This is a genomic window from Diplocloster hominis (assembly GCF_032380655.1).
GTDB classification, from domain to species: domain Bacteria; phylum Bacillota; class Clostridia; order Lachnospirales; family Lachnospiraceae; genus Diplocloster; species Diplocloster hominis.
The window spans coordinates 1-52,203 of the sequence record NZ_JAWDIY010000033.1; the positions used below are offsets into that span (position 1 = coordinate 1).

Consider the following 52,203-nt stretch of genomic DNA (forward strand, 5'->3'; position numbering starts at 1 on the left):
GTATTTGTTTCGCAAAACTATTTTACAACAAAATGAGGAGGCAGGGTGAATTTATTTTTTATTTTATTTTTCCTAGACTTTTTGCTTAAGTTCGCGCCTATGGGGCCTGTCCCCGGATGCAGGCCTGGCCGAAGGAATAAAACGCCTTCTTCCCCGTAAGTGGGACCATTCCAGTCAACATCCAGGGACAGGCCCCTTTCTCCACGCAGTTACTGGAAGAATCCAGCCTTACTGCCGAAAGGTGCCAGTCCCTTCCGTACTGATCTCTAATCGTCTGTATGTTCCGAAAGAGGCAGGCGCCATTCATCCAGCAGTTTGTCCACGATCGCTCTCTGGGCCGCTTCGTTATAATACAGCACCTCATATTCATTGCCGTCCCGGCTGACTTTCTTTTCCATGAATATTCCCAGGCCGGTGCCTTTTTCCGTAATTACTTTGCGCTGGATATCACCGACTACGGTTTCCAGCACATATCCTCCGCTGATCAGGCGGTCCATAATCGTCTTGTTTTTGATCTGTTTCATCACACTGGCATCGCGCTGGTCATTCATCTGCTGTACAAGCTCAGACAGTGTGCACTTTTCGGAATAATAGATCTGAGACGCGATTCTCTCGCTCATCATAAACTCGGCTTTTAAACGGCGTCCTGACTTTTTGCCGGAATCCTGTCCGTCCCGTGCACAGGAGCCGTCATCCTTCTCCGTCTCAACCCTCACCGCTTTTGCCGTCCCGCCCTTTTGGTAACTCTCCACCGAGGGCGCCCTGCCGTTTTCTTCCTCAAAATAATAGACCTGATGCACGCCTCCGCTGAACTCCCGGATAAACTCGATAAATTTCTCACCGTAGCGTTCATATTTATTTTGTCCCACACCGGTTACGTTCAGCATTTCCTCCCTGTTTAACGGTACCTTGACACACATATCCGTCAGGGTCTTGTCGGAGAAAATAATATAGGGAGGCATGCCTTCCTGGCGGGCGATCTCCAGACGCTTTTCCCGCAGCCTGTCGAACAGCTCCAGGCCTTTGGAGTTCAGTATATCGGATATCCGCTGTTTTCTTCTCTTCTGCCGGGTACTATCTGCTGCCGAAGCCGCCGGTTCTTCCTGGCTGGGCTTGCATTTCATGGTTACGTTCCGATTCCCGTCCAGTATCTCCTTCGCTTTGCCGGTTAATTTCAGCAGCATGTATTTATCCCGCGTCACCAGCAGATACCCGTCCATCACCATCTGATTGATCAGGCCCTTCAGTTTCGTTTCTTCCATGCCGCGTCGCAGGCCGAAACTGGCCAGGCCGGTAAGACCGTAGGAGCGCAGCTTCGCCCGGTTCTCGCCCCTAAGTACACCGACGATCACATTGATTCCATAACGCTGTCTGCATTCCCGGATACAGGTAATCACATCCACCGCGATATCCGTCAGATCGACCTCCTCATAATCCGTCAGACAGTTAGAGCAGTTACCGCAGTAACCGCTGCCCTCCTCCCCGAAATAGCGCAGTATGTAGTCTCTTAGACAGTCATTGGTAAAACAGTAATACGTCATTTTCCGGAGCCGTATCCTGTCCTGCTCCTGCACCAGTTCCCGCTCATCCCAGGAAAGAGCCTCATTCTCCGGCTCCTGATCCATCATAAATTCATGAATCCGCACATCCTGCCCGCTGTAGTATAAAATACACTCCGAAGGCTCGCCATCCCTGCCGGCACGGCCCGCTTCCTGGTAATAGCTTTCGATATTTTTCGGCATATTATAATGAATCACATAGCGCACGTTGGATTTATCGATCCCCATCCCGAACGCATTCGTCGCCACCATAACCGGACTGCGGTCATAGATAAAATCATCCTGGTTCTCCTGTCTTTCCCGGTCCCCAAGCCCCGCGTGATATCTGGTCGCCGCCACACCGGCAGACCTCAGCTTCTCACATACCTCTTCCACGTCTTTTCTGGTCAGGCAGTATATAATACCGCTTTGATCCTGGTGCCCCATGACATACTCCTGCAGCGCGCCGAATTTATTCCTGGGAGTCTGAACACCGAAGTACAGATTCTTCCGGTCAAACCCGCTGACTAAAACCGTAGGATTCCATAGCTTTAGCATACATATGATATCATCCCGCACTTCCTTCGTGGCGGTGGCCGTAAAAGCGCCGATCACCGGCCTCACCTGCAGCGTATCCACGAATCTGGATATTTTCAGATAACTGGGCCTGAAGTCCTGCCCCCACTGGGAAACGCAGTGGGCCTCATCCACACAGACCATGGAGATTTGTGCCCGGGAGGCAAACATCCGGAACTCTTCCGTCTCCAGGCGCTCCGGGGCCACGTAGATAATCTTATATCTTCCCTGCGCCGCATACTGCATGGCCATACGGTATTGATTCACGGTCAGGGAACTGTTCAGATATGCCGCATGAATCCCCGCCTGGTTCAAACTGCTGACCTGATCCTTCATAAGAGAAATCAGCGGTGATATGACCAGTGTAAGCCCGGGAAGCATCAGAGCAGGAATCTGATAACAGATGGATTTTCCGGCGCCGGTGGGCATGATTCCCAAAGTATCCTGCCCTTTTAGCAGGCTGTCAATTAACATTTCCTGCCCTTCCCGAAACTCCGTGTATCCAAAATACTGTTTTAACAGCTCGTATTTTTTTCCATACTTCGTACTTAACTGCTCCAATTGACAGCCTCCTTTGGCATCTATTTTATTCCAATTAATTGTGGGACTTTGAAAGAAAAGTGACCAGAACTATCTTGATTTGTACTGAAATACTACCATATTTCTCATAAAATTACAAGCCACGCACTTTCTATGAAATAAAACAAAGCTGTTGCTTCCACGGCTTCATCAGCTACCGGAGCAACAGCTTTTTTCCATCCACTCATCTAATCTTCTTTTCTCCTGTAAATGCGGCAGGAAATCAGATAAGAAACTGCAACTACCGCGATTATCAGCACCACCGCCGCAGCCACGAACCATTTCTGATTGTTCCATCCGCTGCACAGCACAAACAACTTTTTCAGCCAATCACCAGCCCCTGCCATCAGAATGGAGGGAACCACGAATATGGCCATTAACGCCAGCCGCCCCTTCTCCACACCCAGCCGGAATATAACCGGCAGCGCGATACTGTAAAGAATGAGTGACACTCCCGCAACGATTGCCATACTCTTCCACATTACCAGAATTTCCGTTAACGGCTCATGCCGGATCATCAGAAAAACCAGAGCTGTTACACATCCTAAAAAAGCGGCAATACACTCAAAAAGTATGAGCATCACATATTTTTCCATCACCGCGGTATTGCGTTTCAAGGGCATGGCCCTGGTGTATTGATGCCAGTGATAGAAATCGTCATAAGACATGGATGTGATCACGGTCATGGGAAGCAGTATAGCCAGCATACTTCCCATGACACCAGGGGAAGCGAAGCTCAACGGGATGAATACCACCAGGGCAATCATCAATTGTTTGAAATATGTCCTGATCACCATCAGATCCTTAGCCAGTAACCCGATCATATCAATCTACCCCCTGCTTTTCAAAGATCTTACAGGATATCTGATAGGATGCCCATACAATAAGCAAAATGATCAGCGGGCTCATGTACAAAAGCATCTTCAGCTGTGCCTCTGACGGAAGGAACCGGGTCACCTTCTCCCTAAGGCTCAAAAGCAGATAGACGGATGCGGTAAGAGCACCGATCATGCCGATCATAATAAATCTGCCCTTTTCCACGCCAAATTTGTAAAGCAGCGGCAGCACAAAGCTATACAGTAAGATGGCGACTCCCACCGACCCCAGTGCGCCTCCCCAGATCACAGGCAATTTGTCCGCGGCGATATTCTGAACCATACTCATCACGGAACCGACGACCGCAGCCACTGCGGACATGGCAAAGGATAGCAGCACCAACAGGATATATTTGGATTTTACAATGGTACGGGCCCCCATGGGTAAGGCTTTTGCGTACCGGTTCCAGTGATAGTAATCGTCATAGGACATGGTATTGATCACAGCCATGGGACTCATGACTGCCATAACGCTGCTTAATACTTCCGGTGTTTTCAGAAAGCAGACGATAAATATCACATACATAATACCAAAGGATTTGAAATAGGGTCGCAGACTGTAAAAATCTTTTAATAACAGGGCACTCATAATCTCACACCTTTCACATAGAATAAAATAATATTTTCAATATCGGCCTGATCGATTACCAGATCCCGGTAAATTCTCCCGATCTCCTTTCGCTGGCTGGTCAGCACCTCATAGCCGAACTGGTTCTTCCGATAGGAAATACAGAGCTTAGGGTCCAGTTTGCGAAACTGCTCCTCACTGCAGCGTATAATGCCGTATTCATAGAGCAGCTCATCTTTGTTTTTCTGAAACAGGATTTTGCCGCCGTGAATGAAGATAATATAGTCCGCGATCTTCTCCAGATCGCTGATAATATGGGACGAAACCAGGATGGTATGTTCCTCGTCCTGTATAAAGTCCAGGAACAGCTCCAGGATTTCATCCCGCACGATCGGGTCCAGTCCGCTGGTAGCTTCATCCAGGATCAGCAGTTTTGCCTGATGGGACATAGCCACCGCGATGGATAACTTCATTTTCATCCCCCTGGAGTATTCCTTGATCTTCTTTTGCGCCGGCAGCTGAAAGCGTCTCAGATACTCCTCATACTTTCCTGGCTGCCAGCCCTTATATATCTTTGACATTACTTTTCCGATCTCCGGAGCCGTCAGCTGTTCGTGGAAACAGCTCTCATCAAACACGACCCCGATCTGTTCTTTTATCTCCCGTTCCTTCTCCACATGATCCTGGCCGAATACCTGAATTTTACCGCTGTCCACACAGATCAGATTCAGAATCGCTTTGATGGTGGTTGTCTTACCGGCGCCGTTTTCCCCCACAAACCCTACCACACTGCCCTTCGGCACATTCATTGACACATGATCCAGTTTAAAATTATCATAATCCTTGCACACATTTTGTAATTCAATTGCATAGTCCATATTGGTTTCCTCCATTTATACATTTTCGTATGATCCCATTCACTGCTTTTCTATTTCCTTTCCCTGGTGTCCTTTCCTTTTCATCCTTCGTCTTCGTATAACATTTTCAAAATGTCCTGCAGCTCCTGCAGTTCGATATGACTGATTCTTGCCGCTTCCACCGCATTCTGCAGATTTTCTTCAATCCTGCGCAAATGCTCTTCCTTCATCAGTTCCATATTGGCGTCCGCTACAAAACTGCCTTTACCCACCACGGAATATATATATCCGTCCCGCTCCAGATCCTCATAGGCCCTCTTAGTGGTGATAACGCTGATTCTGAGCTCTTTCGCCAGGAGTCTCATAGACGGGAGCGCTTCCCCCGGCTTCAATTCCCCAGCGACGATCATATTCTTGATCTGTGATGTGATCTGTTCATATATGGGCTTTCCGCTGGAATTGCTGATTATTATATTCACTCGCTCACCTCTTATCGAAATGTGTATATCGTTTATATACATTATTATACACAATATATACACTCTGTCAACAGTTTTTTGCAAATGAAAAGCAAAAAACGGACAGCAAAATTTTCCAGTATGCATGGGTTCCGATTTACCACGATTTGGATATCACGATTCGGATATCACAAGGCACGGTCTCCGAAACACAAAGAATGCCTGTCCCCGGAAGCCATCCTCAAAATTGAGTATCTCAATTCGGGGGCGGCGTCGGAGACAGGCATCTTCCTGCTCTGCTTACCTATTTTCTATTTTCCATTACAACGATTCGCTATTGCAAAGCTTCCATTTTCGCAAACGCAATGGAACCGCCCCAGGCCACAAGCCCGGTCAATACCACAGAACTTAATATCAATGCAAAAAATCCGAACTCCACGTTCACCAAAAGCGTCCCGGCCACACAAGCCAGTATCGCTATCATAATAACAAGTCCCTCACCCAGCAGACGCATCATCTGCTTTCCAAAATTTCCAAGGATATTGCCCAGCAGGGCTTCACTGAGCACATTAAAATACAGCTTCGTCGCCTGTAAGCATACATAGATCAACACAGTGAGCACAGCCTGGACCACTGTCAGGCGCAGTACAACCGCCGCAGGTATCGTCATCAGGCAGCCGTCAATAAATGAACGAATGTGTTCGATCAGGGTAGCGTACCACACTTTCCGTATGGAACTGTCCGGAATCAGATAGGTGTAGGGATTCTCCAGCTCCTTCGACCATTTTGTCGCATAGCTGGTAAAAATAAACACCAAATAAGCCATAACACCGGGAACCACAAAAAACCGATAGGGGCTGGCCGCCAGATCATTCAGATAGGCAAATACTGCGATCCCGATCCCCAGGATCAGGGATATGAGCGTAAACATTCCGAATATAAATGTTTTATTTTTCTTATATTCCAGCAGCTGTCTGTAAAAAATCGCTTTCGCTCCGCTTCCTTTATATTCCACCTGGGCTTTTCCGTATTTTTTCTTTTTCCCGATGGACATGCCCGATGTTTCGCCCTTTTTCTTTTTCTGCATAATCTCCTGGTAATCATCGGCAAACTTCATCGCGTCCTCGTAGTACTCTCCCACACATCTCATCCGAACCGCGATAATCAGCAGCACCAGAGTAAACACCAAATACAAGAGGGTGCAGATCACATTCAGCGTCGTAGGCCCCAGTATCAACAGCCTGACAAACGCAATGTTCCATCCGATAATCGGAATACACTGAAGAAACGGATGATCCAGAACCAGCGGAAGAACGCTCCATGACGCATCCTGCGTAAAGAACATGTATGCGGCAAACAGAACCAGCGCAGCCACGACCAGCCATACCGCGCGGCAAAGCAGGCGCACTGTGCCTTCTTTCAGCCGCTCATTTCCATATAATACAACTACCAGGCTGGCTTCCAGTACATTTTCCACAATATAGGCCAGCACAAAATACAGCAGCATTTTCCAGACCGGTATCCCGAACAGCGTACATCCCAGAACGGTCACGACCAGGGTTAACACCAGATTCATCATATTGGACTTCATCTGTTCATACAGGAGAATCAATTTCGGTGAGATCGGCGCGGAAAACAGGAAATGCACCTCACTTGGCCGGAACAGCAGTCCTTTTCTCTTGGCATATTGCAGCAGACTGGCGGGAATATTTAAAAATACCAGTGCCGACAGGGCATAGACCAGATACCTGGGGGTATTCCAGTTATTCGCGACTACCAGACTTCCGATGCCGGTCAGAATCATAGCAACATAAGCGATCCCCAGGACCAGATAAATATAGGTCACCGGTTTGGTCAAAGCCTTTCGTATCCGGTTAACCATCGTCCTTTTCCACAGATAAATTAATGATTTCATAGTTACCTCCACGCGTGCGTGTTCCGCACATATTGGTATAACACGGCATTACAGCGGAAGCTGTAAAAGAAGGAATGGGGAAGCATCTTATTTGTCACCCCTCATCACCGCCCGTAATATCGAAGAACAGATCTTCGATGTCCTGGTCCTTTGCTTCCTCTTTGGTATACTGCCCGATTATCTTACCTTTTTCCATGACAAACATGACATCCCAGAGTTCTTTTACCATCTCAAGCATATGGGTACTGATCAGAATCGTCACGCCCTGTTCCCTCTGCTCCAGGACCACCTGCTTTAACTCCTTGATCGCTCTGGGGTCCAGTCCCACCATGGGTTCATCTAACATCAGCACCTGCGGCCTGATCAGCAGGGCACAGCAGATACTGACCTTTTGCATCATTCCTTTGGACAGCTCATTGCCCAGCTTATCCTGTTTGTCCTCCAGCTCAAAGCGGGTCAGCAAATCGATGATCTCCTGCTCGCTTACCGATACTCCATAAGCTCTGTGTATATATTCCAGATGTTCCCGGACGGTGAGGGCATCGAACATGGCCGGTATCTCAGGCACATAACCGAATTGTTTTTTGGCTTCCAGTTTCCTGTTGGAAATTCCCTGGATGCCCACCCCGCCTTCAAAGCGGAGCAGCCCGGCAATGCTCTTTATGATTGTAGATTTTCCTGCCCCATTGGGGCCCAGCAAGATTCCCACTTTCCCATCCGGTACTGTGAAACTGACATGATCCACCGCCAGATGCTTCCCATACTTCTTTGTCAAATCTTGTATTTCCAGCATAGCAACTGCTCCTCTCATAATTGCCCATGTATTATTGTACTAATTCTTTAATACAATAATACATATCCATAAGTTATTTGTCAAGAATTTATTTCAGGTCAATTTCCAGTTATGGGAGGGGACTGGCACCTTTCGGCAGTAAAGCCAACCCTTCCGGAAACTGCGCGGAGAAAGGGGCCTGTCCCCAGATGCCGGCCTGAGCAGGCCAAAAACCCGCCTCCTCCCGCCAAATGCGGAGCATTCCAGTCTATCCGCATACAAACACTAACGGATATAACCGCAGTTTAATTTCTATTATTGAGGTCACAAAGGAAAAATTGAGATCATTACACTTTTACTGACATAAATAGAATATTAATTAGAAAGAAAAATACCGAAAACGCAAGAGATAAAATCTTTACCCTTTACTTTATCTGGAATCGAATGCCTTATAAAGCTTAGAAAGAATCAAAAAGGGGCGGAACTTAAGTCCCGCTCCTTCCCGCCCTCCGGGACCATACAAAATATCCTACTGTTTTTCAGCAATCTCACCCTGCTTTTTGTAGATGGAACTTGGCGGAATAAAGCCTCTTACCATCGAGAGCGGATAAACATTGCTGTTTCTACCGATTACTGTTCCGGGATTTAATACGGAATTACATCCCACTTCCACATAGTCCCCTACCATGGCGCCGAACTTTTTGAGTCCTGTCTCAATGTCACCGTCCTTTGTATGAAGGACTACCAGGGTCTTATCAGATTTCACATTGGATGTAATCGAACCCGCACCCATATGGGACTTGTAACCCAGGATGGAATCGCCAACATAATTGTAGTGGGGTACCTGTACATTATTAAATAATATGACATTCTTTAACTCTGTGGAATTCCCCACCACACAGCCTTCCCCTACCAGCGCGTTGCCTCGGATGAACGCACAGTGACGCACTTCCGTGTTTTTACCGATGATAACAGGACCGTTTAAAAATGCCGTGGGGGCTACTTTTGCAGAGCGGGCTACCCAAATGTTTTCTCCTCTTTTTTCATATTCCTCTTCTGGCAATGCTGCTCCCAGCTCTTTTATAAATGCTCCGATTTCAGGAAGGACCTCCCACGGGTATTCAGCTTTTTCCAAAAGCGCCGCCGCCTGTGTCTGGGTTAAGTCGTATAGATTTCTGATTTTCATTGCTTCCATTTTCCTGTTTCCTTTCTGATGTTTGTTTGCTGGTTCATTCGGGATTTGATCTTTCAAAGTGTTGTCTTAGCAGGGATTCTCTTTCGCTGCATTGCTGTTTGGGGCATCACTGTTTGGAGCATTACTGTTTGGGGCATTACCTGTTGGGGTTTTGCTGTTTGAAGCATTATTTTGCTGATCCTTTGGATCTTTGGCCTTTGCCTTGCTTGTTTGGCGGGAAGCGCTCTGCTTATAGCAGGCGGCGATTCTGTCATAATTTCCCCGCAGCGCGTACTGATTATGCAGCCCCAGCACACCCTGGGTTCTGGAACGGATAAATTTATCCAGCTTTTCCATATACTCATCCGGTGTTATGGTTCCCTCTGCCACATAGGTCAATCCCTTTTCCCAGCTGGCTGTCAGCTCCGGGTTGAGAAGCGAGCGTATGGATGTGTTCACCACATCGTAAATCATTTCCCCCAACTGGGTGGGCGTTATGATCTGTGTTTTTTTATTCAGCCCCAGATATTCGATATTGACCAGTTTTTTTAATATCTCGGCTCTTGTCGCGCTGGTTCCGATGCCGCTGCCTTTGATCTGGGCCCGCAGTTCCTCGTCCTCGATCAGCTGGCCGGCATTTTCCATCGCCAGTATCATGGAGCCGGAATTATAGCGCTTCGGCGGGGAAGTTTCTCCCTCCTTGATATCCAGGCTGCTCACCGTCAGGGAAGCACCTTTCTTCAGCGCGTGCAAGACCGCCAGCAGTTCCTCATCGCTCAGATTTTCTTCCTCTGCCCCGTCCTCCTCGGACTTTTTCTTCTGCTGAGGACGGCCGGACACCTTCAGATATCCTTCTGATAACAGAACGCGGAAATTAGAGAAAAACTTTTCTCCCCGGATATCCGCGATCAGCTGAACTTTCTGATACACTGCCGCCGGATAGAATATACTTAAGAACCTGCGCACAATCAACTCATAGACCTTCGCCGCATTGGCGTGCAGAGAACCCAGCGCGCCAAATCCCTGGCCGGTCGGAATGATCGCATAGTGATCCGTGATCTGTTTGTCATTGACATAACGGGTCCTGGCCAGATTCTTATAGGAGCCGTTTTCCAGGATCTCTGCCGCGAACGCACCTGTTCTGGTATAATTCTTTAGCCCGAATAAATTCTTCTGGATTACTTTGGCCACTGCGGTGGAGAGAACACGGGCATCGGTTCTTGGATAGGTTACCAGTTTTTTCTCGTATAATTCCTGGGTTATCCGCAAGGTTTCATCCGGGCTTAATTTGAACAGCCGGGAGCAGTCATTTTGCAGCTCCGCCAGGTTAAAAAGCAGGGGAGGATTCTTATTTTCTTTCTTTTTCTCGATCTTATCCACAACCGCTAGGATGGGTTGCTCTTCACTTAAGAAACGGATCAGTTCTTCGGCCTTTTCCCGTTCCTTGAATCCGTTTTCCTTATAGAGGTCTCTGGAGGCAAAATAACGCGTGCCTTCTACCGCCTTCCATTCTCCCTCAAACGGTTTTCCTTCATGGTCATAGGTCCCGATCACCCGGTAAAACGGCGTTTTTACAAACTCACGGATCTCTCGTTCCCGCCTGACCACCATGCCCAGCACACAGGTCATTACCCTTCCTACCGAAACCACGGTACGGTTTACCCGCAGATAATTGGCGATGGAATTCCCGTATTTTAAGGTCAGCAGTCTGGAAAAGTTAATCCCCATCAGATAATCTTCTTTGGCACGAAGATAGGCGGATGCCGACAGATTATCATATTCCGACAGGTCCTTCGCCGTCTCGATTCCCTTGCGGATCTCTTCCTCCGTCTGGGAATCGATCCAGACTCTCCGGCGCTTCTTGCCGTGAACCTGCGCCATCTGTTCCACCAGCCGGTAGATATATTCCCCTTCCCGTCCGGAGTCAGTACAGACATAGATCGTATCCACATCTTCCCGGTTCAGCAGCCCGCTCACGATCTGGAACTGCTTTGCCACTGACGGAATCACCTCATATTTGAATTCCTTCGGCAAAAACGGCAGCGTTTCCAGACTCCATCTTTTGTATTTACTATCGTAAACCTCCGGATAGCTCATGGTCACCAGGTGTCCCACACACCAGGTAACGATCGCTTCCTCTGATTCCACATACCCATCGTGCCTCACGGTTCTCAGATTCAAAGCCTTGGCAAATTCCTGGGCCACACTGGGTTTTTCTGCTATGTATAACGCTTTCGACATGTATTTCCAACTTTCTAACGTATCACGTGAGGCATGTACAAGCTTCATACAAGCACTCACATCCTGCAAAACCGGACCGGTTTTGTAATAAAGATATTATTTTTCCTTTCATTATATTACATCCAACACTTTTTTGGCAACTGATTTTAGAACAGGTACCTGCCCTGCTATGGGAGGGGACTGGCACCTTTCGGCAGTAAAGCTAAATTTTATAGAAACTACGTGGAGAAAGGGGCCTGTCCCCGGATGTTGACTAGTCCAGCTCCTCCCCCCCGGAGCAGTCGTTTTTTTCCTCATAAGACCGTCATCTGGTGACAGGCACTTTTCTTCGCGTAGTTTTATAAACTCCGGCTTTGCTGCCGAAAGGTGGCCCATCCCCTCCCATCGAAATGTAACTTATGTTATACTGTAACAAAAGACCACTAAATGTTACAGGAACTTTGGAGGGGAAATGTTATGAAAGAGTTATTCACCGTTGGGGAACTTTCCAAATTATTCTCTATGAACATCCGGACACTTCGATATTATGACCAGGTGGGTATCCTGAAACCGGAAATGACGGATAGCAAAACAGGCTACCGCTATTACTCCACCCGCCAGTTTGAGCGTCTGAATACGATTAAGTATCTCCGGGCACTGGATATGCCGATTGAAAAGATTGCGCATTTCTTTGACAACAAAGACCCTGAAACCATGGTGGAACTCCTGCGCGGACAGCAGGCAGATATAAGCCGTAAAATTGCCGAGTTCCAGACAATCAGCAGAAAAATAGACAACCGCCTCACCCAGATCCAGGATGCCGTATACTCCAGCATGAACATCAGCCGGATACGCCATATAGAAAAGCGGGCGGTCTTAAGCCTGCGCAGAGAAATTCCCCGGGATACGGACCTGGAATATCCGATCCGGGAGCTGGAGCGTCTCAATGACTTAAGCCCCGCCATGTTTCTTGGAAAAGTCGGGGTGTCTATCTCTGCCGCCGATCTGCGGAACCGAAAGTTTGACCGTTTTTCCGAAATTTTTGTCTTTGTGGAGGACGAAGACCGCTACGAAGGAAATCTGGAATATCTAAAGGAGCAGGACTATCTTACCATCCGCTTTTCCGGCACCCATGCGAAATCCGATGACTCCTACAATCTCCTGTTGGATTATATGGAAAAAGAAAACCTTCGGATTACCGGAAGTTCCGTCGAAGTCACCTTGATCGACTCCGGGCTGACGAATAATCAATCTGAATTCGTCACGGAACTTCAGATTCCCTTTGACGAAGGCATGCCGTTATAAAGGACGAAATGACAGCCCAATCCAGCTGTCATTTTTATCTCAGTTTTATTCTCAATTCTCAGTTTTATTCCCAATTCTCAGTTTTATTCCCAATTCTCGGTTTAATTCTCATTTTCATTCTCAGTTTTATTTCTCATATTAACTTTCTTTGTTAATTTTCGGTAATTTTAAAAAAAGTTATTGATTTTTTTGAATTATGGGTATAGTATTAGTGTATGTTATATGTAGTTTTGATAACTACATATCGTAATATTCATTCGTCGTCAGGAGGTTTTCACATGAGTACAATGACTGCTACTACCGCGTTACCCGCAAAAACAAAAGAGACAAGAAAATTAAAAGAACCCGGCAGTGCCATCACGCATTTTATCGGTATGGTACTGGCTCTGACCGGAGCAATCCCCCTTTTAATCCGGGGAGCCGGGAACCCGAATCCATATCATGAGATTTCACTGGCCGTCTTTATCATCAGTATGGTACTGTTGTATGGCGCCAGCGCCACCTATCATTCCCTGGAACTGTCCACCGACCGGGCAAACCGCACTCTCCGCAAAATGGATCATATGATGATCTTTGTCCTGATCGCAGGCACTTACACTCCGATCTGTGTAATCGTATTAAAAGGTGCGACCGGATACGGCATGCTGGCCCTCGTATGGGGCATAGCCCTGGCAGGCATGATTATCAAAGCCTGCTGGATCACCTGTCCGAAATGGTTCTCTTCCGTCATCTATATCGCTATGGGCTGGATTTGTGTACTGGCATTTACCCAGATCATCAATACGCTGTCAGCCGCCGCATTTGGCTGGCTTCTGGCCGGCGGCATCATTTATACAGTGGGCGGAATCATCTATGCCTTAAAGCTGCCGCTTTTTAATTCCCGGCATGAAAATTTCGGTTCCCATGAAATTTTCCATCTGTTCGTGATGGGCGGAAGCCTCTGCCATTTTATTCTGATTTATCAGTATATCGCAGTCATGGCCTGACCTTTGGCAAATATGCCGGACATCTGAAAAGAACCATCTGCAACCTGTCATTCCTTCTGTAAGGAATAAGAACAGGCTACAGATGGTTCTTTTTATGATGTCATGGCTTGTAAGATATCACGATCCGCTGTCCATTGTCTGTTGAACGATGCTATCCATAATACTTCTGGTCAGCATCCCGCGTACATAGCCGAACACCTGTCCGTCCGCGCCGATCATAAAGGTGGTCGGATACGCCTGGATGCCATAGTCAGCAAACACCTCCCCTGTGGTATCCATCACCACCGGATAGTTATATCCTCCTTCTTCCAGAAAACTTTTCACTTCTTCTACCGTGCCGTCCTGATTTCTCGGATTATCCTCAGTTTTTGGATTTGCCACTCCTAAAACGATCAGATCCTCTTCATTACCTCCCGACTCTTCATATAGGGCCTGGATATCCGGCATTTCCTTCTGGCAGGGTCCGCACCAGGTGGCCCAGAAATTCAGAAATACTACTTTTCCCCTATAATCCGACAGCGTATGCTCTTCCCCGAATTGATCCGTCAACGTAAAGTCCGGTGCGTAATTCATCTCCTCCTGCTGTGTATCCGGGTTATCCGGATCATCCGGCACATTAGGGGTATCCGGATCGTCAGGTATATCTGGTTGATTCGCAGCAGCCTGATTATCCGTAATTTTGCTATCGGAAAGATAACCGGTAACCCCGTTCATCCATCCGGTGAACATCATGATTCCAATAAAAATCATCAGAACTCCGCCAATTTTCACCGTATACTTTACGATCCTCTGATGCTTTCGGAAAAAATCCAGTACTGTACCCGTAAACAATCCCACAGCCAGGAACGGAAGGACGAAACCTAACGTATATACTCCGATTAACCCAAAGGCCGCCGCGGAGCTCGATGCCGAGGATGCCATCAGCAGCACACTGGCCAAAGCCGGCCCTACGCAGGGTGTCCAGGCAAAACTAAATGTGAATCCCAATACTAGGGCTACCAGAGGATTCATGGCAAACCGGTCCAGGCGGATCGGCAGCCGGTGTTCCCGCTCCATTCCAAGACCTCCGAACAGTCCCAGCTGGAACAGCCCGAACAGCACGATCAGTGCTCCGCCGACCCGGGCGATCAGCACCCGGTACTCAGAAAAAAATTGGCCGGCCGCCGTGAAGCCAAACCCAAGGAGAAAGAAAGCAAAACTGATACCGACCACAAAAAATAAAGTATTCAGCAAAACCTTACCTTTTTTATAAAATATCCTTCCGTTTTCATCCACACTCTTGGTTCCGCCGGCCAGATATCCTATATAGAGCGGAACCAATGGCAGCACACAGGGGGAGAAAAAACTAACCATTCCCTGTAAGAACACCGTCAGCGCTGAAACTCCCACATTAATATCAAATCCCATTCACCGTCACCTCATTTTCCTTATCCTGCGAACACACTCTCTTAAAACCTACGTCTTATTTTTATCCATCTCATCCTGTGTTATGTCCGACAATTATCACAATTTGATAATTGTATTCTGTAATTATATTAATTACAGTTTGAATAGTGTAATGATAACAGTTACAGTTGAATTTGTCAACTATTTTTTTCGGCCGGTGTGGGAGGGGACTGGCACCTTTCGGCAGTAAAGCTATACCCTCCGGCAACTGCATGGAGAAAGGGGCCTGTCCCCCGGATGCCGGTCTATTCCAGTCAACATCCGGGGACAGGCCCCTTTCTCCACGCAGTTACCAGAAGGTCTGGCTTTATTACCGAAAGGTGCCAGTCCCCTCCGGTCCTGCCTGTACCTTCTTAAGTATAGCAGCTCCGCTGGGCACAACATCGATCACATGAATGCCCGGTTTGATCACGATTCCCGTTTCCCGCTGTGCCTCTCCCCGGCAGTCGTACACGGTCAGCTGATAATGCAGCCCGGAATCTCTATCGTCACCTTCCTCCCCGGTTAACTGCCCGTTCCGGCCCGTACCGCTATATTCCAGATACAGCTTGTCTGCGGACGAACCGTTTACAAACAGCATATCGGCATATAATGTTTCCATATGAATCACTTCCCTGGTATGCCAGGTACATGCAAACTGTTCCTCGAAACTTCCTTTGACGACGTTATACCGGGCAATGGGATTCAACGGTTCAAAAGTTCCTCTGATAAACGCGTTCCGGTACTTTCTCCACAAAGCACAGTAAAATCCGAGCATCTTCCGGTGATCCTCCGGCAGTTCATCCAGACGCATGGAGATCTGAGGGACGCTGAACAGGATCTGGATGATCTGCAGTGCTGCGCTCTCTGCGGTATCCTTGGGATGCCACATGATCATATCCGAATGAACCGCACTGTCTCCGCTAAGAAGCCTGATATCGGTCACCCTTACATGGTTTTCCGCCGCATCGAAGGGGCAGTCCACCGCCCGGAATATGTTACCATAGCTTCTCATCAAAGGCCCGTTATACGTCTGCCGGAACTCCAGCAGTATATCCGGCTTCCGTTTTTTTAGTCTGGCGGTACAGTCTGTCATCAGCCGGTCCGCCGCCTCGTGGAAGGATACGCAGTCTCTTCTCTCATCTTCAATACTCCCGCTGAACGGGGTCACGACGAATTCATCCACGAAGTCCATCTTAAACCCGTCCACATCCCATTCCAGCAGTGCATTCTCAAACAGGGAAATGATAAATTCCCTGACCTGGGGATATCTGGGGTCCAGCACGTGCCATTCCCGGTCCGCGGCCGGATCGATCAGCATGTCCGCAAATCTTTGGAAGTTCTGCGATCTTTCGCCGATAAACGGCAGAGAGTACCAGGGAATCACCTTCATCCCGAGTCCGTGGACCTCATTTACAAAGGCGGCCATATCAGGAATCTTGGAAGCCGCAGGCTTCCAGTCCCCGCAATAGGCATATCCCCGGTTCCCGTCGTCCGTCTGCCACCCGTCGTCCAGCAGGATCGCCTTGCAGCCTAAGTCTGCCGAGAGGCGGCACTGGGTCAGCAGTGCCTCCTTCCCGATCATCTGATGGTAACTGTACCAGGTAGAGTACATAGGTTCCCTGGCGGTATCCGGGACGTAAGCAGGTTTGTTCCGCTCATCCTCCTCCCACCACAGCGCCATATCCCGCAGCGCTTCATAATACGGTATTTCGCGCTGGTCCAGCCGCAGGGTCACTTCGTAAGACTCCCTGGTGATGCGTTCTTCGGCAAACAGTTCCATTGTGAACGCATACTCCCCGGTCTCCTCCACCGGAACGGTCTGAAACCCAATGGTATTCAGGGTGTCGGACAGGCCCAGAACCGCGCAGTTTTGGTTGTCCATACCGATCAGAGCCTGTACCGGCGCTCCTGTAAATCCGTTTGTTTTTTTCAGGTATTCGAACCAGTCCTGATTCAGTGCCTTGATCAGATGGATCTTCGGATTCCATATCTCATGTACTTCACAGGCCGGAACTGTCACCGTGCATATCACAGGCGGAAAAATCCGCTTATTATCACTTTTTACCAGAACTTGAATGGAGGTAATACCACCGTTTTCCGCTATCTCGTGGGAAATTTTTAAATTTCCCACGTTTTTTGCAACGGCGAATTGATATGTCCGTCTTTTCATTTTCCTATTCTTCCCGCCTTCTCTTTCTTACCAGCAATACCATACCTGCCGCCAGACTGATGATCATGATCACCGCCAGTATCATCGGCTGCGCCGGATCACCGGTGTTGGCCGCCTGGCTGATGGAATCGCCCAAGCCACCGCCTGAATCCTTATTCTGATCCTTATTATTGTCCGGCTTATCCTGATCCGGCTTGCGAAGCGCTGCCGATGCGTCTTTTAGTTTCGCGAGGGCCTCTTTGTAATCGGCCTCTGACGCCTCCTGATTGTTCAGCACGGCTTTGGCATAGATCAGGGCGTCCTTAAATGCCTGTACGCTCTGGGCCGTATAGCCTTTCAGGTCTTTTGCCTCCGCCAGCGCGATCTCATCGGCGATCGATTTCTTGTATTCGTTACGGTCCGGCCCCTTCTTAATCAGTCCCGCAACCGCCGCGTTCAGCTGCCTGCGGGCATCCTTAAGATCCTCCGTGGTTGACGCGGGATCGTCCAGCACCCTTTGTACGGCCGCCAGCGTATTCCTTAATGCCTGCACGCTCTCTTCGGTATATCCCATAGGCTCTATGATCTGTGCCTCGCCAATCTCCAGCTTCAGCGAATCCCGCTGGACCTGCCGGTCCGGATCTTCCGGCGCCGGTTTCGTCAGCCCGTCATAGGCTGCTTTCAGATTCTCATAGGCTGACCGGAATTCCCCTTTCGTCGTACCCGCTGCCAGCGTATCTTTTGCCGACTGCAGAGCATTACGGAATGCCTGGGCGGAATCCGCAGTATATGAGGAGAGATCTGTTCCGCCGACCTGAGCAATGTAGTCGGAGAGGATCTGCCGCTGCGCTTCCTTCGCCGCTTCCTCCTCTGCCTGCCGGTAGAGCTCCGCCAGGTCTCTTACCCCGTTTTCAACCTTTGTTTTCATGTTATCCACATCGGTCTGAAGGGCTTCCCCGTCGTTTAAAAGGTTCGTGGCTTCCGTCAGCAGGTCGTCATATATCTGCTGCTGGGCTGCGCCGAGCAGGTTCCAGCCAGGAAGTGCCATCTTGTCCGACAGGTTTTTAATTTGTTCCTTCAAAGCATTTGTGTCGGCTTTTTTTCTCAGCCCGTCCACAGCCATCGCCAGGTTCGCGGCTGCCTCATTGATCTCAGCCTGGGTGGCGCCGTCCTTTTTAATCACGTCTTCAGTATCAGGGAACAGCGCTTCCAGCGCGTTCCAGGTATTAGCCGTGTAGTCATTTTTATCCAGAGCCTTGGCAGCGTCAAGGGATGCGCTCAGCTCATCTTTGGTCGGAACGAATGTACCAAACACCTGGATCTCCGAGAAATTCACCTTGTTGCTGTATCCTCCCCAGGACCCCTGATGTCCCCTGCCGCTGACTCTTATATATCTGGCCTTTACCGGAGGGTCCACCGTCAGATCCTGCGGTGCGGTCTGCCCGGCATCTGTCTGGAGAGTCTCATCACTGGCCAGCACCGTAACCGTACCCTCTGCAAAATCAGCATCCGTGGACAGCTCGACCTTACAGTTCTTCCAGCGGATATAGCCTCCGCCGTTATAGATTGTCCGATACACATCTACCTTGTTAACCAGATATTCAGCCCCGAAGTCATACTGCAGATACACATCCTCCCAAGTGCTGTAACCATTGTCACTGCCGCCGATCTCCTCGCCCGCAGCCAGCTGGGTAAAGTTTTCACCCGAATCCGAGGTGCCTGTATCGCCGTCCGTAGCTTTTTCCGGTCTGGTAATGGTCGTGTTGGACGCAGGCATCTTCCCTTCGATCAGGCTCTTGTTTACATCCTGCGAAACACTAACCAGGCCATTGGCCGCCGCCTCCAGATTCCGGTAAGCCTTAATCTGTTCTTCCTGGGTGGCCTGTGTATCGGCCAGTACGTTCCGTGCCCGGTTGAGAGATACCGCAAACGCCGACCAGCTGGCGGTCGAGTAATCACCGATTTGCGGCAATTTGCCCTCCATCGCGGTCACCAGTTCTCCCAGATTAACCATCAGAACCAGATTGTCAATGGCGTTGGAAAGCGCTTCGTAAGCATCCTGCACCTCCTGGGCTGCCGCCCCGTCATCCTTCAGAACCCTAATGGCCTCTGCCCTGGCCGCAGCATAGGCTTCCCATGATTTATCGGTATATCCGTCTTCTGTGAACGGCTGATCCACCAGTGCCTGCAGCGCCTTCTTGTCAATGTCATAGCGTACGATGCTGTCCAGGGAAGCTTCTCCCTGCGACACATAGAAGCGGATCGCAGTCTTGCCTGCCGGCAATGTTTCCATTATCTCCGCTTTCGCCTGTGCTGCCGCTGGATCTGCAGCTTTTGCCGAGGGAACCAAAGCTTTTGCCGGCAGGTTCACCGTCTTTACCTGTTCCCCGATCACATAAGTAAGCGTACTGTCTGTATCTGCCGCATAATTCAGCTCCAGTTTCGTCATCCCCGCACTGTCCTTGCCTACGGGTATCGTCACGCTGTTTGTTTCACCGGACGCGCCGGTAACCAAACGGCCATTCGACGCATTGCTCTCTTTGTTAATTTTAGCCGTACCGCTTAATGTGTTCTGGTAGGACTCGAATTCATAGGTCTTGTCCTCTTTTTGTTCCTGTGTCCCGCTCAGCACGATACCCGCAACTGCCCAGGAGGGAATCTCGGGGATCTCCAGCGTTACCGAACCATCCGCTGCGACGGATGCCTCCACCGTCAGCGGCGCCTCCTCCGTGTCGTAGGTGGTCCGGTAGATCGTGGCCGTAACCTTGCTGCCGGCCGTGTAGGGGACATTTTTCATATTTACGCTCACATTATCATAGGATTTGGCGGAATAATTGTTGATAAACGCTACCGCGTCACCGGCTGTATTCACCGCGCCGATGGCATGGGACATGGAACCGTTGATGTCTGTGGATTTCACAGCGTAATCTCCGTCTCCCAGCCCCAGTTTTACCGAGAGCATTCCCCAGGTCCTCGTAAAATTAGCCAGATACGGATCGCCGTTATTCCAGGTGTACATTCCTTTTCCGCGCTCGACCCAGCCGGAACTGGCCTCATAGTCGTCCATGGGCACATCCGCCGGATAGCAGGTATAATATCCGCCTCCCGTATAGCCGTCGACCATCATGTCGATCAGGTTCTTGGCATGCCAGCCCACACTCTTATAACCATAAGTCTCAGCAGTCGGCTGGCCTGTGCTGATATTATACTCATTCAGGAAAAGAGGGATATCCTTTCCGGTTTTCTCTCTGAGCCAGAATTTCAGATTCCGGCTGTTGGCGCCGCCATTGGAGTCATCCTGATTGGCCGGCCGTTCCCCGTATTTATGGATGGAAACGAATTCTATCCTGTCGATCCATTTCCTGTATTTATCGGAAAACAGGGTTCCCAGCACGCCGTAGTCACCGCCCCAGCTGTCATCTGCGCCGCCGCCCAGCTTCACCTTCGGTTTCGCATCCGGATTCCCGGTCAGCTCTGCCTCGGCCTCATAGATCGCATCGATGGCCTGATAAAATTGATCTGCTGCTATATTATTCACGATATTACCGCCTGTGTACGGCACGCCGTCCGGATCTCTCTGATCCCCATGGGTCGGGATATACCAGTGGGGCTCGTTCAGGAATTCATAGTAATCGATCTTGTCCCGGAGCATAAGATAGACTTTTTTCACGATATCCCGGTATACCGTCCAGTCCTTCGGCGCCCCGTTGCATACTTTCTTCGTGTGCGGGTCACCCCACCCCACTTCTCCGGCCGACAGCCACTCCGGTATCTGGAAGGTCATGACCATCACCTCATAATTCTGGGCGTTTGCCGCGTCTACCCAGCTCATCAGCCTGTCGGTGTTCCAGTTCTTCGGGTCTGAGAGACCGTTCAGATACTTCCCATGCTCCTGATAATATTTCATATCCTCCTGGTAACCTTCCAGCGTAAACTTTCTTTTCTGGCCGTCCGGTCCTGTCACATAGTAATAGTCTGACTTTACGTAGTTTGGCTGATCCGGATTATAAGAGGCAGGTTTTTCCCAGTTGGTATCCGGTGTCTTGGTCCAGATCGGCAGGATCTCCTGAAGCCTGGCATCCGCTCTCATAAACCGGACTCCCGCCTGATCCGTCAGCATCGGCCATACCTGGGAGTGGTCCCCGATATCACTATCCTTCGTATTGACGCTGGGGTAATGGGTCACTCCGAAGATTCCCGGGTGTCCGGTGGATATGGTATTTCCATAATCAATGTTGACGCTTCCGCCCGGTACCGGTTTTACTACCGTCACCGTACAGCCCGCAGTCTTCTTTCCGTCCTCCGTGGTCGCCGTGATCGTCGCCGTACCGCTCTCGGCCACCGCCCGGATGGACGCGCTTACATTATCCTGGGCCGTAATCTCCACAATCGCCGGATTCGAGGAAGTCCAGGTAATATTTTTATTCTCCGCGTCCGCCGGTGAGATCTCAGCCTCCAGGACTGAGGTGTTCCCTTGTTTCATGGTCAGGGCAGCTGGAGTTACCGTAACCGATGAAACCGCATTTTTGACGGTCACATCAAAGGAATTCGTCACCGCGGGGGTTGTGCCTTCGATTTTTGCCGTAATGGTGCATTTTCCGATTGTTTTCGGAGTTATAAGCCCGGTATCCGGATTCACTTCGGCCACCGCCGGATCGGAAGATGCAAAGCTGATCTTCCTGCCCGTGCCTGAGGCCTCCGGGAATATTCTGGCATCCACCGTGAAATCCGTTTTCTTAAGCGGAAGAACGTAGCTTCCGTCCGCCAGCTTATCCAGCTGGTAGAGGTTCTGCAGTCCTATGGATAACTGGACATTCTTCGCCTCCAGCACTAACCTGTCCGGTTTTAATTCCCCTCCGGAAGTATAGACCTGAATGGTATTACCGCTGCCGGCTTCCAGCGTGACTTCAAAATCCACCGGCTGTGACAGCGAGATACCGGAACCGTCTACCGGAAAAGCGGTATTCCCGTTTACCGATACCATAATATTGCTGTTCCTGTTGGCGGCATACAGATGGGCGGTGTAGGTTCCCGCTCCGTCCGCGGCCACCTTGCGAAGCGTAACGAAGTTATCTGCTCCGCCGAAGCCTGAGACTGTCCGGTTAAAGGACGCGCCTGTGGTCCAGCCGATCTCCATATTCCCGCCAAAGTGGTTGTCCTGGCTCTCAAATTCGTACATGGTCTGGGCGGGAAGGCTCTTCTGGTTCCCGCCTTTTACAACCAGGCCCATGGCACAGTCTGCGGGAATGGACGGGATAGCGGCCGTGATGATTCCGTTCGTCACCTGTGCATTGACCGTCTGCTGCACAGCGGAACCGTCGTCATCAGCGGAAGCCACATACAGTTCCAGTTCCACCGCCCCGTCCTCATAGGGTACATTTTTCAGTTCGATCCCCACATTACTCTTAGCCGAAGAGAAATTCGTGAGCAGCATGATTGCTTCATTCTGACTGTTCACCATGGCTATGGAATCATCCACCGGCCAGTTATTGCCCATATCTGTGGATACCACCTTAAATTCCCCGGCATTCAGCCCCAGCTTGTTGCCGAGCAGGTTGTAGACCTTGGCGAACGGGTTCAGAGCAGCTTTGTTATCCGCATCCAGCGTATATGTATAGCTTCCCGGCTGATCCGCGGAGGAAACCGTCCCGTCGAACAGAACCACATCCCACCCGTCCCGCATGGCCTTAAACAGCGCGCTGGTATGGTACTTGATACCGTCTGTGCCCGTGATCTTACTGTCTGCGGAAGAAGCCCCCCTAGCGGCCGTGGACCATCCGGTCATATAAAGCGGCAGATCCTGGTTGGACAAAGCATTGCGGATCGCCTTACGGCCGGCCTTGAACTCGCCGAATAGGTCTTTGGGTGAATTCCCGTCCGTGGGTTCCGCGCTGTATCCCCGCACTGACACATATTGCAGCAGTGTCTGGTCGGATTCCGCTTTATTGCGGCTCAGCGCTGCTTTCACATTGGCCGGCAGCGTATCGTTTTTATCCGTCAGAGAATAACCGAATCCCCCGATGGTTACTGCAGGAAGTACGGCCCGTACCTCCCGGGCCGTCGTATAGTACATTTCGGTAAAATCTGCGTCGGACAGGCCGGCGTCCGGCGCGATCTCCACATGGCTGATGATATCTTCGTATCCCCCCTTGGCGTCACCCAGAAATCTGCGGATCATCTTTTTGTAATCATCCGCTTTTCCGGAATCGTACATTCCGTTCCCGTCCGCGTCCAGCCAGGAGGGGAGGCTGGTAAATTCCAGCATGGCCTTCATACCGGCTCCCCGGACGCTGGTCAGGATGCTTCCGGCCACATGCGTCAGATTCTCATAGGCTTCCGTGTTCATCGTTTCCGCGTCGTCCGGAAACAGCGCGGACAGATCCACGTCCACCTTCACCAGTTTGATTCCCATAGTGCCGGCCAGCTTCGACCACGCGTCACCCTGGTCTTTTGCCGGCGTCCCCACACCGCCGAATAGTTCCGGTGTGCCGGTTCCGATACTGGTATTATAGTCCACTACGATATTTCCGCCCGCAGCACGTGTCTGCGCGGGCTTAGTACCGGCGGCAGCCGTCCCTCCGGTTCCCATTACCATTACGGCGGATAAGATTCCCGCCAGTATGCTCTTGTATTTTTTTCTCATAATTTCCCCCGATCTATTCATCATCAAAATCCGTGATACGGTCTAACATTCTGCGATAGCGGAATCTAGCCATCTCATTTTTCTCCAGTACATCCGCTTCGCTTCCCGTGTACTGGCAGCGGATACAATAGTATTCCTCTTTGTCCTTATCGTAGAACATGTCGATATCCAGGTCCCGCATAAAGCAGGACGGGCACCTGTAATTTAATCTGCCTTTTCCACTCTGAGCCATGAATGCAGCACCTCCCCGTCTTTCATCATTTTCCTGAGTCCCAGCGTATACATCGGTGAAAACGCGTATCCCTCGCGGATATAACCCGTGACATCCTCATCCGCCCCCACACACGCTCTGGTATTAATATTCGGAATCAACACCTCCGCTTTCTGCGCGTGCTTCACTTTTGCCTCCCGGCATTTGTATGCGTAACGGATACTTTGTTCCTCTCCGGTGCCTGTAGCGCCTGCGCCCGTGACGCTTAACACGATGCCGGTCATATCCTCCGGATACTCGGTGGTGCCGTAGCAGCCGGTAAAATATTCCTGGATCTCCACTTCCGCGTCCGGATTGCTCATCTTAAGGATTTCCCTCCTGATCCGGATCTCGGAGCTTCCCTCCGCAAAGTAAAATGTGGTCTGCAGCTTCACCGTCAGGTCATGGAATTCGATTTCCACAGGGTTCAGGGTCAGAATCCTTGTATTCCCGTCCTCACGGAAACGAGCTTTTGTCCGGCACAGGCACAGGTCCACTTCTTCCCCTTTGTATGCGATCTTACAGCTCTTTATGGTACCTTCCCCTGCGTAATGGGTGAAGTAACCGGCCCGGTATTTCTCCTGGATCAGAAACGGATAGGAGGCATCCTGCACATGTTTGGTGCCGATGCCCACCGGCCAGTCAATCTTGGCGGCGTAAGGGCGCAGATCCACCAGCGCACCGCCCTGGTTCATATCCACGCAGGCGCGCATATACGGATCCGCATACCAGAACAGCTGTTTTTCGGAGCCGTACAGGATATCTTTCCAGAGCGCGCACTCCGGCTGGCTGTAGGTCTTATTCGCCCGGTAGAAGCCGGCGAATTCCGCCATGGTCATGGCTTCCAGCTCACCCTTATCCCGCAGTTCGGCGTAGTAGGCCATACCGTCCTCATAGCTTTTCAGCAGCAGCTCATAGGGCGCTTCCCAGCGTCCCATTTTGTTCATCCAGCCCGGGCCTACGAACATCATATTATAAGCGTAACCCCGGTTATACTTTTTCAGGGACCGGTACTGGTCGATCAAATTATACAGGTAAGGATACTGCCCATCCTTGTAGATCATGCCCCGCAGCACATTCTGGGGATGGGTGCCGAAATTCGAGCCGTTGCCGTCAAAGCAGGCGATCAGATCTCTGGACAGGTGCGGGATCGCGACGATACCGGAATCCTGTTCCTCATTCTCCGCCGGCGCGTGGGTATTCTGTTTCGAAGGAATCCAGGGGTTCCACGGTCCGCCGTCAAACAGGGTGTACCAGGAATTATTGCAGGTGTGGTAGGCCTTCGGGCCTTCCTCCCAGCAGGTGGCCACCGCGCATTTGACTGTAGGGTACTCCGCTTTTATGTAATTAATCAGCTCCGCGTCCATATAGTAGGAACCGGTGGATTCCGGATAGAACCCGAAACAGTCATGGAATTTTTCGAACACGTCCCTGACGATGGTTTTCTTATCCTCCATGGAGAACATCCAGATGCAGAAATCTTTCGTTTTATATTTTTCCCGGAATTCCTCACAGGGCAGGCCCAGCAGGGTCAGCGCGATCTCATCGCCGTATTTGCCGTGGTGTTCCTTCGCAAGGGACACCGCCTCATCATTAAAGAGACTGGCATAGGTCATCTGTATCGTTGTCTTAAAACCATGTTTGTGGGCGATGTCCTGCTGCGTCCGGAAGATATCCAGTGATTCCGTCAGCAGAGTCTCCCGGCCCAGATCTTCCTCCTTTCCATGCCCCGTCACTTTTTCCGCATACTCCGGCACCATTTCCGGACGGTGTATGATATTCAGAACAAATTTATCCATAGATATGAAATTCTCCTTTTTCCATTCTTTTTCCTTTTCCGGAAGCAGCTGGTTCCCGGCTTTATTTAACTGCTGTCCGGCGGCTTTATCCGGCTGCTGTCCGGCTGCTATCTTTTACTGCTGCCAAACAGGGATCAGCTCTTGACCGCTCCGGCGATCATACCGTCGACGATATATTTCTGCGCACAGATGTATACTACCAGGATCGGCAGTATGGACAGGACGATGAAAGCGCAGACATAGTTCCACTTATAAGTCATATACCCCACGAAGCTGTAGATACTAAGCGGTATCGTATTCTTCGCCACATCGGTGACAAAGTACAGGGAGATCTGGAAATCGTTCCAAACGCCCATGAATACAATAATGATATTCGTGAACACCGCGGGTTTTAACAGCGGGAATACTACCTGGAAGAACATCCGGCTGAAACCGCAGCCCTCCAGCATGGCCGACTCATCCAGAGAGCGGGGGATACCTTTGATGACACCGGAATAGATCATGACGCTCAGCGGCATCCGGGACGCTACATGGATCAGGATGATGGAGAGATAGGTGCCGCTTAAGCCCAGCGTCTTTACAATGATAACTTCCGGGATCAGGGAAAGCGGCGCGATCATGCCGATCAGGAAGTAATTGGACAATAGCCTGCTCAGCCGGTCGCTCCTTCTCGTGAGGGTAAAAGCGGTGACTGATGAGACCAATACGGTCAGGATTACGGAACAGCCCGTAATGATCAGACTGTTTTTAAACGCCCGGAGCAGTTTCCCCTGTTCCACCACATAGGCGAAGTTTTCCCACAGGAACTTCTTCGGCATCGACAGATTCACGATGGCCGCCTCTTCCACCGACTTAAAAGAAGTCAGGATTACCAGGAAGAACGGAAAGAGAACCAGGAAGGTCATCACCAGGCAGATGATATAAACGGCAGTATGGGACATTGCTTTTTTTGTCTTATAATTCATCAGATATCCGGCTCCCTTCTTCTCAGAAAATTCAGCAGCGGCGATATGACAATGACGATCAGCAGGAACTGGATCAGGTTAATGGCTGACGCATATCCCAGAGTCCCCACACGCATGGCGTCATAGGACAGCTTGCTGATCACCTGGGTGGCTCCGTTGGGACCGCCGTTTGTCATGGACATGACAATATCGAATATGTTAAACCCGCCGATCACACACAGTGTAATGGTCGTGTTAATGGACGGGGTGACCAGCGGCAGCGTGATCGCCCTGGTCGTCTGCCAGGCGCTGGCTCCGTCAATTCTCGCAGCCTCATACACATCCGTGGAGATGGACTGCAGACCCGCCAGGATGATGGCCGTGTTGAAGCCGACCCACATCCAGGACTCCACCGCGCACACCACATACAGCACGATGTTCGTATCCCCCAGCCAGTTCAGCGCCAGGCTGCCAAGCCCGATACTGCGCAGCGCCTCATTTAAGATTCCGGTATCCGGCTGCAGGATAAAGGTAAATACATAACCAATAACCAGCGCCCCGATGGTACAGGGCAGGAAAATGACCGCCCGGAAGAAATTCCGTCCCTTGAACGCTCGGTTTAAAAGCAGCGCAAAGACCAGTCCCAGCCCCACTTTCAGGACCGTCGTCACCAGCGCGAACAGGAAGGTGTGTCCCAGCGCGGGCAGAAAGCTCTGGGACGCGAACAGGTCTTTGAAATTACTCAATCCCACGAACCCGGGGGATTCAAAATTGTAGATGCTCCAGTCTGTGAACGAAAAGATAAATCCGCCAACGATAGAGCAGACATAAAAAACGGTGAAAATGATAAGTCCGGGTATGGCAAATTGGAGCGGATAATACTTGTGTTCCAGTCTGCTGACATTTTTTCGCTTCACGTTATTCCTCCATCTCATTATAATAGAATTCCATAGGAGTACTTTCCTTCCGGTACTTTCCTCCTGGAATGAAAAAGGGGTGTCACAAAATCCAGCCCTGCTGAAATTCTGTAACACTCCTTTCCCAATCCGGTCTGCAGATTTATTTGAATCCGTCGAATCCGAGCTGCTTACCGACGGTAATCACAGCATCACTCCAGATCTTGGCGCAATCTTCCGGTGTCTTCTGGCCCAGAAGTACGGACAGGAACGCGCTGTTAGCATCGTCGGAAGGTGTGATTACATAGGTCTGGTTGTAGTGGATCTCGGTATTGCCGTCATCCACATACTTCTGTGTATCAGCCAGTGTACTGCTGAGATTCGTAGCCTCGATGTCTTTCCATACGGAAGTACAGGCTCTGGTCTGAAGGTTCAGCTTGATATTATCCTCCTGGGCCATAAAGTTCAGGAAGTCTTTCGCTGCATCCACATTTTTGCACTGATTGGATATGTAGTATCCCCCGGGACCTGCGATGGCCAGTTTGCTGTTGCCGTCTTTGGTGGGAGCTGCAAACATACCGATCCTGCCTGCCGCTTCCGGCGCAACTTTGGAGTACTCAGGATCAGCCCAGTCCCCCATATACATCATGGCTGCTTCACCGGTTCCGATTGCTTTCTGAGCCATCTCATATTTCGCGGTCGCCATGTCGGAGTTGATATATCCCTTATCCACATAGCTCTTCAGGCGCACAAACATCTCATTGAACTCCGGCAGGGAGTCCCAGCGGATCTCATTCTTGTTCAATTTTTCCAGACAATCAGGATTGGCGCTTAAGATATTCGGCCACTCACCGTTCATGATCTGGTTTACGGTCCAGGCGTCTGCCATGGATACATACAGAGGCGTGATCCCGGCAGCTTTCAGCTTATCGCATACCGCGTCGAACTCTTCAAAAGTCTTCGGAACCTCAATTCCGTTCTTCTCGAACACATCCTTGTTGTACACGATACCAAAGGAGTTTACACCGCCATTGGGGAAGCAGTATACTTTCCCGTCGGAATGTGTTACAAATTCTTTTCCGGTATCGGTCAGCTTCTCTACCCACGGTTCCGCGGACAGATCCACCAGATTCTTCTCATGCTGGTAGGAAGTCGCCTGTGTCCCGGTATCACCGATGAAGATATCCCACATACCGCTGGTAGACATCTTGGTCTGCAACAGGGAGTCAAACTGGTCATCATCGATCGCCTGCACGTCCACTTTGTTGCCGGTTTCCTTTTCCCAGGCGTCTTTATAAGTGTTGATATTGGAGATCTCCACATGGGAGGCTTTCAGACCTACCGTAATGGTAACGCCTCCTTTTTTGTCATCCGTACTCTTTGGCGTGTTCTTGTCCGCCGAGTCCGTATTGCTGTCTGCGGTGCTTTCCGTGTCTGCGGCGCCGGTACCGGCTGCATCGCTGCCTTTTCCGCATCCGACTCCTGTTATGGTGATGGCCAGCGCAAGGCTGATGGCTGCGGCATGTCTTAGTACTGTTTTCAATTTCATAATTTTTCCCTCCGTTCATTTGATGGCTTCATTTTATCGATATTTCTTAAGAAAAAGAATGTGATTTTTTTCCTTTCGGTATATAATTTTTTGACCTGCCGGTGATTCCCTGTCATTTTCTGTCTTTCTCCTCTGTCAATTCTTCCCATAATTCGATATAATAAGGAAGCTGAAAGGAGAAGCTGCCATGAAACCATTTAAAATACGTAATATTCCGTTCAAGACAAAACTTTTTCTCAGCGTCGGCATCCTTTTTCTGACACTTGCCCTGATCGTCTGCCTGCTGTTCTCCAGAACTTCCATTAAAAATACGATCACTAACGAGCGGATATCCTCCGATATTATCCTGGAGCGGATATCAACCCAGATCGACTCCCTGTATGAGCAGATGAATATCGCCGCCACCTCCATCACCAAAAATCCTTCTCTGCGTTCCATCGTTCTCAATCTGAACACTTCGGAGAATGAAACCGCCCAGGCATACATCACGCAGCTTCAGCAGGAAAGAACGATTCAGACCGCACTCGGCAACATGATGTTCTCGCCGATTATATCTAATGTAATGCTTTATAATCAAGAGAAAAATTACTTTTACTATACCGGTACCTATTATGATGATATGAACTATGTCTACCAGGCACTCTCCACGGACCGGGCCGCTGCGTCCTTTGCCGCCGAATCGGTCATCTACCGGGCGCCCTCCCAGAGCCCCTGGACCCCGGATGACCGCATGGTATTGTCCGTGCTGCGCAACTTCGCCGACGCAGCCACCACACAGGATACCATAGTGGAAATCCAGGTTTCCAGCCAGCGTCTGAAGGACATCTGTACTCAGGACACCTTCCGGGATGAGAAGGAAATACTGATCTTCGATACCGGAGGCCGGATGGTATATCCCTACGACTGCGGGATCACCACCCTCCCAAAGGATTCCATAGACAAAATCCAGGAACAGATCAAAGCCGGGGAGAACCGCTATTATTCCTATGAATATGCCTACTGCGCCCATCAAAGCGACACAACAGGATTTACCGTGGTACTCATCTCCAACAATGGTACGGTCCACAGCCAGACCAGAACCTATATCCTGACCACAGTGATAACGGTCCTGCTGACCCTGGTCCTGACCCTGGGTATTATCTTCACGCTGATCACCGAGTTTACCAGGCCGCTGAACCAGCTGATCTATCAGGTTAATAAGCTGAGTCTGGACTCGGCTACCAAGCTTACGCTGCCGTCGGACACCTTCAACGAATTCGAGATCCTGAACACCTCCCTGAACCAGATGGTAGCCAAGCTAAAGGCCTCCATTCAGGAAATCTATGAACTGGAAATCCGTGAAAGCAATGCGAATCTGGCGGCGCTTCAGGCTCAGGTGGACCCGCACTTTCTCTATAACGCGCTGAACAGTATCAGCGCGGCCAGTGAAGTGTACGGCAGCGATGTGACCACCGTGATGTGCCAGGACCTTTCCTCCATGATGCGCTATGTAACCTCAAAAAAGACGGAGGTACCGTTAATCGAGGAGCTGACCCATACGAAAAACTATCTGGAATTTATGAAAATTTCCAATGACACGAACTTCGACTACATCATCGAAGCCCCGCGGGAGCTATATGATCTTCTGATTCCCAGGCTCTCGATCCAGCCATTTGCAGAAAACAGTTTCCGGCACGGCTTCAAAAACACACTGCCTCCCTGGCATCTCTCACTGATCTGCCGGGCAGAACCTGACGGCTGGGTAATAAAAATTACGGACAACGGAGGAGGATTCAGCCAGGACGCACTCTCCCACATATCCGAAGAACCTATTGAGGCCACCGAACTGGAGATCAACGGGCTGGGGCTGAACAACACCTTTTCCAGATTATCCCTGTATTTCGGAGAGCATTTTTCCTACAAAGTGGAGAATCTTTCCCGGGGCTGCCGTATCACACTGAAAGGAGCATTTAAGCATGATTAGAGTACTGATCGCGGAGGATCAGGTATTAATACAAAAGGATATCTGTAAAAAAATCGAAAAGACAGAAAAGAATGTAGAGATCGCAGGCACAGCCATGAACGGTCAGGATGCCTATGAGAAAATCCGGACTCTCCATCCGGACATCCTGATCACCGATATCCGAATGCCCATCCAGACCGGACTGGAGCTGATCCGCAGGCTGAAAGAAGAAAATATCTCCATTAAAACCGTAATCCTAAGCGGTTACAGGGACTTTGAATACGCAAAAGAGGCCATTCAGCTGGGTGTGGACGAATATCTGCTGAAACCGGTCAGCGTAGAGGATTTGAGATATGTGCTGGACACGCTAGAAGAAAAGATCTTAACCGAGCAGGATTACAGCTACCAGCAGGCACTGTACCGGATGCTGAATTCCGGCACTCATATTCCCGACTATCTCCTGAACACCATCCGTTACACCGTATGCCAGCTAATGCTGATCAATCTGAATTCCTGCGCCACCTTCTCCTTCCAGGACTGGCTGCCATACGAAAACGAGCTGGAAGATATCCTAAAAGGCCCTGTGGTCAACAAATACCTGAAAAAAGGGGAAACCGTCCACCTCTGCAGCGGGAATACCTACAATCAAAAGCTTCTGGTATTTTTCCTGGACAGGACCACCGAAGAAAAGCTGGACATGATGGCCCTGGAACTGCAAAAGCAGATCATGAAACTCACCGACGCAGTCACCATCTGCATATCCAAACCCGTCAGCTGTGTCAACAATCTGGCCTCTGAGTATAAATTGTCTAAAACGCAGCTGACCAATCAGCTGATCTTCGCCCGCTCTGCCATTCTCCACAGTCGGAAATTCCTGGAAAGCTCTCAGAATCCGTCCGTCACCCTGCAGGAACAGCAGCTGGAAGATTTCCGTTTTTGCATTCACACCCAGAATCCGGACGGCCTGCTGGAGCTCCTGGATGAATTTCTGGCAGACTGCGAGCGCAAACGCACCACCCAGAAGCAGCTCGGCAACTGCTTAAAGCAGCTGCTCCACATATGCTTCGACAGCACCGGAACCAGACACTTAAGCAGCAACGAACTGGAAATCGATGAGTATCTCTCAAACTGCAAGACATACGCGGAACTAAAGCTCTCGCTTCACCTGCTGTTCGGCCAGCTGTTCCGCCGGAAAATCCTAAATCTGACAGCCTCCGCCAATCCCGAAACCCTGGTCTGTGAAGTAAAAGAATATATCCGCAACAACTACGGAAAAGATATCAATATAAACGACATCGCGATCCATTTCTCCATAACCCCGGCCTACTTAAGCCGGCTGTTCAAAAAGCACTCCGATGTGCGTCCCATCGAATACCTGACCAGTTACCGGATCAGCCAGGCCTGTGACTACTTCGCCCACTCTCAGCTCACGGTCCGCGAGGTGGCGGAGCTGTGCGGTTACTCCAACCAGTTCTACTTCAGCAAGGCGTTCAAACAGATCACCTCTATGTCCCCGTCGGAATATCGGATTCAGCATCAGGGAGGGGAATAATGGGCTGATGGGACATTAGGGGACTGGGGGCTGGGGGACCGGCTAAGGTCCGGAGGCAGAGGGAATCGTCGGGGAGTCTGGGGGCATGGAGGGGAGGTGGGCGGCAGCCCCTGGAGGGCGGAGCAAAAGTGACCGGCGCCAAATCGCTTCGGCCGGGCCTAAGAACGGGTAACTCCGAAGGCGGGAGAACCTCTTATTGGCAGGGCCTGGAACAAACTCGCCAAAATACGCTCGGACAGTGTTCCAGGCCCTGCGAGGTTCTCCCGCCTTCTGCGTAACCCGTTCTAAGACCCGGTCTCAAGCGATTTGGCGCCGGTCACTTTTGCTCCGCCCTCCAGGGGCTGCCGCCCACCTCCCCTCCATGCCCCCAGACTCCCCGACGATTCCCTCTGCCCCCTACATTTCTGATGGCCTGGTTCCATGGAACTTATACATTACCAGAGTAGGAGCGGGCTGGGGCAAGGGCTGCCTCTTGATGAGGCGGGGCAAAAGGAACGGGAGCCTAATCGCTTGAGGCCGGACATTAGAACGGGTTACGCAGATGAGGGCGAAACCTCGCAGGACCCGGGGCACTGTTTGAGCCGTATTCCGGCGAGTTTGCCCCGGGTCCTGCTAATGAGAGGTTTCGCCCTCATCGGAGTTACCCGTTCTTATGTCCGGCCGATGCGATTTGGCTCCCGTTCCTTTTGCTCCGCCTCATCAAGAGGCAGCCCTTGCCCCAGCCCGCTCCGGCCCTTTATATCTAATTATTTCCCATTCAAAAACTCATCAATCCCCTGAGCCGCTGATTTGCCGGCGCCCATAGCCAGGATTACCGTGGCCGCTCCGGTGACTGCGTCACCGCCGGCATATACGCCTTCTTTTGTGGTGGCGCCGTTTTCCTCCTGGGCTACGATACATTTTCTCCGGTTGGTCTCCAGTCCCTTTGTGGTGGAGGAGATCAGAGGGTTCGGGGAGGTTCCCAGGGACATGATTACGGTGTCCAGCTCGATCTCGAACTCAGAGCCTTCTATCTCTACCGGTCTGCGTCTGCCTGATTCGTCCGGCTCGCCCAGTTCCATTTTGATGCAGCGCATACCGCGGACCCAGCCGTTGTCGTCGACCAGGATCTCAAGAGGATTCGTCAGCAGATCGAAGATAATCCCCTCCTGTTTCGCGTGATGGACTTCTTCCACTCTGGCCGGAAGTTCCGCTTCGCTTCTGCGGTATACGATGTGTACTTCCGCGCCCAGACGCAGGGCTGTTCTGGCTGCGTCCATCGCTACGTTTCCGCCGCCGACTACCGCTACTTTTTTACCGATCATGATCGGGGTATCGTAGTTTTCGTCAAAGGCTTTCATCAGATTGCTTCTGGTCAGATACTCGTTGGCAGAGAATACGCCGTTGGCATTTTCCCCCGGAATACCCATGAATTTGGGGAGACCGGCACCAGAACCGATGAACACCGCGTCAAAGCCTTCCTCGCTCAGGAGCTCGTCGATGGTTACTGATTTTCCGATGACTACGTTGGTCTCTATTTTTACACCCAGTTTTTTGACATTTTCGATTTCCGGAGCCACGACGCCCTTTTTGGGGAGACGGAACTCGGGAATTCCGTAGACCAGCACGCCGCCGGGTTCGTGAAGAGCCTCAAAGATCGTCACTTCATATCCCATTTTTGCCAGATCTCCGGCGCAGGTTAAGCCTGCGGGGCCGCTGCCGATCACAGCTACTTTTTTGCCGTTGGTGCTTGCGGGCTTTTCAGGGGAAATGCCATGTTCTCTGGCCCAGTCGGCCACAAAGCGCTCCAGCTTTCCGATGGAAACCGGTTCTCCCTTAATTCCGCGGATACATACGCCTTCACACTGGCTTTCCTGAGGGCAGACACGTCCGCATACCGCGGGCAGCGCTGAGGATTTACTGATTACCTTGTAGGCTTCCTCGATATTGCCTTCCTTTACCTCGTGGATGAAGCCGGGAATATTGATCGCTACCGGACAGCCGGTTATGCACTTCGCGTTTTTACAGTTAATGCACCGTACCGCTTCTTCCATGGCTTCTTCCTGGTTATATCCATAGCATACCTCCTCAAAATTGGCGGCACGCACTTTTGCGTCCTGTTCCCTGACAGGAACCTTCTTTAATACATCACCCATTACTCGTCACCTCCGCAATGTCCGCAGCCGCCATGATGCGTATCGCCTTCCTGCAATTTCAGCATCGCTCTGCCTTCCTGAGTCTTGTAGATCGTCTGGCGTTTCATCGCCTCGTCAAAATTTACCAGATGGCCATCGAATTCCGGGCCGTCCACACAGGCAAATTTCACCTGATCTCCTACGGTTACACGACAGGCACCGCACATACCGGTTCCGTCAACCATAATGGGATTTAAACTAACAATGGTGGGAAGTCCCAGTTCTTTGGTCAGAAGACATACAAACTTCATCATGATCATCGGGCCGATGGCGACCACCTGATCATAATGCTTTCCTTCGTTCTGAACCAGATCCTTAATCACTTCCGTTACCATGCCTTTGCGCTCATAAGAACCGTCATCTGTGGTGACATACAGATTCCCGGCCGCTGCCCTCATCTCGTCTTCCAGAATCAGCAGGTCTTTGGTCTTGGCTCCGACTATGACATCCGCATCTATACCGTTTTCTTTCATCCATTTTACCTGCGGATAAACAGGAGCGGTACCGACACCGCCTGCTACGAACAGATATTTTTTCCCTTTCAGCTCTGCTGCCGGTTCATGTATGAATTCCGACGCCTGCCCAAGTGGCCCGATCACATCGCGGAAGCTGTCTCCTGCCTTGAGTTCAGCCATTTTCTTCGTAGACGCTCCGACAATCTGAAAGACAATGGTAACAGTGCCGTCCTCCCGATGATAATCACAGATCGTCAGCGGAATCCGTTCCCCTTTCTCATCCATTTTTACGATAAGAAACTGTCCTGGTTCACAGGACTTTGCGATTCTGGGCGCTTCCACGTCCATCAGAAAAATATTTTCTGCTAATTTTTCTGCCTTGCGTATTTTGTACATACTATTCCTCCTCAAACTTACTATTTGCTCCCCTTAGCTTTGCAAATAGGTACGTCCTTTTTACTATAAGCCAAATCGAAAAAAATGGCAACACTTGATAATAAAATCATACAGAAAATAGAATACGGTCCGGGAGCCGGATCAGCGGTTATCCGGTAAACCTCCCCTTCCATATTCTATCTTCCGTATCGTTCCCTATATATGGTAAAACCAAAGAGTGCCGTCTTCAGCAAACCAACATTAGAAATCTACTTCTGTTCCATAGTAAGTGCAGTTTAATAATTTTTCCATCTCAGCCGGGGTAATGGCTCTCGGATTGGAACCTGTGCAGGCATCCCCTACAGCCAGTTCGGCGATCGCTGCTACTTTCTCTTTGAACTCCTCTTCATTGATCCCGAATTCTTTTAAGGTCTTCGGAATACTCAGTTTCACATTGTAACCGTCGATCTTGTCACACAGAGCTTTCACCAGCTCATCATCATTCGCTCCGGTTAAGCCAACTTCTCTTGCAATGTCAGCGTAACGTTTCTTCGCTGTCTCGTCCTTCGCATTGTACTGAATAACGTAAGGAAGATATATGGCATTGGCGCATCCGTGAGGGATATGGCCGGTAGAGAACGCGGCTCCCGTCTTATGAGCCATGGAATGTACGATACCCAGCAAAGCGTTGGAGAACGCCATTCCGGCCAGGCACTGTGCGTAATGCATCTGCTCTCTTGCGCTCATATCTTTCTGATAAGAAGCCGGCAGATATTCGAATACCATCTGGATCGCTTTGATTGCCAGAGGATCTGTAAACGGGCTGTTCAGCGTAGATACATATGCCTCGATAGCATGGGTCAGCGCATCCATTCCGGTATGAGCCGTCAGTTTTTCAGGCATAGTCTCTGCGATAACCGGATCTACGATCGCTACATCCGGGGTAATATTAAAGTCAGCCAGCGGATATTTGATGCCTTTCTCATAATCTGTGATAACGGAGAAAGCGGTGACTTCCGTAGCAGTTCCGGATGTGGAAGGGATCGCCGCAAATTTTGCTTTCTGACGCAGTTCCGGGAAATTAAACGGTGTAATCAGATCTTCAAATGTGGTCTCCGGATATTCATAGAACGCCCACATTGCTTTCGCAGCGTCGATCGGGGAACCTCCGCCCATAGCCACGATCCAGTCCGGCTGGAATTCCTGCATTGCCTTTGCTCCGCGCATAACTGTTTCTACGGAAGGGTCCGGCTCTACGTTTTCAAACAACTGAACTTCCATGCCTGCTTCTTTCAGGTAATCAACTGCTTTATCCAGGAAACCGAAACGTTTCATGGAGCCGCCTCCGACTACAACGATCGCTTTCTTTCCCTTTAAGGTTTTCAGCACCTCCAGTGTGCCTTTTCCATAATATACGTCTCTGGGTAATGTAAATCTTGCCATGTTATACTCATCCTTTCCTTTGTCTGTTATTTATTTAACGATTTTCTGTTATTATTTTAACAAACTTTCAGATATATGGGTAATATAAAAATGGAATACAGATATGTATGCGGGCACATGGGTGCTGTGCTAAAAAGTAAAAAACTCTGACCACAAATTGGGACAACCAAATCGGGACATGTCCAAATCAATTTGGACATGTCCCAGACCGGTTTGGACATGTCCCAAATCAGTTTGGACATGTCCCCAATTCCTTTTTAACGGTTTCCAGTTTTTCTAAAAACAGCTTATCCAGATCGGTGAAATGATAATCACGGTGGTAGATCAGAACATCCCGATAGCGGTGTTCTGATATTTTGCAGGACTTCTGCACCAGGCCATAGCGGTCCAGAACTTCCTGAGGCATGGGAGAAACCCACATATAGGTACCGGGCACGTTGACCAGCAGATCAAACTGGCTTCCCCTTTCATACACGTAGATGCGGCGCTTTGTCATCTTTTCGCAGCCGCTCTGTGCCGGATTCGTCACCGGCAGGAACGGAACGGCCAGGTCGCCGTGCATGATTTCCGTGTAACCGCAGATCTGCTGATCGTTTACCTGTTCTTTGCCGGCCAGAGGATGCTCTTTGGACATCAGGGCCTTGTATTCATATTCCAGAATCGGCTGGCTTTTTAAGCCCCGTTCACGGACCATGTTCTGAAAGTAATCTTCATAGAAGGCCTGGTAACGGATAATTCCCAGATTACATTCGTACTCCAGAACGCCGTTCATGATGGCCATCGTGTTGGTCTCTTTGAAGTTCAGTTCCAGTCCCCGGTCAAAATCCAGCTCATTTACAAACCGCGTAAACGCAGTGGCAATGTAACTGCCCCGCGGAACAAACGCGGAAAAGTTCTGGTTGTCTTCCTCCTGCTGCTTGTAATGAGATTCCAGATTATCAATCTGGGCCAGGATATTCCGGGCGTAGGCCAGGAATTCCTTTCCTTTCTGGGTGGGCACCACTCCCCTGGGCGTCCGCTTGAAAATCACGATCCCCAGCGTGGACTCCAGTTCTTTTACCGCTTTGCTCATGTTCGGCTGCCCCATATACAGATTATCCGCGGCCTGTGTTATGGAGCCTGTCTTGGCAATCTCTACCGCATACCGTAAATGCGCGATATTCATCTAACCCCTCCTGTTTCCTGCTAATCTTCGGGTAAAGGCGTCGTATCTACCAGTGATTTTCCTTTCCATTTTCCACTCTTTAACCGGATCAGGGAGATGATAAGCCCGATGGACCAGCCGATCGGTATCGCCCACCAGATCGCGGATTTTCCGATCACATAGGCCAGCGCGTAAGCCAGAATCACGCGGCTGCCCAGATTGCACAGGGCACTGGCCAGGAACACCTTGATATCGCCGGCGCCCCTTAACACTCCGTTTGCCGTATTCATAACTCCCATGACCACATAGAAGGTACTGACCACTCTTAAGTATTCCACCCCGACGGCGATTACTTCCAGATTACTGGCCGTATCTACAAATGCGCCCACAAAGACGTCACCCCAGAGGAATAAGATAACCGTGACGATAAGCCCGATTACCCCGCTCATGATCCAGCCGGCCCGCAGCCCTCTGGTTACCCGTTCCGGCTTTCCTGCCCCGGTATTCTGGGCGGTAAAGGTAGACATGGCATTCCCTACATTAACCATAGGCAGGATCGCTATGCTGTCGATCTTACCGGCTGCCGCGTAACCTGCCATCACCACAGACCCATAGCGGTTCACAAGTGCCTGTACCAGCACGAAACCGATGGACACGATGGACTGCTGAATCGTGGAGGGAACCGCGATCTTCCAGATGGTCTTTAGTGTCTGGAAATCAAAATAGGCGAATTCCTCCCGGATCTGCATCTTGCTAAGACGGATCATCAGCCAGATAAAGGAAAGTACCGCGGAGATCCCCTGGGAAATCAAAGTGGCATAGGCTACGCCCGCCACGCCCATTCCAAAGCGTATGACAAAGACCAGATCCAGAACGATGTTCGTAAGGGAAGAAAATGCCAGGAATACGAGCGGGGACCTGGAATCCCCCAGCGCGTTAAAGATCGAGGTCAGCGTATTATAGGTAAACAGGAAGAACATACCCGCAAAATAAATCCTCAGATACGTAGATGCGTCTGCGAACACATTATCCGGCGTGTTCATCCAGCGCAGAATCGCACCGCTTCCTCCCACTCCGATCACCGTAAGCGCGGCGCTTAATACAGCGGCGAACAAAAGGATCGTGTAGATACAGGTCTTAACCTTCCCCATCTGCCTGGCCCCGAAGAACTGGGAGATCACTACGGAAGAACCCACACTCATGCCGGTGGCTATGGCCACAAATAAAAAAGTAATAGACGCAGACGCGCCGACAGCCGCCAGCGCATCCGAGCCTACAAAATTTCCCACAATCATGGAATCGACAATATTATACAGCTGCTGAAACAGATTGCCCAGCACCATGGGTACCGCGAAGAAGAACAGCGTCTTCCCCGGCTTTCCCACTGTCATATCTTTATTCATAACAAAATAACCCCTTTAGTTGTTCTGCATCCGCACCGCAACTATTCTTAGTTTTTGAAGCTGTGAATCGGCGCTGGAATCCGCCCTCCCCTGTTCACAAACCTCTCGCAGGAAAAACCGTTCACCGGCATCACCGGCGCATAACCCAGCAGGCCGCCGAATTCCACCGTATCTCCCACTGATTTCCCGATCACAGGAATCAGACGGACCGCCGTCGTCTTCTGATTGATCATGCCGATGGCCATCTCATCCGCGATAATCCCGGAGATGGTGGACGCTTTCGTATCTCCCGGCACGGCAATCATGTCCAGGCCGACGGAGCAGACACAGGTCATGGCTTCCAGTTTTTCTAACGTTAACGCCCCCGCTTCCACCGCGTCGATCATCCCCTGGTCTTCGCTGACCGGTATAAATGCGCCGCTCAAGCCTCCCACATAGGAGGACGCCATCACACCGCCTTTTTTCACCTGATCGTTGAGCAGGGCCAGAGCCGCTGTGGTACCGGGCGCTCCCGGATATTCCAGTCCGATCTCCTGCAGGATCTCCGCCACCGAGTCCCCGATGGCCGGCGTGGGTGCCAATGACAGATCCACGATACCGAAGGGAATCCCCATTCGCTTAGACGCTTCCTGGGCCACCAGCTGGCCCACCCGGGTTACCTTAAAGGCGGTCTTTTTAATGGTCTCGCATAGAACCTCGAAGTTTTCCCCCCGCACCTGTTCCAATGCCTGCTTCACCACACCGGGGCCGCTGACCCCTACATTAATGATGGCGTCCGCTTCCGTAACCCCGTGGAACGCTCCCGCCATAAACGGATTGTCGTCCGGCGCATTGCAGAATACTACCAGCTTCGCACAGCCCAGAGAATCCTGCTCCTTTGTATATTCCGCCGTCTTTAATACAGTTTCCCCCAAAAGTTTCACAGCATCCATATTGATTCCACATTTTGTGGAACCCACATTCACAGAGCTGCACACCCGGTCGGTACAGGAAAGCGCCGCGGGAATCGAGCGGATCAGATACTCATCCGCCGTCGTCATTCCTTTGGAGACCAGCGCGGAATATCCGCCGATGAAGTTGACTCCTACCGTCTTGGCTGCCCGATCTAACGTCTTCGCGATCTCCACGAAATCCTCCGGGCATTTGCAGGCCGCCGCTCCCACCAGGGCGATGGGTGTCACCGAGATTCTTTTATTTACAATGGGAACCCCGAATTCCCGCTCGATCTCTTTTCCGGTAGCCACCAGCTTTTCCGCCAGGGTTGTTATTTTACGGTAAATATTTTCATTTACTTTCTGCAGATTGGCATCTGCACAGTCCAGCAGGCTGATGCCGAGCGTAATCGTACGCACATCCAGATTCGCCTGCTCGATCATCCGGTTGGTTTCATTTACTTCGAATATATTAATCATCGCGTTATCCCTATGCCTTCCTCTCCTTAAATCCGATGCATTTTGTCAAAAATATCTTCATGCTGGCATTTGATGGTTACCCCGATTTCATCTCCGATCTGATCCAGCTCCTTACACAGATCCGCGAACGGCTTGGTGGAATGATTCGTATCCACGATCATCATCATGTTGAAAAATTCCTGAACGATCGTCTGTGAAATATCCTCTATATTAATGTTGTTGTTCGCCAGGTATGTACACACTTTGGCGATGATGCCCACGGTATCCTTTCCTACAACGGTAATGATTGTCTTTTTCATCCTCTGCTCTCCTTCTATTCTTTTCAAATCTCTTTCTTTACGCTCTTTCTCAACAATATTTCTCCATGCACTTTTTCAAACTGCGATTAATTCCGATACGCAGTCTCTTTTTGCCACCTGGATTTTAAAATCCCCGGACTGGTACGGACACATATCCAGGTCAATTTCCAGCTTTACCGTCTCATAGGCCAGTTCCGCATAGTTATTCTCCTTGCTCAGATGACCCAGTACGATTGATTTTAATTTATCATGCAGCAGCCTGCAGAGAAGCTGACCGCTGGCCTCATTGGACAGATGGCCCCGCTCTCCCAGAATCCGCCGCTTCAGCGGATAGGGATAGGCGCCTACCTCCAGCATATGTATGTCATGGTTCGCCTCCAGCAAAAGGGCATCTAATCCCTGCAGATTCTCCACGATGTAATCTGTATAAATCCCCATATCCGTGGCAACTCCCACTGCCTTCTCGCCGCATTCCAGCCGGTATGCCACCGGATCGGCGGCGTCATGGGAAATAGAAAACGGCCGGATCTGCAGATCCTCGATCTCAAACACTTCATCGGGCCGGATCGGACAAAACAGCTCATCCGGAATCTTTCCCACGGAATTCATCCGCTTGACCGCCTCAAAAGTGGCTGCTGTCCCATAGATCGGCAGCCCATATCTTCTGGCCAGCACACCCAGGCCCTGTACGTGGTCGATATGTTCATGGGTAATCAGAATCCCTTTCATATCCCCTGTGGTCAGATCCAGTACGTTCAGTCCCTGTTCGATCCGTTTACCGCTGATTCCCGCGTCCACCAGCAGATGCGTTTTTTCACTGCCCACATAGATACAGTTCCCGCTGCTGCCGCTGGCTATACTGCATAAATTCATGCTGTTCTTCCTTTCTGATCCTGTCTTTCATTTTTCTGTCTCTTCTATCCTTTCCTGGGCATGGAGCAGCGAATGCTGCACCTCCCCCGGCAGAAGTTCACGCCTGCCGTTTCAGGATACCGCGCTTTCTCATTTTCCGGTCAATCTGGCCATATACTTCCGAAAGCTCCCCGTTATTGTCAATCTCTTCCTCGCAATGCCTGCGGTATTCTTCCGCTGACATCTGATGCGCCATGATTCGGTCCACCTTTTCATCGCTGTAGCCCCGCGAGCGCTTCAGCCGTTCCCGGCGTATTTCATCCGCCGCGTAAATATACCAAAATTCATCGCAGAGCACACGGTAATTGTCCTCAATCAGCAGCGCTGCCTCGACCAGCACCAGAGAAAGCTTTCCCGCTGCCCGCTCTTTTTCAATCTCCTCCACAATATAGGTTTTCACCGCCGGATGGATAATCTTCTCAAGCTTTGCCAGCAGCTCCGGCTTTTCGAATACCAAAGCCGACAGCCTTGCCCTGTTGACAGTCTGATCCCCGTTCAGGATGCCGCTTCCGAAGGTCTCCACTACCTGATAATAGCCGGGCTGCCCGGTCTCCATCATCAGATGGCCCACTTTATCGGCCTGTATCACCCGTGCGCTATAATTTCTCCCTATATACTCCAATATGGTACTTTTCCCGGAACCGACACCTCCGGTGATGCCAATCACTTTCATACGATCCGCTCCTACTTCGCTTCGTACCAGTTTTCCCCTTCGTGCATATCGATTTCCAACGGCACGCTTAAGTCCGCCGCCCGATGCATCTCCTCCGACAGAATCTTCTGCACTTCTTCCACTTCGCTTCTGTCTGCCTCGATCAGCAGCTCATCATGCACCTGCAGGATCAACCGGGATTTTAATTTTTCCTTTTTCAACCGTTCGTTCACATGGATCATTGCGATCTTAATGATATCCGCCGCCGTTCCCTGGATCGGCGAATTCATAGCCACCCGCTCCCCGAAGGAGCGCTGCATAAAATTACTGGACTTTAATTCCGGCACCGGCCGCCTGCGTCCGAACATGGTGGTCACATATCCCTCTTCTTTTGCATGGATTACCAGATTATCCAGAAACTTCTTCACACCCGGATAGGTTTCAAAATATTTCCCGATATAATCCGCCGCTTCCTTTCGGGTAATACTAAGGCCCTGGCTCAGTCCAAAGGAACTGATGCCGTAGACGATACCAAAATTCACCGCTTTGGCGTTGCTCCTCTGCTGCGGGCTGACCTCATCAAAGGGAGTGTGGAACACCTGGGAAGCGGTCATCCGGTGAATATCCGCCGCTTCGCGGTATGCGTGAATCAGATTCTCATCCTCCGACATATGCGCCAGTACCCTCAGCTCGATCTGGGAATAGTCCGCGTCGATAAAGACATAACCGGGTGCGGGTATGAACACTTTTCGAATCAACCGGCCTAATTCCATCCGGATCGGTATATTCTGAAGATTCGGCTCCGTGCTGCTGATTCTTCCGGTGGCCGTAATCGTCTGATTAAATGTGCTGTGGATTCTTCCGTCCGCCGCAATGTAAGGGGCCAGCCCATCCGCATAAGTGGATTTTAATTTGGCCAGCTGGCGGTATTCCAGAATCAGCGATACGATCTCATTTTCCGGGGCCAGCTTTTCCAGCACATCCGCCGCTGTGGAGAACCCGGTCTTTGTCTTCTTCCCTCCGGGAAGCTTCAGATGGTCGAACAACACCACACCCAGCTGTTTCGGAGAATTGATATTAAACTCCTCTCCGGCCATCTCATAGATGCTCTGTTCCAGCTGCGCGATCTTGATTCCCAGCTCTTCCCCGTAGATCTTAAGTTCTTCCGCCTGTACCAGGATACCGGCCTGTTCCATATCATAGAGGGTAAACACAAGCGGCATCTCCACCGTTTGGAAAAGCCGGAGCATATCCGTGTCCTTAAGGCCCGTCCACAGTTCCTCCGCCGCTTTCCAGGCGATATAAGCCATATAACAGACACAGGTCAAGAATTCCTGGGGCTTTTCTTCCTGCGCGGTGGACCAGCCTGATTTGCCCAGCAGATCCATCCGGGACGGAATCATCATTCCCAGATATTCCTTTGCAAGATCATCATAGGAATAACTGTCCTTTAACGGATTCAGCAGATACGCGGCGATGTTACAGTCGAACAGCCGCTCCTTCCCTGAATCGGTCAGGGAAATCTGCCCCAGCTGGCTTTTAAGATCCAGCGTCGCCGCCGTATCCGTGCCCGCTATCAGCTTGCCCAGCTGTTCCTTCAGGTACTCTTCTGTCACAAAGCCTTCCACCGGAATATAACAGATTTCCTTATCGCCGCAGGCAAGAGCCAGCCCGAGAACCTCATCCTCCGCTATCCATACGAAGCCGATCCGGCTGTTCTTCTTTTTCGGATCCGGTTTCAGGACCTTCTGAAACACTTCCTCCACATCCTGCAGCAGCGTGGCTTTGCGAAAATGTCCCTCCACCTTTTGTGCCGGTACTTCCACATGAAACCGGCTCATCATATTTTTAAATTCCAGCTGTTTAAACAGGTTATAAGCCTCCGGTGTATACAGTTCACCCAGCTTCGCCTTATCCAGCGAAAACGAAATGTCGCAGTCCACACAGATCGTGGCCAGGGTTTTACTCATCTGAGCCATATCATAATGATCCCGCAGCGCTTCTTTCGCCCGGTTCGGCTTAATCTCATCCACATGGGCATAAGCGTTCTCGATACTGCCATAGTCCACGATGATCTTCGTCGCTGTCTTTTCCCCTATTCCCGGAACCCCCGGAATATTATCCGAAGCGTCCCCCATCAATGCCTTGACATCGATAAACTGGGTGGGCGTCACCTGATAACTCTTACATACATCCTCCGCGTAATAATCCTCGACCTCCGTGGTTCCCCGTTTCGTCTTGGGAATCCGGATCTTCACCTTATCCGTAGCCAGCTGCAGCAGGTCCCTGTCTCCGGACACCACTGATACCTCCAGGCCCAGTTCCTCGCAGCGTTTGGATATGGTACCCAGCAGATCATCCGCCTCATATCCTGCCTGCTCGATCACCAGAATCCCCATGGCGCCCAGTACTTCCTTCATCACCGGAACCTGCTGGTGCAGTTCATCCACCATCGGTTTCCTGGTTCCCTTATAGTCCCCAAACATCTCATGCCGGAAGGTCGGCGCATGCACATCAAACGCCACGGTCAGGTAATCCGCCTGCTCCTCCTCCAGAATCTTAAACATTATATTTAGAAATCCATAAATCGCGTTTGTATGCAGTCCGTCCGAATTCGTCAGATCCGGCACGCCGAAAAACGCCCGGTTCAGTATGCTGTGCCCATCTATCAATACAATCTTCTCGCTCATATTTCCCTCCAGTGACGCATTTCCTGCGTCTTAAATTCAGGTATGGGTGAACACTAAGTTCCAATCTTATCTGCTCGTTTATGCCCATCCCGGCCATCCTGCTTTTACCCCAGGCGCCCCCTGAGACTTGCCCTATAATACTATACACTAAATATGGCCATTTTTAAACCTCTTTTAGAAAAAGAATTTCCCGCGAAAATTTCACAGGACTTCTCCGCTGCCCGTCCACTTTCCTATGAAATATGAAAGAAAAAGACTGATTGTCCTGGAAACAATCAGTCTTTTTACTAACTGCGGATGGAGGGACTTGAACCCTCACGCCCTTGCGAGCGGCAGATTTTGAGTCTGCTGCGTCTGCCATTCCGCCACATCCGCTTATCTCTTCACTCAGCACTTAACTACTTAGTGAACCGAAATTTATTTTAGCATAAACTTCCATCCATGGCAAGCACTTTATAAAATTTTCTCAGCTCAATTTTTACTCAATCTTCCCTGTCCATTTTGCTCTGAATCCGCCTTATGTAACTTAGTCACATAAGTTCTCCCTCACGGGCGCTATAATAACCATATTCATTTAAAAAGGAGATGCGCAGGCATGAAAATATGTATTGTAGGCGGAGTGGCCGGCGGCGCCAGTGCCGCTACCAGACTGAGGCGCCTGGATGAGAAGGCTGAAATACTATTGTTTGAGAAAGGTGAGCATATCTCGTATGCGAACTGCGGACTGCCTTATTATCTGGGGGGAACCATCCGGCAGCGGGACTCGCTGATCGTTACCAAACCGGAGTTGTTATGTAAACGCTTTAGGGTGGATGTCAGGACCCGGAGTGAAGTGCTGAGTATAAACCGGCAGGAGAAAAAAATCTTGGTGCGGGATTTGATGAACGGAACCGATTATGAGGAATCGTATGATAAATTAATTCTGTCCCCGGGCGCCAGCCCGAAAGTACCTCCGCTTCCGGGTATGAATTCCGACGGTGTGTTCACACTGCGCAATGTCACGGATACTTACCGGATAGACGACTATCTTCAGGAAACCAAACCGGCGGCGGCCGTGGTAGTAGGCGGCGGCTTTATCGGTGTGGAGATGGCTGAAAATCTTGTGGAACGCGGACTATCCGTTACTCTCGTGGAGTACGCGGATCAGGTGATCGCGTCTCTGGACCCGGAGATGGCGAATATCCTGCACCGTCACCTGTCGGAACACGGAGTAAACTTAATGCTGGGAACCGGTATAACCGGAATCTCCCACGATTCCAGCGGCCTTCACGCCGGCCTCACCTCCGGGGAAGAGGTATCTGCAGGTTTGATTCTTTTGTGCATGGGTGTGGCTCCCGACTCCCACCTGGCGAAGGATGCCGGTCTGGATCTGTGGCTGAACGGCAGTATCGCGGTCAATGAATACTATGAAACCTCTGATCCGGATATCTATGCGGTGGGTGACGCGATCAGCGTAACGCACCTGGTCAGCCAGACGGAAACACTGGTTCCCCTGGCAGGTCCCGCCAACAAACAGGGACGCACCGCCGCGGAAAATGCTCTCAAGGGCAGGAAGCGAAAGGGAAGCCCGGTGCAGGGCAGTTCCGTCCTTAAGGTATTTGATCTGACCGCCGCATCGACGGGATTAAATGAAAAGCAGCTGCGTCAAATGGAACTTCCTTATAAAAAGACATATGTACATCCTCAGTCCCATGCTTCTTATTACCCCGGGGCCTCTCCGATATCTATGAAAATGCTGTTTGACGATGACGGACACATATTAGGCGCCCAGGCAGTCGGCGCAGAAGGAGTGGAAAAGCGCATTGATGTACTGGCGACGGTGATTCGGCTGGGCGGTACCGTGTACGATCTGGAACAGCTGGAATTATGTTACGCCCCTCCTTATTCTTCGGCCAAGGACCCGGTCAATATGCTGGGGTACACTGCCTCCAATATTTTGAACGGGGATATGCCCGTCTTTTATGCGGAAGAGGTTTCCTCCCTGGACCCGCATACAGTAACCCTGCTGGATGTAAGCACTCCTGATGAAATTCTGATGGGTACGATACCGGGCTTCCGGAGTATACCGCTTGATACATTGAGGGAAAACCTGAACCGGCTGGATCCCGGGAAACCTGTTTATGTCACCTGCCGGGTGGGACTGCGGGGATACCTGGCCACCCGTATCTTACTGCAGCATGGTTTCCGCGCTTTTAATTTAAGCGGCGGATATCGGACTTATTCTCTGACCGGCGCTTATACGGCACCGTCTGCCGCAGCGAAACCGGATACCGATATATCTGAAAAACCAGTCCCCCCGGTAAAGCGGTTGACCGTGGATGCCTGTGGACTGCAGTGCCCCGGGCCGATCATGAAAGTATCGGAAAACATGAAAGCGTTAAAAGAGGGGGAAACTCTCTGTATTCAGGCTACTGATCCCGCCTTTTCTTCCGATATCGGCGTCTGGTGCCAGAGGACCGGCAATCGTTTGATCAGCACCTCCTGCGAGAAAGGGATCTATACCGTTATTCTCCAAAAAGGAGACACTGCTGTGCAGGCTGCCCAGTGTGAACCCCCCTCCCCAGGAGATGATAAAACCATGGTCATTTTCAGCCAGGATCTGGATAAAGCCATCGCTTCCTTTATCATCGCCAACGGTGCGGCAGCCATGGACCGCAAGGTAACTATGTTTTTTACCTTCTGGGGATTGAATATTTTGCGGAGGCCCCATAAAGTATCCCTCAAAAAAAATTTTATGGAAAAAATGTTTTCAGGAATGATGCCCAGAGGAAGCCAAAAACTAAAGCTGTCGCATATGCAAATGGGGGGAATTGGCGCCCGTTTGATCCGCAAACTTATGAAGGATAAAAATGTAGCTTCTCTGGAAGAACTCATCGCATCCGCCCGGCAAAACGGCGTGCGAATCGTGGCCTGCCAGATGTCCATGGATCTCATGGGCATCCGCAGGGAAGAGCTTTTAGACGGTGTTGAGGTCGGTGGTGTGGCCACTTTTCTGGGGGCTGCGGAGACCTCGGATACCAACTTATTTATCTAAAAATTTGCTCCATCTTTTGTCGTAAAATGCGACATTTTCAATGCTTCAAAACGGGGTAAGTGCTTGACTTTTTCATCGCTTCTATCTAAAATCAAATCTGCACCGTAAAATTTGATACCATGATCGGGGAGGGGAAATCATGTCAACAACAGATCTGCAAGAAGCACTGAAAGAAAAAGAGAAGGAAATCCTCCGTTTGCAAGCAGATAATACGAATCTGTATCAGACTGTCTGTACATTGAATCAAACTTTAAACCGTATGATTGACGTATTTATCTGAATTGCGAAAATCTTTCTCCTATTATCTGGAGGACATTCTAATTGTCTTTCACTCACATAGTAAACGCCACGAGGGCCTTTCCTGACTTCGTGGCGTTTCCATTCTGCTATTTTCTCACTTAATCGCTGTACAGTTTTTCCAGCGCCTCATTTTCACCCAATATGATATAGGTGTCGTCAACCTGCGCACTGCGGTCAGGATCGGGGGTCGGGATGATCCGTTCCCCATCTTTTCTGGCAATCACATTCAGTCCAAAGCTGCGCAGATCCAGCTGGCGCAAAGACTTTCCGATCCAGTTCTGAGGGGTGACCACCTCCACCATGCTGAACGAGTTGGACAATTCCATCGTGTCTATAAAATTACCGGATATAATATTGCGCGCTGTCCTTACTCCCATGGCGCGTTCCGGGAAAATAACCTTATCCGCGCCCACTTTCTGCAATACCATACCATGAATATCATTGTGTGCTTTAGCAAGGACATACGGAACCCCGCATTCCTTTGTGACGATCGTCGCCATGATACTGGCTTCCAGATTCTCACCGATCGCGATAATCGCACCATCCAGATTGTGAAGTCCCAAAGAACGCAACGCCTCCGCATCCGACACATCTGCCCGGAAGGCATGGGTCACATAATCTGCGATGTCCTGCACCTTTTCCACTTTCCAGTCCACCGCAAGCACCTGACAGCCGTTCTTTGCCAGCGTCAGAGCCACGCTGCGTCCAAACTCTCCCAACCCGAATACTGCAAACTCTTTCTTGGCCATGACCAATTCTCCTTTTATTTATCCAATAATAATCCGACGCTCCGGCAGTTCCCGCATGGTATCCTTCTTGGAATGGCGGACAGAAAAAGCAACTGCCATGGTAATCGGTCCAATCCTGCCGATATACATCGTAATAATCAATATAACCTTGCTGAACATACACAGATCCGCGGTCACACCCCGGGACAAGCCCACCGTTCCGATGGCAGAAACGACCTCAAACAGGGTATCTACCAGCGAGATATCCTCCACCGCGCAGATCAGCAGGGAAGCGCTTAAAACAACCCCGATACTGATCACTACCACGGCCAGTGCCGTCCGAAGACTTTCCTGGGCTATCTTGCGCTCAAACACTTCCGTATTCGTCTTACCGCGGACTACCGCCAAAACGGTCAATACCACCATACCCACCGTGGTCGTCTTCATACCGCCTGCCGTACCGGCCGGCGAACCGCCCACGATCATCAAAAGCAGTGTAACCAAAGTGGAGCCTTCCCGCATATTCTCCTGCGGAAAAGAAGCAAATCCCGCCGTCCTGGTCGTCACAGACTGGAACATCGAAGCCATAAATTTCTGAAACACATTCAGATTCCCTATGGTCCCCGGATTATTAAATTCCAGCACAAAGTACACAAGCGTTCCGAAAGCGATCAGAATCCCTGTAATCACCAGCACCAACTTGGAATGCAGCGCCAAATTCTGAAACGGCCTGTAATTTTTCACATCTTTCTTCCTGGACTCCTTAAATACCCTGACCACATCCCACCAAACAATAAATCCCAGGCCTCCAAGAACGATCAAAAGCATCGTCGTAATATTAATCAACGGATTTGTCATATAAGGGACAAAACTGGTTTCCCCAATCAGATCAATTCCCGCGTTACAAAACGCGGATACCGCATGGAAGATCGAATACCCCACACCTCTTACAAAACCAAATTCCGGTATAAACTGAAAGCTGTATAAAACAGCGCCGGCCAGCTCCACCACCAGCGTACCCGCCAGGATCTTTTTCACCAGTTTCACCAGTCCCGACAGGGTATCCAGATTATAAGTCTCCTGAATCAGCATCCGGTCCCGAAGGGTGATCCGCTTTCCAACGATAATAAACACGCTCATCACCATCGTGATGACTCCCAGTCCGCCCAGCTGGATCAAAATCAAAATAATGATCTTCCCAAAGAGGCTCCAGTGGCTGGCCGTCACAAAGGTGACCAATCCTGTCACACATATACTCGTCGTCGACATAAACAGCGCATCTATGGGATTTGTCCAGGTCCCGTCTGCCGAGGAAACCGGCAGCATCAGAATGACTCCTCCTATCACAATAGCCGACAAAAATCCAAACGCTATCGTCCTGGTTGTATTCATCTGGAGTCTCTGCATAAACTTCTTCAAACTGATTAACATGATATTCCTCTGCTCACCGAAACACGGTTCTATTTTGCACATCTCATGCTCTGGTCCGGTACTTTACAAAGCCTAATTATAACCTTTCACGCCTCCGGTTGCAAGTTATATTTGTATTAATTATGGAAATTGTATTTGTTGATGACGGCTATGTTGAGATTTTCTGCTAAGGGACGGGAAGAGAGGGAAGCGGCGGGGCCTTGGAACCGGGCGGCTCATCTCCTGGGGCCAAATCACTTCGGCCGGAACTAAGAACAGCTAACTCCGAAGGCGGGAGAACCTCTTATTGGCAGGGCCCGGAACAAACTCGCCAAAAACCGGCTCGGACAGTGTTCCAGGCCCTGCGAGGTTCTCCCACCTTCTGCGTAAGCTGTTCTAAGTCCCGGCCTCAAGTGATTTGGCCCCAGGAGATGAGCCGCCCGGTTCCAAGGCCCCGCCGCTTCCCTCTCTTCCCTGCTATACAAAACGCCTGCCTGCATGTTCCGACAATAGTATTAGAAGTCTAAAGTATCCCGGAGTCTAAAGTATCCCAGGTATGATTTTGCATCTAAGGTCTCTCCAAAGTAGGAGTGTGCAGGAGCAAGGAGGACTTCCGGGAAGGGGGAACAAAAGGAACGGGTGCCGAATCGCTTGAGTCCGTGTCTTAGAACGGGTTACGCAGAAGAGGACGAAACCTCGCAGGACCCGGGGCGGTTCTTTCTGAGAGTTGGGTATAGCCTGGTAGCCGGAATGCCCGCATACTTATACATTAAGCCGGTTGCGGGCATTCCGGCTAC

At 50.4% G+C, this 52,203-nt stretch carries 35 protein-coding genes and 1 tRNA gene; 6 read left to right on the forward strand and 30 right to left on the reverse strand.

Going from position 1 to position 52,203, the window contains the following annotated elements:
* Positions 1 to 266: 266 nt before the first annotated feature.
* The 9 genes from recQ to ABC831_RS21500 form a co-directional block, all read right to left on the reverse strand.
* The gene (recQ, locus tag ABC831_RS21460) at positions 267 to 2,675 is read right to left on the reverse strand and encodes a DNA helicase RecQ (RefSeq protein WP_343250119.1); all 2,409 of its coding nucleotides are present in this window, start codon (positions 2,673 to 2,675) and stop codon (positions 267 to 269) included.
* 206 nt (positions 2,676 to 2,881) lie between these two features.
* A complete protein-coding gene (locus ABC831_RS21465; protein ID WP_343250120.1) occupies positions 2,882 to 3,517 on the reverse strand; it encodes an ABC-2 transporter permease in 636 nt (211 codons plus the stop codon).
* Position 3,518: 1 nt separating this feature from the next.
* Entirely contained in the window at positions 3,519 to 4,157 is a 639-nt protein-coding gene (locus ABC831_RS21470; RefSeq protein WP_343250121.1) for an ABC-2 transporter permease, read from the reverse strand.
* The gene (locus ABC831_RS21475; protein ID WP_343250122.1) at positions 4,154 to 5,014 is read right to left on the reverse strand and encodes an ABC transporter ATP-binding protein; all 861 of its coding nucleotides are present in this window, start codon (positions 5,012 to 5,014) and stop codon (positions 4,154 to 4,156) included. Before ABC831_RS21475 ends, ABC831_RS21470 begins: the two co-directional genes overlap by 4 nt.
* An 80-nt stretch (positions 5,015 to 5,094) precedes the next feature.
* Positions 5,095 to 5,472, reverse strand: a complete 378-nt coding sequence (locus ABC831_RS21480; protein WP_158348769.1) for a GntR family transcriptional regulator — start codon at positions 5,470 to 5,472, stop codon at positions 5,095 to 5,097.
* Between the two features lie 313 nt (positions 5,473 to 5,785).
* Positions 5,786 to 7,366 (reverse strand): putative ABC exporter domain-containing protein, encoded by a 1,581-nt coding sequence (locus ABC831_RS21485; protein WP_343250123.1) that lies wholly within the window; start codon positions 7,364 to 7,366, stop codon positions 5,786 to 5,788.
* A gap of 94 nt (positions 7,367 to 7,460) precedes the next feature.
* Positions 7,461 to 8,159, reverse strand: coding sequence for an ABC transporter ATP-binding protein (locus tag ABC831_RS21490; RefSeq protein ID WP_343250124.1), 699 nt, complete (start codon positions 8,157 to 8,159; stop codon positions 7,461 to 7,463).
* A 508-nt stretch (positions 8,160 to 8,667) separates the two neighbouring features.
* Complete coding sequence (locus tag ABC831_RS21495) at positions 8,668 to 9,333, reverse strand: acyltransferase (protein WP_343250125.1); 666 nt, start codon at positions 9,331 to 9,333, stop codon at positions 8,668 to 8,670.
* Positions 9,334 to 9,399: 66 nt separating this feature from the next.
* Positions 9,400 to 11,553, reverse strand: coding sequence for a DNA topoisomerase (locus ABC831_RS21500; RefSeq protein ID WP_343250152.1), 2,154 nt, complete (start codon positions 11,551 to 11,553; stop codon positions 9,400 to 9,402).
* A gap of 456 nt (positions 11,554 to 12,009) precedes the next feature.
* Between ABC831_RS21500 and ABC831_RS21505 the strand changes: the two genes are divergently transcribed.
* Together ABC831_RS21505 and trhA are read left to right on the forward strand one after the other, a co-directional pair.
* Positions 12,010 to 12,837 (forward strand): MerR family transcriptional regulator, encoded by an 828-nt coding sequence (locus ABC831_RS21505; RefSeq protein WP_343250126.1) that lies wholly within the window; start codon positions 12,010 to 12,012, stop codon positions 12,835 to 12,837.
* Between the two features lie 278 nt (positions 12,838 to 13,115).
* Complete coding sequence (gene trhA, locus ABC831_RS21510; protein ID WP_343250127.1) at positions 13,116 to 13,823, forward strand: PAQR family membrane homeostasis protein TrhA; 708 nt, start codon at positions 13,116 to 13,118, stop codon at positions 13,821 to 13,823.
* A 117-nt stretch (positions 13,824 to 13,940) separates the two neighbouring features.
* On the opposite strand, the gene ABC831_RS21515 is transcribed toward trhA, so the two are convergent.
* The 8 genes from ABC831_RS21515 to ABC831_RS21550 form a co-directional block, all read right to left on the reverse strand.
* Positions 13,941 to 15,230 (reverse strand): redoxin domain-containing protein, encoded by a 1,290-nt coding sequence (locus tag ABC831_RS21515; RefSeq protein ID WP_343250128.1) that lies wholly within the window; start codon positions 15,228 to 15,230, stop codon positions 13,941 to 13,943.
* Positions 15,231 to 15,579: 349 nt separating this feature from the next.
* The gene (locus ABC831_RS21520; RefSeq protein WP_343250129.1) at positions 15,580 to 17,421 is read right to left on the reverse strand and encodes a glycoside hydrolase family 36 protein; all 1,842 of its coding nucleotides are present in this window, start codon (positions 17,419 to 17,421) and stop codon (positions 15,580 to 15,582) included.
* 4 nt (positions 17,422 to 17,425) lie between these two features.
* Positions 17,426 to 24,043 (reverse strand): Ig-like domain-containing protein, encoded by a 6,618-nt coding sequence (locus ABC831_RS21525; RefSeq protein WP_343250130.1) that lies wholly within the window; start codon positions 24,041 to 24,043, stop codon positions 17,426 to 17,428.
* 13 nt (positions 24,044 to 24,056) lie between these two features.
* Positions 24,057 to 24,275 carry a hypothetical protein gene (locus tag ABC831_RS21530; protein WP_343250131.1) on the reverse strand — a complete coding sequence of 73 codons (219 nt, stop codon included), beginning with the start codon at positions 24,273 to 24,275 and terminating at the stop codon, positions 24,057 to 24,059.
* Positions 24,248 to 26,092, reverse strand: coding sequence for a hypothetical protein (locus ABC831_RS21535; protein ID WP_343250132.1), 1,845 nt, complete (start codon positions 26,090 to 26,092; stop codon positions 24,248 to 24,250). Before ABC831_RS21535 ends, ABC831_RS21530 begins: the two co-directional genes overlap by 28 nt.
* Positions 26,093 to 26,226: 134 nt before the next feature.
* The gene (locus tag ABC831_RS21540; RefSeq protein WP_343250133.1) at positions 26,227 to 27,057 is read right to left on the reverse strand and encodes a carbohydrate ABC transporter permease; all 831 of its coding nucleotides are present in this window, start codon (positions 27,055 to 27,057) and stop codon (positions 26,227 to 26,229) included.
* Positions 27,057 to 27,953, reverse strand: a complete 897-nt coding sequence (locus ABC831_RS21545; protein ID WP_343250134.1) for a carbohydrate ABC transporter permease — start codon at positions 27,951 to 27,953, stop codon at positions 27,057 to 27,059. The genes ABC831_RS21540 and ABC831_RS21545 overlap by 1 nt, the downstream gene beginning before the upstream one ends.
* A 142-nt stretch (positions 27,954 to 28,095) precedes the next feature.
* On the reverse strand, positions 28,096 to 29,481 hold the full coding sequence (locus tag ABC831_RS21550) for an ABC transporter substrate-binding protein (RefSeq protein WP_343250135.1): 1,386 nt from the start codon (positions 29,479 to 29,481) through the stop codon (positions 28,096 to 28,098).
* A gap of 187 nt (positions 29,482 to 29,668) precedes the next feature.
* On the opposite strand from ABC831_RS21550, the gene ABC831_RS21555 reads away from it, so the two are divergent.
* Both ABC831_RS21555 and ABC831_RS21560 read left to right on the forward strand, forming a co-directional pair.
* Complete coding sequence (locus tag ABC831_RS21555; protein WP_343250136.1) at positions 29,669 to 31,444, forward strand: sensor histidine kinase; 1,776 nt, start codon at positions 29,669 to 29,671, stop codon at positions 31,442 to 31,444.
* Entirely contained in the window at positions 31,437 to 32,975 is a 1,539-nt protein-coding gene (locus tag ABC831_RS21560; RefSeq protein ID WP_343250137.1) for a response regulator transcription factor, read from the forward strand. Before ABC831_RS21555 ends, ABC831_RS21560 begins: the two co-directional genes overlap by 8 nt.
* Positions 32,976 to 33,721: 746 nt before the next feature.
* Here ABC831_RS21560 and gltA read toward each other — a convergent pair.
* The 11 genes from gltA to ABC831_RS21615 all read right to left on the reverse strand — a co-directional run bounded on the left by gltA (position 33,722) and on the right by ABC831_RS21615 (position 46,309).
* A complete protein-coding gene (gene gltA, locus ABC831_RS21565) occupies positions 33,722 to 35,110 on the reverse strand; it encodes an NADPH-dependent glutamate synthase (protein ID WP_343250138.1) in 1,389 nt (462 codons plus the stop codon).
* On the reverse strand, positions 35,110 to 36,000 hold the full coding sequence (locus tag ABC831_RS21570; RefSeq protein ID WP_343250139.1) for a sulfide/dihydroorotate dehydrogenase-like FAD/NAD-binding protein: 891 nt from the start codon (positions 35,998 to 36,000) through the stop codon (positions 35,110 to 35,112). Before ABC831_RS21570 ends, gltA begins: the two co-directional genes overlap by 1 nt.
* A gap of 240 nt (positions 36,001 to 36,240) precedes the next feature.
* Positions 36,241 to 37,422, reverse strand: coding sequence for an iron-containing alcohol dehydrogenase (locus ABC831_RS21575; RefSeq protein ID WP_343250140.1), 1,182 nt, complete (start codon positions 37,420 to 37,422; stop codon positions 36,241 to 36,243).
* A 229-nt stretch (positions 37,423 to 37,651) separates the two neighbouring features.
* Positions 37,652 to 38,587, reverse strand: a complete 936-nt coding sequence (locus ABC831_RS21580; protein WP_343250141.1) for a LysR family transcriptional regulator — start codon at positions 38,585 to 38,587, stop codon at positions 37,652 to 37,654.
* A 20-nt stretch (positions 38,588 to 38,607) separates the two neighbouring features.
* A complete protein-coding gene (locus tag ABC831_RS21585) occupies positions 38,608 to 39,969 on the reverse strand; it encodes an MATE family efflux transporter (RefSeq protein ID WP_343250142.1) in 1,362 nt (453 codons plus the stop codon).
* Positions 39,970 to 40,016: 47 nt separating this feature from the next.
* Positions 40,017 to 41,381 (reverse strand): PFL family protein, encoded by a 1,365-nt coding sequence (locus ABC831_RS21590; RefSeq protein WP_343250143.1) that lies wholly within the window; start codon positions 41,379 to 41,381, stop codon positions 40,017 to 40,019.
* A gap of 26 nt (positions 41,382 to 41,407) precedes the next feature.
* Positions 41,408 to 41,680 (reverse strand): ACT domain-containing protein, encoded by a 273-nt coding sequence (locus tag ABC831_RS21595; protein WP_343250144.1) that lies wholly within the window; start codon positions 41,678 to 41,680, stop codon positions 41,408 to 41,410.
* 75 nt (positions 41,681 to 41,755) lie between these two features.
* A complete protein-coding gene (locus ABC831_RS21600) occupies positions 41,756 to 42,553 on the reverse strand; it encodes an MBL fold metallo-hydrolase (protein WP_343250145.1) in 798 nt (265 codons plus the stop codon).
* A gap of 97 nt (positions 42,554 to 42,650) precedes the next feature.
* On the reverse strand, positions 42,651 to 43,265 hold the full coding sequence (gene coaE, locus ABC831_RS21605; RefSeq protein WP_343250146.1) for a dephospho-CoA kinase: 615 nt from the start codon (positions 43,263 to 43,265) through the stop codon (positions 42,651 to 42,653).
* An 11-nt stretch (positions 43,266 to 43,276) separates the two neighbouring features.
* A complete protein-coding gene (gene polA, locus ABC831_RS21610; RefSeq protein WP_343250147.1) occupies positions 43,277 to 45,934 on the reverse strand; it encodes a DNA polymerase I in 2,658 nt (885 codons plus the stop codon).
* Positions 45,935 to 46,226: 292 nt separating this feature from the next.
* Positions 46,227 to 46,309 (reverse strand) — tRNA-Leu (locus ABC831_RS21615).
* Between the two features lie 220 nt (positions 46,310 to 46,529).
* Here ABC831_RS21615 and ABC831_RS21620 point away from each other — a divergent pair.
* Both ABC831_RS21620 and ABC831_RS21625 read left to right on the forward strand, forming a co-directional pair.
* Positions 46,530 to 48,968 carry a DsrE/DsrF/DrsH-like family protein gene (locus ABC831_RS21620; RefSeq protein WP_343250148.1) on the forward strand — a complete coding sequence of 813 codons (2,439 nt, stop codon included), beginning with the start codon at positions 46,530 to 46,532 and terminating at the stop codon, positions 48,966 to 48,968.
* 139 nt (positions 48,969 to 49,107) lie between these two features.
* Positions 49,108 to 49,248 (forward strand): hypothetical protein, encoded by a 141-nt coding sequence (locus tag ABC831_RS21625; RefSeq protein WP_343250149.1) that lies wholly within the window; start codon positions 49,108 to 49,110, stop codon positions 49,246 to 49,248.
* A gap of 118 nt (positions 49,249 to 49,366) precedes the next feature.
* Here ABC831_RS21625 and ABC831_RS21630 read toward each other — a convergent pair whose 3' ends face one another.
* Entirely contained in the window at positions 49,367 to 50,017 is a 651-nt protein-coding gene (locus ABC831_RS21630; protein WP_343250150.1) for a potassium channel family protein, read from the reverse strand.
* A gap of 18 nt (positions 50,018 to 50,035) precedes the next feature.
* Positions 50,036 to 51,427, reverse strand: a complete 1,392-nt coding sequence (locus ABC831_RS21635) for a TrkH family potassium uptake protein (protein ID WP_343250151.1) — start codon at positions 51,425 to 51,427, stop codon at positions 50,036 to 50,038.
* Positions 51,428 to 52,203 lie beyond the last annotated feature (776 nt).

Coding starts and splice junctions, on each gene's coding strand:
- ABC831_RS21465 (WP_343250120.1), bottom strand. CDS start 3,517: ATGATCGGGTTACTGGCTAAGGATCTGATGGTGATCAGGACATATTTC.
- ABC831_RS21470 (WP_343250121.1), bottom strand. CDS start 4,157: ATGAGTGCCCTGTTATTAAAAGATTTTTACAGTCTGCGACCCTATTTC.
- ABC831_RS21475 (WP_343250122.1), bottom strand. CDS start 5,014: ATGGACTATGCAATTGAATTACAAAATGTGTGCAAGGATTATGATAAT.
- ABC831_RS21485 (WP_343250123.1), bottom strand. CDS start 7,366: ATGAAATCATTAATTTATCTGTGGAAAAGGACGATGGTTAACCGGATA.
- ABC831_RS21490 (WP_343250124.1), bottom strand. CDS start 8,159: ATGCTGGAAATACAAGATTTGACAAAGAAGTATGGGAAGCATCTGGCG.
- ABC831_RS21495 (WP_343250125.1), bottom strand. CDS start 9,333: ATGGAAGCAATGAAAATCAGAAATCTATACGACTTAACCCAGACACAG.
- ABC831_RS21500 (WP_343250152.1), bottom strand. CDS start 11,553: ATGTCGAAAGCGTTATACATAGCAGAAAAACCCAGTGTGGCCCAGGAA.
- ABC831_RS21505 (WP_343250126.1), top strand. CDS start 12,010: ATGAAAGAGTTATTCACCGTTGGGGAACTTTCCAAATTATTCTCTATG.
- trhA (WP_343250127.1), top strand. CDS start 13,116: ATGAGTACAATGACTGCTACTACCGCGTTACCCGCAAAAACAAAAGAG.
- ABC831_RS21515 (WP_343250128.1), bottom strand. CDS start 15,230: ATGGGATTTGATATTAATGTGGGAGTTTCAGCGCTGACGGTGTTCTTA.
- ABC831_RS21520 (WP_343250129.1), bottom strand. CDS start 17,421: ATGAAAAGACGGACATATCAATTCGCCGTTGCAAAAAACGTGGGAAAT.
- ABC831_RS21525 (WP_343250130.1), bottom strand. CDS start 24,043: ATGAGAAAAAAATACAAGAGCATACTGGCGGGAATCTTATCCGCCGTA.
- ABC831_RS21530 (WP_343250131.1), bottom strand. CDS start 24,275: ATGGCTCAGAGTGGAAAAGGCAGATTAAATTACAGGTGCCCGTCCTGC.
- ABC831_RS21535 (WP_343250132.1), bottom strand. CDS start 26,092: ATGGATAAATTTGTTCTGAATATCATACACCGTCCGGAAATGGTGCCG.
- ABC831_RS21540 (WP_343250133.1), bottom strand. CDS start 27,057: ATGAATTATAAGACAAAAAAAGCAATGTCCCATACTGCCGTTTATATC.
- ABC831_RS21550 (WP_343250135.1), bottom strand. CDS start 29,481: ATGAAATTGAAAACAGTACTAAGACATGCCGCAGCCATCAGCCTTGCG.
- ABC831_RS21555 (WP_343250136.1), top strand. CDS start 29,669: ATGAAACCATTTAAAATACGTAATATTCCGTTCAAGACAAAACTTTTT.
- ABC831_RS21560 (WP_343250137.1), top strand. CDS start 31,437: ATGATTAGAGTACTGATCGCGGAGGATCAGGTATTAATACAAAAGGAT.
- gltA (WP_343250138.1), bottom strand. CDS start 35,110: ATGGGTGATGTATTAAAGAAGGTTCCTGTCAGGGAACAGGACGCAAAA.
- ABC831_RS21570 (WP_343250139.1), bottom strand. CDS start 36,000: ATGTACAAAATACGCAAGGCAGAAAAATTAGCAGAAAATATTTTTCTG.
- ABC831_RS21575 (WP_343250140.1), bottom strand. CDS start 37,422: ATGGCAAGATTTACATTACCCAGAGACGTATATTATGGAAAAGGCACA.
- ABC831_RS21580 (WP_343250141.1), bottom strand. CDS start 38,587: ATGAATATCGCGCATTTACGGTATGCGGTAGAGATTGCCAAGACAGGC.
- ABC831_RS21585 (WP_343250142.1), bottom strand. CDS start 39,969: ATGAATAAAGATATGACAGTGGGAAAGCCGGGGAAGACGCTGTTCTTC.
- ABC831_RS21590 (WP_343250143.1), bottom strand. CDS start 41,381: ATGATTAATATATTCGAAGTAAATGAAACCAACCGGATGATCGAGCAG.
- ABC831_RS21595 (WP_343250144.1), bottom strand. CDS start 41,680: ATGAAAAAGACAATCATTACCGTTGTAGGAAAGGATACCGTGGGCATC.
- ABC831_RS21600 (WP_343250145.1), bottom strand. CDS start 42,553: ATGAATTTATGCAGTATAGCCAGCGGCAGCAGCGGGAACTGTATCTAT.
- coaE (WP_343250146.1), bottom strand. CDS start 43,265: ATGAAAGTGATTGGCATCACCGGAGGTGTCGGTTCCGGGAAAAGTACC.
- polA (WP_343250147.1), bottom strand. CDS start 45,934: ATGAGCGAGAAGATTGTATTGATAGATGGGCACAGCATACTGAACCGG.
- ABC831_RS21620 (WP_343250148.1), top strand. CDS start 46,530: ATGAAAATATGTATTGTAGGCGGAGTGGCCGGCGGCGCCAGTGCCGCT.
- ABC831_RS21625 (WP_343250149.1), top strand. CDS start 49,108: ATGTCAACAACAGATCTGCAAGAAGCACTGAAAGAAAAAGAGAAGGAA.
- ABC831_RS21630 (WP_343250150.1), bottom strand. CDS start 50,017: ATGGCCAAGAAAGAGTTTGCAGTATTCGGGTTGGGAGAGTTTGGACGC.
- ABC831_RS21635 (WP_343250151.1), bottom strand. CDS start 51,427: ATGTTAATCAGTTTGAAGAAGTTTATGCAGAGACTCCAGATGAATACA.